Genomic DNA, 53,881 nt, shown 5'->3' with positions numbered 1-53,881 from the left:
GAGCACGCCGCCCAGCGCGCTGCCGATCAGGAACAACAGGACCGCCAGAGCCACCCAGAGCGCACCGCCGCTTTTGCCGGTCGCCATGGGGAGCGCCTCACCTGCACTTATCTGCGGTGCATCGGTGCGGCGGCGTCCCGGGTTGGGCACACCATTACCGGCTGCTCCACCGGCCTGCGGCGAGGAGGAGGCGTTCCCGTCCGGCGTTCCGGAAGAGAAGACCCTGACTTTCGCCGGGCGCCGATCGTCACTCATCTTAACCTGACTCCTGGGGTTTCGTTCTATTATAGAGGAACAAGCCGCCGGGCGGTCCGTCCTGGTCGGCCCGATCTGGAGTCTTCGATGCCGCGTTCCGCCCGTTCCCCCAGAGCCGCTAAGCTTGCCGCCCGGCTTGCAGCGCTGCTGGCCGCGAGCCTCGCGGCCACGGCGGTGACGACGCCGGCCCTGGCCGAAGCCAAGAAGCCCGACCCCCTGCCCCCGCCCGATCCCTCTTTCGTGGTGATGGAGCCGATCGACGCCCCGATCGTGGACAGCGGCCGTCTGGACGGCGTGCTCCACGTCTCGATCACGGTGAAGACGAAATCCGCTGCGAACGCCGCGGAACTGGCGAAGCGCATGCCCGAACTTCGGGCCGCCTCGCTGGCCGCCGCCATCGAGTTCGCCCGCCTCCATGCCTCCCCCTATACGCCCGTCAACGTCGCCCGGCTCTCCGCCATGATGGCGCCGCCGATCAAGCGGCTCGACAAGGGCATCGAGAAAGTGCTGATCGTGAAGGTCTCCGCCGACGAAGGCTGACGGCTTTCCCTGCCAGGCGTCCAGCAAACCAGGTCGTCCAGCAAAAAAGCCCCCGTCCGGACTGGACGGGGGCTTTTTCGTTCCTGCCTGGGGCGTCCTTACTGCGCCGGTGTCGCGGCGGGCGCTGCGGCCGGCTTGCCTGGGGCCGGCTTGCCTGCAGCCGGCTTGGCCGTGGCCGCCAGCGCCTGGGCCTTGCCGCGCTTCGCTTGCGGCAGAGGAGCCGGCGGCGCCTTGATGACCTTGCGGCCAGCCAGCGCCATGGACAGTTCCACGGCCGAACTCGGCGTCATGTAAGCCATGATCTGCGCGGTCGCACGCTCGCGCATGCGGCGGGCGACCTGCGCCTGCACTTCGATGTCGAGCTTCTCGAAAATCGGCGCGGCGCGCTGGGGCTTCATGGTCTGGTAGATGCGCGCCAGATTGTCATAGGGCATTTCCGGCTCGAGCGCACCGTTCTTGCCGCCCGTGGGCGCCGCCGCCGCGGCCTGGTTCTGCTGGGCCTGACCGGCAAGGCGCGATTCGCCGGCCTTGACCGCCTGCTCGCGCATTTCCAGCTTGCGCCGCTCGGCGGCCAGCACGCGGTCGCGCTGGACCGAAGCGTCCTGGAGCGAGGCGCCGAGACGCCCCGAATCTCCCTTGCCGCTGTCCACCGCAGGCGCGGCGAGGGCAATGGCATTGGCCACCGCCGCCACGCCGGCCACGCCGAAGATCAACCGGGAGGGCGTCACCAGCGCGCGCAGCGGAGCGAGCACGCCGGCCATCAGTCCCGAAGCCTCAGGGCGTGTCATGCAACCGCGCTTTCACGCGATGCGCGGGCGGCGGCGATGTCGCGCACGACGCCGGTGGTGTCGCCGCGGGTCACGTCGTTGATGGCGGCCGGAACGGCAACCTTGCGGCGCGAACGGGTGCGGGCCGGGGTGGGAGCGACGACCTTCTCGGCTTCGAGAATGCCGGCAACGACCTTTTCCGCGTCGCTGGACTTGGCTGCAGCAGCCTTGGGAGCGGTCTTGGCGGCCGTCTTGGGCTTGGCAGCGCGGGGCTTGCGGACGGCGCGCTTCTTCGGCGCCGCTTCCTCGACCTTGGGGGTCTGCGCGGCCGCATCCATGATGCGGTCGGCCACGGCATTGCCGATACCCACCATCAGGGTCAGCTCGTCGCGGATTTCCTCGGCCGCGGCAATGGCGCTGGCCTGGGCAGCGCCGTCAGTGGAAAGGACGCGCTTGAGATCGCCCAGCACGACGCGGGCCTGGCTGGTGGCGCGGTCGATCTGGGTCACGCTTTCGGAAATCTGGGTGTCGCGCAGCTGCTTCATGCGGCGCCCCATGCGGGCGCTCTGCACCAGCACGGATACGCAAAGCAGGATCAGCACGACATTGATCATGGTGGCGAAAGTCATTTCGGATACCCCTTGGAAATGTCGGTGGCCATGCGAATGGCGATATTGCTCGAACGCTGGCCGATATGCGCGCGGCCCAGCGGCACACCGCCGCACTGGACCTGAAGCGCATCGTTCGGGCTGTGGCTGAGGGCGATGGTCTGCCCCACCTTGAGAGTCATGACGTCGCGCAGGCTCATCTGCTTTTCGCCGAGCACGACGTCCACGGTGACTTCGGTATTGTAGAGTTCACTGGCCATATGCGCCGCCCACATGCGATCGCGGCCGAGCTTTTCGCCCATGAAGCGCTGCAGCAGCTTGTCGCGCACCGGCTCCATCGTGGCATAGGGCAGCAGCACCGAGAACTTGCCCCCGCGCCCTTCCATGTCGACACGGAAAGTGGCGACGGCAGCAATATTGCTGGGTCCGGCGATGGCGGCGAAGCGCGGGCTAGATTCCATGCGCTCGACCACCATGGTCACCGGCTCGATCGCCTCGAAGGCCTGCGACAGGTCGTCGAGAGCAAGCTGGACCATCTTGGCGACCAGCATCGTCTCGATCGTGGTGAAGGCACGCCCCTCGACCCGCATCGGGCGCGAACCCTTGCGGCCGCCGAGCAGCGCATCGACGACGGCGTAGATCAGCCCGGAATCGACCGTGACGACGCCGTAGTTCTCCCACTCGGTCACCTGGAACACGCCGAACATCGCCGGGAGCGCCACATGGTTCATGAATTCGCCGAAGCGGGTGGAGGTGATTTCCTCCAGGCTGACGTCGATCGCGTCCGAGGTGAGGTTGCGCATGCTCGTGGCGAAAGAGCGCACCATGCGCTCGCACACCACTTCCAGCATGGGCAGGCGCTCGTGGCTGATCACGTTGGACTCGATCATGGCCTTCAACCCGCTCTTGGGCTGGGTGGGCATGTCGCTGTCGAACCCGAACAGGGCATCGATACCGGCCTGGTCGAACATGTCGTCGTTGATCGCGCCCATCTTGGGCGGATCGGGGAGGACGAAGTCGTCGAAGTCGTCGCTCATTGCTGGACGAGGTCCTGGATCAGCACGTCCTTGACCATGCCCGCGCCGAGCGCCTGGGTGGCGCGCGTCATCATCTCTTCCTTGATGCGGAACACCGCGGCCGACCCGTTGAGATCGTCCGGGCGCAGCTCGCGCAGGAAGGGCTGCAGCGCATCGAGCACTGCCGGCAGCTTGTCCTTGACCTTGTCGGTCTTGCCGTCTGCCGCAACGATGATGAAGCGCAGCTTCAGGAAGCGCGCCTGGCTGTCACTGCCGCGCAAGTTTACGATCATCGGCGGCACTTCGATATAGGATGAAGACCCGGCTTCCCCCTCCGGCGCTTCCGCCGCGGCCTCGTGCTCGCCGCTTGCCTCGGCGCTGTCGCCGCCGCGCATGAACCACCATGCCCCGCCGCCGCCCGCAAGCAGCGCCAGGACCGCGGCCCCGCCGATCACCAGCATTTTCCGGCCGGACTTCTTGGGCTCCGGCACATCGACCGCCGTAATGTCGATCACGTCGTCGCTGGACAACTTTCATCCCCTTGGCTGTCGGGATGCGCGCTTCACCGAAATGGTGTCGGCGCATCCGCTTTCGCGATTTCGCCTCTATTATAGGAAAGCTACACGGCAAAATCTGCCTAGCGCCGAATATCTGGAACTTTTTCGCAAGGTGCTTGAATGGACGTCTCTTCCTTCGTTCTGCTGAGCCACGAGCAGGCCCTGCGCCGTCAGCTCGACATCACCGCCAACAACATGGCGAACACCAGTACCGTGGGGTACAAGCGCGAGCAGGCGCTGTTCCACGAATATGTCGAGACGGTGAAGGACGCTCCGGTGGAGGATGCGCGCAAGACCTCCTTCGTCCTGGATTTCGGCGCGGTACACGACACGTCGCAAGGCGCGTTCCAGTCGACCGGCAATGCGCTGGACGTCATGATCGACGGCCCCGGCTACCTCAATGTCGAGACTCCCGAAGGCGGCGTCGCTTATACGCGCGCGGGCTTCGTGAAGATCCTGAGCACGGGCGAACTGGCGACGTCGGGCGGCCAGCGGCTGCTGGACGAAAACGGCCAGCCGATTGCCGTGCCCACCGACCAGCTCAACCAGGTGACGATCACCGAGGACGGCTCGGTCATGGTGGGAGACGGCCCGGTCGGCCGCCTTGCCGTGACCAACTTCGCCGACGAGAACATGCTGGAGCCGCGCGGCGACGGCATGATGACCGGCACGAACGGCCGCATGCTCACGGCAGCGCAGACCAAGCTCAAGACCGGCGGGGTGGAAGCCTCCAACGTCGAGCCGATCACCGAGACCACGCACATGGTCGAGATCCTGCGCTCCTACCAGACCAGCCAGCGCCTCTCCGCCGATCTCAACGACATGCGCAAGCGGGCGATCGACCGGCTGAGCCGGGTCAGCTGACGGCCTGCGTCCTTACAGCATTTTCACGCCTATCCCTTTCTAACGAGGAGCCATCATGCGTTCGCTCTCCATCGCTTCGACGGGCATGCTTGCCCAACAGACCAACGTCGACGTCATCTCGAACAACATCGCCAACATGAACACCACCGCGTTCAAGCGTCAGCGCGCGGAGTTTCAGGACCTGCTCTACCAGCAGGTCTCGCGCCCCGGCGCCAATACCAGCGACAGCGGCACCAAAGTGCCGACCGGCATCCAGATCGGCGCGGGCGTCCGCACCGGCGGCGTCTACCGCATCACCGAACAGGGCGCGTTGACCAATACCGGCAACACGTATGACATGGCGATCGACGGCCCCGGCTACTTCCAGATCACCATGCCCTCGGGCGACGTCGGCTATACCCGCGCCGGCTCGTTCCAGCTTTCCGACCAGGGCGAACTCGTCACCACCGACGGCTACCTCGTTCAGCCGAACATCACGATCCCGCAGGGCGCGCTCGACGTGACCGTCTCGAAGTCCGGCGAAGTGCAGGTGAAGATCGCCGGCCAGGCCGAACTCCAGACCGTCGGCCAGCTCGAACTGGCCACTTTCGTCAACGAGGCCGGCCTGGAAGCGATCGGCTCGAACCTGTTCCTGGAAACCGGCGCATCCGGCCAGCCCACCGTATCGACGCCGGGCCAGCCTTCGTTCGGCACGCTGAGCCAGGGCTTCATCGAAGCCTCGAACGTCAATCCGGTCTCGGAAATCACCTCGCTCATCACCGCGCAGCGCGCCTACGAGATGAACAGCCGCGTGCTCAAGACCGCGGACGAGATGCTCCAGACCTCCACGCAGATCAGCTGAAGCCATGCTCACCGCACTCCTTCTCGCCCCGGCACTGGCCGCCGCCCCGGCGATCCCCGCCGGGGAAGCGGCGCCCGTCCTCGCCCGCACCGTCGAACGCGGCGAAGTGCTGTCGAAGGCGGACTTCGTCACCGCCCCGGTCTTCCCGGCCATTGCGCGCAATGCGCTGAGCCCGGCCGAAGCGGCGGGACAGGAGGCGGTGCGCCGCCTCAACGCGGGCGCGCCCGTGCGCTCCACCGACCTCACCCCGCCGCGTCTCGTGCGCCGCGGGGAAGCGGTGACCATCTCGCTCGTGTCCGGCAACCTGAAGATTTCCTCGCCCGGGCGCGCGCTCAGCGACGGTACCAAGGGCGAGCAGGTGCGCGTGCTCAACCTTGCCACCAACCGCACGCTCGACGCCGTGGCCGAAGGCTCGGGCGACGTGCGCATCACCGCGCAGTAGGGAGACTGGCCGTGAACAACCGCTTCGCAACCGTCGCTTCCGTGATCCTCGCCGCCAGCCTGGTTTCGGGCTGCGGCTCGGTGGGCCGGCTCAAGAACGTCGGCAAGGCGCCGAAGATGTCGGAAGCCGAGGACCCGGTCGCCCCGCGCCTCGAACCCTCGATCGGCAACCACTCGGTGGACGACCGGGCACTGGCGGCGGGCGGTCAGCAGGCCGACGCGGCGCGCGGCGCTTCCCTGTTCCGTACCGGCGGCGGCGCCTTCTTCCGCGATCAGCGCGCCTCGCGCGTGGGTGACATCGTGACGATCCGCATCAACATCGCCGACAATGCGCAAGTCGCGAACTCGACCACGCGCACCCGCAACGGCAGCGAGAACAGCGGCATCGCCGCCTTGCTCGGTCTGGAAACGGTGATCCCCAAGATCCTGCCCGGCAACCCGGACCCCTCGAAACTGGTCAGCACGGATTCGAAGTCCAGCGCCACCGGGGTCGGCAACACGACCCGCAGCGAGCAGATCAACATGACCGTGGCCGCCACCGTCATCGGCGTGCTGCCCAACGGCAACCTCCAGATCCGCGGCAAGCAGGAAGTGCGCGTCAACTACGAGCTGCGCGAGCTGGTCGTCACCGGCGTGATCCGGCCCGAGGACATCGCCCGCGACAATTCGATCAAGCACTCCCAGATCGCGGAGGCCCGCATCAGCTACGGCGGCCGCGGCCAGCTCACCGACGCGCAGCAGGCGCGCTGGGGACAACAGATCTACGACGCCCTCTTCCCGTTCTGACGAGGCGTACTATTGCGATGTGAATTGCACCTCTCCGGCAGCAGCCGGAGGGGCGCTATTCACGTGTCTGCAAAATCCCGACACCGCGCCGACATCAACCCTCGCGCCATTCCCCCCCATTTCGTCATTGCGAGCGTAGCGAAGCAATCCAGAGCGGCGTGAGACCGACTCTGGATTGCTTCGCTACGCTCGCAATGACGAGGGGTAACTGTACACCGAAACGCCGCGACAAATTTTTTCTTCCATAAAATCCGAAGCCTTCTTCCGTCTTCCTAGAATGAACATGCAGCCGGAAGAACCAGCTGCGCGCATGGCGGCGCTTCCGCCATCTGGCCGCAGAACTTGGCCTGTATTCTAGAAGGAAGAAACAATGGCGTTTTCGGTTAACACCAATGCTGGCGCAATGGCCGCTCTCCAGAGCCTCAACGCGACCAACAAGGGCATGAACACCGTGCAGAGCCGCATCAACACCGGCTTCAATGTCGCTTCGACCAAGGACGATTCGGCAAAGTACACGGTTGCCCAGACGCTTCGCGGCGACCTCGGCAAGCTGGGCGCGGTCACCACCTCGCTCAACAACGCCAAGAGCGTCACGGACGTTGCTGTTGCCGGTGCCGAGCAGATCTCCGACCTCGTCAACGAGATGAAGTCGAAGACTCTCGAAACGTCGGACGCTGGTCTGGACGAAGAAAGCCGCAAGGCGATTGCCAAGGATCTGGTCGCTCTGAAGAAGCAGATCGGCACGATCATCGACGGTTCGGACTTCAATGGTACGAACCTGCTGAAGGATAGCAATCCCACCGTAGCCACCGACGGCAAGGTCAGTGCACTTCAGTCGATTTCGGGTACCGAGACGCTGACAGTGGACAACCAGGGCTTCACCACCAAGGCTGCAACCGCTCTGGGCGCAGCAGGCACCGACACCGACATCGATGCCATCAGCGGTGCTGCTGACGGTGATGCGGCAAAGACGGCGGCTGATGCCTTCACCGCCAAGCTGGACACCTTCTTCGGTGAGGTCAAGGACAGCCTGAGCGAGATGGGCGCGGCTTCGCGTCAGATCGATGGTCAGCTGTCGTTCAACAGCAAGCTGACCGACGTGGTCACTGCCGGCGTGGGCAACCTCGTCGACGCTGACCTGGCCAAGGAATCGGCGACCCTTCAGGCCCTTCAGGTCCAGCAGCAGCTGGGCACGCAGGCTCTGTCGATCGCCAACCAGGCGCCGCAGACGATCCTCTCGCTCTTCCGTTAATCGGAAGTTCGATGGTCTCCCGGTTCGCCGGGAGACAGGTCGTCTGGAAGGCCGGGATGGTTCGCCATCCCGGCCTTCTGTCGTTTCGGGAACCATGAAACGGGTGAGGCCGAAGACGCACCGGAAGCCTTCCTGAGATTGCGGCCAAAATTCATCGAGCGCCGCAGCCACGCAGGCCGTCTTCACGGCGGTTTCGCAAGGAATTCCACGCCTCCCACGCCCGCGATTTGCCCGTCGATCTATAATAAAAATGGCGCGCCGACGGCGGGACCGACCCCCCAAGCAGGAACTGGACTACAAATGCTTGAATTTCTGAACAATTGGCGTTTGCCCAAGAAATTGTGGGCTGCCTTTTCGATCATCAACATCATGATCGCCATCGTCGGCATCAACGGCTTCCTTTCGACCCGCGAACTGAAGTCCGTGGCCGAGGCGCATGTCTCGCGCGGGATGGCCGGCATGTCGGGGCTCACCGACGTGATCAGCAACGTCAAGGAGCTGCGGATCATCGTCTACAGCTACTATAACGCCGCTTCCGCCGCCGACGCCCAGAACCTGCGCGACCGCCTGAAGTCCGGGGATGAGGACCTGCTGAAGTCGGTCGAAGCCTACAAGGTCATCGGCGACGAAGCCTTCGCTGCCGAAACCGCCGACCTGCGCACGCGCGCCCTGGCGCTCACCCAGGTCAACGACCGGATCTTCGCCCTGCGCACCGCCGGCGACAACGACGGCGCCATGGCGCTCATCAAGGGCGACGGCAAGAAAGCCTCGCACGACATGATCGAGCAGACCGACAAGCTGATCGAACTGACCCGCGAACGCGTTGCCGCCAAGGCCGAAGACGGCGCCCAGACCGCCCAGACCGCCATGATCCTCTGCGTGACGCTGGCGCTCGGCGCGATGGCGCTCATCGTCTTCATCTGGCTGCTCATCAACCGCTCGGTCGCCGCACCGATGAGCCGCATCGCCCAGGTCACCTCGACGCTCGCCGAAGGCGGCAAGGCCGAAGTCCCCTACCGCGAGCGCGGCGATGAAATCGGTGAGATCGCCGAGGCTGTCGAACAGTTCCGCGCCGCCGCCGAAAGCCGCGCCGAAGTGGACGCCAAGGGTGCCCGCGAACAGGAACTGGTCACGTCCACCTTGCGCTCCAGTCTCCAGGCGATCAGCGAAGGCGACCTGACCCAGACCATCAATGCCGACTTCCCGCCCGCCTATGGCGAACTGAAGAGCAACTTCAACTCCGCCGTCGGCGCCCTGCGCGACCTGATCGGCGCCGTGGCCGAAAGCGCCGTGGCCATCCGCACCGGCTCCAGCGAAATCGCCCAGGCTTCGGAAGACCTGGCCCGCCGCACCGAGAGCAATGCCGCCAGCCTTGAGGAAACCTCCGCCGCCATCACCCAGATGGACGAACGCCTGCGCGCCACCGCCGCCGCCGCCGGACGCACCGTCCAGCGCGCCGATGGAGCGATGAACGTGGTCGGCTCGGGCCGTGAGATCGCCGACGAGGCCGTGCAGGCCATGGGCCGCGTCAGCGAAAGCGCCAAGGGCATCGACTCGGTGATCGAAGGTCTCGACAAGATCGCCTTCCAGACCCGCGTGCTGGCCATGAACGCCGCCGTCGAAGCAGGGCGTGCCGGCGATGCCGGTCGCGGCTTCGCAGTCGTGGCCGATCTCGTCTCGGCGCTCGCCATGCGCTCGGAAGAGGAAGCCAAGCGTGCCCGCGAACAGCTCACGGCCACCCAGACCGACATCGGCACTGCCGTGGAAGCGGTGCAGCGCGTCGACGGCGCCCTGCAGAACATCTCGGGCGACGTCACCGAAGTGCACTCGCTGCTGAGCGACATCGCCAGCGACAACCAGGCGCAGTCCTCGACGATCACCGAGATCAGCGCGACGATCGGCACGATGGACCAGGCCACGCAGCAGAACGCGGCGATGGTCGAGGAAACCTCGGCCGCGGCACGCAACCTCAACAGCGAGGTCACCTCGCTTTCGGATCGCGCTTCCATGTTCCGCACCGGACACGAAGGCATGCGCGCGCCGGTCCGCACGGTTGCAGCAGCCTCGTTCGCCCCTGCTCAGCCGATGCAGCCGGCAGCGATCCGCAAGCCGATGAAAGCGCTCGCCACGGCAGACGACTGGATGGACTTCTAAGCGTTCACCGAAAGCTGAAAACGGAAAAGCCGCCCTGTCCCGGGCGGCTTTTTCTTTGCCCTATTTCAACACCAGCGGCAGACCGGCGGCGACGAAGACCGCCCGCTCCACCGTGGCGGCAACACGCTGGTTGAGCCGCCCGGCCTCATCGCGAAACCGCCGCCCGAGAGGTGTGTCCGGCACGATTCCCAGCCCCACTTCGTTCGCCACCAGCACCAGCGGCTTCGGGCATGCCGAGATCGCCCGGCACAGACCATCGAACTGCGGTTGCAACGCCGCCTCCGCCAGCATCAGGTTCGACAGCCACAGGGTGAGGCAATCGACCAGGACCCCGTCCGCCTCGTTCGCGGCCCGCGCGATGGCCTCGCTCAGGTCCATCGGCGCTTCCAGAGTGGACCAGCGCGGCCCGCGATCTTCGCGGTGGCGAGCGATCCGCGCCTCCATCTCGTCATCGAGCGGCTGGGCGGTGGCGATATAGATCAACCGTCCCGGCCCCGCCTCGACGAGCGCCTGCGCATGGCGGCTCTTGCCCGACCGCGCGCCGCCCAGAACCAGCGTGCTCGTCATGCGCGATACTCCGTGAGGGCCAGCAGGCCGTCGATGTCGAGATGTCGTTCCATGTCCGCCGCCAGTTCGTCGAGCGCGGCATCGACGGCAGCGCCGTGGTCGAGCCCGTCGCTCTGCGCCCCCAGTCGCGCCAGCAGCGCGGCGCGTAGTCCGGTCGAGGCGAGCAACCCGTGGCAATATGTCCCCATGATCCGGCCCGAGGCATCGACCGCGCCGTCCGGTTGGTCATCGCCGAGCAAGGCGAAAGGCACCGCGCCGCCGCGCCGGGTGACGCCCATGTGCATCTCGTAGCCGGTCATCCGTGCGCCGAGCGCCGTGCCGGAAACTTCGCGCAGGGCCTTGCGGTCTCCCAGCACGGTGGTCACGTCGAGCAGGCCCAGCCCGGCGATCTCGCCCGGCGGCCCCTCGATGCCGAGCGGATCGGCAATCGTGTGGCCGAGCATCTGGTACCCGCCGCAGATGCCCAGGATCAGCCCGCCGCGCCGCCGATGCGCCAGCACATCGATGTCCCAGCCCTCGGTGCGGAGGAAAGCCATGTCCGCCAGGGTGGCCTTGGAGCCGGGCAGCACGACCAGCGCGGCTTCGGCCGGGATCGGCGTGCCGGGCGGGATCATCGCCACGTCCACGCCGGATTCCTGCCGCAGCGGATCGAGATCGTCGAAATTGGCAATGCGGGGCAGGATCGGACAAGCGACGAGCAGCTTGCCGTTGCCCCCGCCCAGCCCTCTTTCGAGCACGACGGCATCCTCGCTGGGCAGGCGCGAGACGGCGCGGGACCACGGCATCACGCCATAGCCGGGCCAACCGGAAAGCTGCGCGATGGCGGCATAGCCATCGGCAAACAGCGCCGGATCGCCGCGGAACTTGTTGATGAGGAAGCCCCGGATCATCGCCGCGTCATCGGCGTCGATCACCGCGCGGGTGCCCGCCACGGCCGCGATCACGCCGCCCCGGTCGATATCCCCGACCAGCACGACCGGAACCCCGGCCTCGCGCGCGAAGCCCATGTTGGCGATGTCCCCGGCGCGCAAGTTGATTTCGGCCGGGGAGCCCGCCCCTTCCACCACCACCAGATCGCAGCGCGCCTCCAACCGGCGGTAGCTCGCCATGACTTCCGGCAGGAGCGTGCGGCGCGCCTCGCGGAAATTGGCGCTGCCCAGGGTGCCGCGCACTTCGCCGTGGACCACGAGCTGCGAGGTCCGGTCGGCCTGGGGTTTCAGCAGGACCGGGTTCATGTCGACATGAAGCGGTGCCCGCGCCGCCAGGGCCTGGAGCGCCTGGGCGCGGCCGATCTCGCCGCCCTCCGGGGTGACGGCGGCATTGTTCGACATGTTCTGCGGCTTGAACGGCAGGACCTTCAATCCGCGGTGGGTGAGCGCGCGGCATAGCCCCGCCACGAGCACGGACTTGCCGACATCCGACCCCGTCCCCTGCAACATCAAGCCAGCCATACTGCTCCCCACGCCGCGGCGAATGCGCCAAGGGCCAGCAGGACGCAGGCCCGGCGGTAGATCGCCAGCGCCCGTCGCAAGTCCGCCGCGCCGGCAATCCGGCCCTCCTCCCCGATCCAGGGCTTCGGGGCAAGGACGCCGTCGTAAAGGATCGGCCCGGCGAGCCTGACGCCGAGCGCGCCCGCCATGGCCGCTTCGGGCCAGCCGGCATTGGGCGAGGCATGGCGGCCGTGGTCGCGAAGCATGACCCGCCAGCCAGCCCGCCCGCCCGCTCCGGCGGCGAGGCAAAGCACCGCGCCCGCCAGCCGGGCCGGGAGCAGATTGGCCAGATCGTCGATGCGCGCGGCTGCCCAGCCATAGGCTCGCAGCGGTTCTTCCGGATGGCCGATCAGGCTGTCCGCCGTGTTGATCGCCTTGTAGGCCCAGGCGCCCGGCAGGCCGCCCAGCAGGAGCCAGAACAGCGGCGCCGCCACCCCGTCGCAGAAGCTTTCGGCAAGGCTCTCGATCGCCGCGCGGACCACCCCGGCGGCATCGAGCCCGGCCGTGTCCCGCCCGACGATCATGCCGACGGCGCGGCGCGCCTGCGCGAGGTCGTCCGCTTCCAGCGCGGCCAGCACCGGCCGGACGTGGTCGTCCAGGCTGCGCGCCGCCAGGGCCGGCCATGCCAGCACCGCCAGCAGGAGCCAGGCCCAGTCCCCTGCCGCACCGCGCACCAGCCAGACCACCAGCATCGTCGCCAGCACCACCGCCGCGATCAGGCCGAGCATGGCGCCCAGGCCGGCGATGCGCCGCGCCATGTCCGACCACTCCGCACGGTTCAGCTTGCGCTCGCAGCCAGAGATCACGCGGGCGAAGAACCCGACCGGATGACCGATCAGCCCGTGGAGCCGCCCCGGCCAGCCCAGCGCGCCCTCCAGCGCCATGGCGGCGAAAGCGATCGGCTCGATCACGCCGCGCGGCCTGCCAATGCCGCGTCCAGACGCGCCAGCGCGTCCGCATCGCCGGGCACGCCGAAGCGCAGCCAGTCGGGGCGATCCGCGAAAGGGCGCACCAGAATGCGCGCGCGGGCCAGGCGATCGAACAGCGCGCCGCCCGCGCAGCCGGTCACCAGGCGGAACAGCGGACAGTCCCCCTGCGGCTCCAGCCCATGGCGGCGCAGCACGGCATCGAGCGCGGCGGCGCGCACGGGCAACGCGCTGCGGGTGCGCGCGATCCAGTCGCCATCGGCATAGGCCGCCGCGCCGATGGCCAGCGCCCCGGCATGGACCGGCCAGCTCCCCAGCAATTGCCGCAGCAGCAGCATGAGCGCCGGCGGGCCGAGCACGAAACCCAGGCGCAGACCCGCCAGTCCGAAGAACTTCCCGAACGAGCGCAGCACGATCAACCGGAACCCCGGCGCTACGGCGCGGGCGACACTGGCGCCGGGATGACAGTCCGCGAAAGCCTCGTCGACGATGAGAAAGCCGCCCGTGGCATCGATGCGCTCCGCCCAGGCCACCACATCCTCGGGGTCGCGCAGCACGCCGTCGGGATTGTTGGGATTGGCGAAGACGAAGACTTCCCGGGCCTTCGGCTGCTCGCCGAACAGCGCCGGGCGAGAGGGGGCGAAAGCCTCCCGATGAGTGCGATAGGCGGGCACCAGCGCGCGGCCGGGCAGGTCCAGCGCCCTGGCCAGCAGGCGCAGCGCGGTCTCGCTGCCCGGCACCGCACAGCAGAGTTCCGGCGCCACGCCGAAATGGCGCGCGGCCGCGGCTTCGAGGCGAAGCAGCGCATCGGGATCGGGCAAGGCCGTCCAGTCGATCGGCCCGACGCCCGCAGCGGGCCATGCCAGTGGATTGAGGCCGGTCGAGAGGTCCAGCCAGTCTTCCGGCGCGCCGCCGAAAGCCCGCGCCGCCTCGCTTACGCGGCCGCCATGAAACAGGAAGGCCGCGCTCATCGTACGACCGCCAGCGCCAGCAGCAGCAGGGTTTCGACGACCTCGATCCCGGCGCCATGCCCGTCGCCGGAAATACCGCCGATACGGCGCCGAAGCCACCAGCCCCAGGCCGGAACCGCCAGGAACACCGCCAACAGGGCGGGTGCCACGAGCAGCGCCGCGACAGCCCCGATGACACTCCACAAGGCCAGGTGCCGCCATGTCACCGCGCTGCGAAAGCGGCTGCCCAGCCCTTCGTGCAGCGGCGGCAGCGCCAGCGTCCAGGCCAGCGGCGCCGCGCGCGCCAGCGGAGCGACGAGCAGCAGCGCCCAGACCTGCCCGGGCGCCAGTGCATGGAGCAACACCAGCTTCGCCAGCAATTGCATGCCGATCGCCACCACCGCAAAGCTGCCGACATGAGGATCGGCCATGACCGCCGAGAGCCGCGCCGGATCCTTGTGCGCCGCGCCCGCGCCATCGGCCACGTCGCCAAGCCCGTCGAGATGCAGCGCGCCCGTCACCGCCACCCAGGCGCCGAGGCCGCACAGCGCCGCGATCCAACCGTCGCCGCTGCAGCCGCCCATGGACGGGGCCATGAACGGAGCCACGGAGCGGGCCAGCCACCAGGCCAGCGCCACCGAGCCGCCGACGGCCAGCCCCGCCGCCGGGAACCAGCGCATCGACCCGGCGAAGTCGTCCGCATCGGCGCGAACCGCCGGAAGCGGCAGCCGCGTCAGGAACTGGAGGGCGAGAACGAGCTGCTTCATCCTGCCTTACCCTTCATCCTACCTTGCCCCTCATCCTGCCTTGCTACTGTCGAGCGAGAGGATCTGCGCGGCAGGCAGGCCCTCGCCCGGCCAGATGCGCAAGCTCACCAGCGCGCCATAAGGGAGTTCGAAAGCCCAGACCTGGCGGTGGTCGAACCCGAACAGGACCGAGAGCGCAGCGCGCATCGCCCCCCCGTGCGTGAGGATGAGACTGGCCCTGTCGATACCCGCCACGGCCTCTCCCACGCGGGCGCAGAGCTGCGACCAGCGCTCGCCTCCCGGCGGGGCGAAAGCCTCGGGATCGTCCCAGAACCGCGCCTGCACGGCCGGATCGAGCTGATGCGGCGCCATGCCGTCCCAGGCGCCGAAATCGATCTCCCGCCACCGCGGGTCAAGGCTGTGCGACAGGCGGCGCATGGCCGCGATCTGCGCGGCCGGAATGCTGGAGCGGCGCAAGTCCGAGGAAATCACCCGCTCGAACGCCAGGGCCGCGCTGCGCGACACGCAGCGGGCGATGCCTACCGGGGTCGGCGCATCGTCCCGGTGGCCCAGCAGCAGGCCCGGCTCGTAAGGCGCCCCGTGGCGCATCAGGTGGACGAGGATGCCGCTCATGATGCCCCGGACACGGAGGATGCCACTGCCGCCTCGGCAAAAGTCGCCATGCCGTCATGCGCGGCCAGGGCCGAACGCACGATCTGTGCCGCCACCGCCGCGCCGGATCCCTCGCCCAGCCGCATGCCAAGGTGGAGCAGCGGGTCCAGCCCGAAGCGATCGAGCAGGCGCGCATGGCCCGCTTCGGCCGAACAGTGCGCGGCAAGGCAGTGGGCCAGGACATCGCGATTGCCGGCGAACAGCGGCGCCATGGCCGCGCAAGTGATGAACCCGTCCAGCAGGACCGGCACCCGCAAGTGCCGCGCTGCCAGCACGGCGCCCGCCATGGCCGCGATCTCACGCCCGCCAAGGCGGCGCAGGGTCTCGAAAGCATCCTCGCAGGCCGCGCCGTGCAGGGCGAGCGCCGCCGTCACCGCCTGGGCCTTGCGCGCCACGCCGGCATCGTCGAGCCCGGTGCCGCGCCCTACCCAGTCGGCCGCAGCCCCGCCGAAGACCTGCGCCGCCAGCGCGGCCGCCGGGGTGGTATTGCCGATCCCCATTTCGCCCACGAAGAACAGATCGCTGTCCGCCGACACCGCGGCGGCACCGCGATCGAGAGCTTCGAGGCACTCGGCCTCGCTGAGAGCGGGCTCTCGCGTAATGTCTCCGGTCGGGCGGTCGAGATCGAGCGGGACGACCGAGAGCGCCGCCCCGCAGGCTGTCGTCAGCGCATTGATCGCCGCGCCGCCGGCCTCGAAATTGGCGACCATCTGCGCCGTGACTTCGCTCGGATAGGCGCTCACCCCGCGCGCCGCGACCCCGTGATTGCCCGCGAAGACCACGGCGCGGATCCGCTCGGCCCGTGGCCGGGTGCGCCCCTGCCAGCCGGCCATGAACACGGCGATGTCCTCCAGCCGCCCGAGCGAGCCCGCAGGCTTGGTGAGCGACGCCTGGCGCGCACGCGCGGCGGCCAGCGCGGGCGCGTCCGGTCCGGGCAGGTCGGCCAGGGCGGCGGCGAAAGCGGCGCGGTTCTCGAAGCGGATCATGTGCCCAGGTACCCTTCCGGCGGGGTGCGGGTGATGAAGTGGCCCTTCACGCCCTGCGGCCACTCGCGATAGGGCACCTGCCCCTCCTCGCTGGCGGCATGGCGCACCGCATATTCGAGGATCGCGCGGGCCGCCTCCGCATCGGGTGCGAAATCGCCGAGCACATAGCCCAGCTTGCCCGGCGCCCGGATCGCCACGGTGCAATGGCGCTGGCAGGCGAAGAGGCAGGGCATTTCCTGCACCGCCACGCCCTGGAGCGCGGGATCGGCAGCCTGCGCCGCGCGCATGGCCTCTGCCAGGACCGCACCGCCGCGCCGACCGTCCTCGTCCTCGCGGACTTCGGCGGAATGGCGGCAGGTGTTGCACACGACCACGGACGGGCCGGGTTCGACTGGAAGCAGCATCAGAACCGGCTCCTCAGTCCGAAATAGACGGTGCGGCCAAGCGTGCCGTAGCCGCTCACGGTTTCGTACTTCTGATCGCCCACGTTTTCGATACGTCCTTGAAGAATCAGGCCTTCCATGACCTGCCACTGCGCGCGCACATCCACCAGCCAGTAGTCGTCCAGCGTGGCGGTGCCGGTCGCCGCATTGAAGCTTTCACCCGAATAGCGCGCGGCCAGGCTGGCGCGCAGGCCCTGCGGCAGCGCCACGCCCAGCTCGGCATTGGCGAGATGACGCGGCACGCGCTGGAGCTGGCGGCCGTAAGTGCCGCTGCCTTGCGTGCGATCCTCTGCCGCGATCCAGCTGTAGTTGCCCTGGGCGAAGAGGACGCCCCATGTGGCCGACGCGGCGAGTTCCAGCCCGCGGGCATGGCTGGCCTTGACGTTGGCATAGTAGCCGAAGCGCGAGGTGCCCGTGCCGGGAACGTAGCAGATGTCCGGCAGGGTGCCGCTGGTGGGGCAGTAGGCAAAGTCGATCAGGTTGTCGGTATCGCGCTCGAACCAGGTCGCCGACAGGCGTAAGGCTTCGCCGAAGCCCTGCTCGGCGCCCAGTTCCCAGCCTTTCGCCTTCTCCGGCTTGAGATCGGCCACGCCGTACATGCTGAACAGCTGATAGAGCGAGGGCGCCTTGAAACCCTCGTCATAACTGGCACGCAGTATCGTGGCGCCGCCATTGGGGGTGTAGACCGCGCCCGCGCTGAACACCGTGTTGCCGCCGAAGCGCGACTGGTGATCGTAGCGCGCGCCGCCATTGAGCGTCAGCCCGGTGAGCGGGGTCACGCGCAGTTCGCCGTAGACGCTCTCGGTATTCGCCCGGCTGGGCACGAGGGCATAAGCCGCGGTGCTGTTCGCGGGCGAGGCGGTGGTCATCCGCTGTTCCTCGCGCTCGGCGCCGAACACGGCCTGGATGGCCTCGCTGAACGTGTAGGTGCCCTGGTACTCGAAACGGCGCACGCGGCCATGGGCGTCGAACGTCAGTTGGCGGACTTGCCGTGCGGGGTCGAAGTTCTCGCGGTCGGTCTCGGTCTGGAGCACGGCCACGCGGTTCGCCAGCCGGCCGTCCAGCAGCGCGAAGTTCACCCCGGCATAGCCCGACCATTCGCGCGTCCACCCATAGGCCAGGGAGTCGCCGGAGGTACCGTCGAACGCGTTCCGGGAATCCGACCAGTAGCCGCGCAGATCCAGCGAGATGCCAGGCGCGACGCGGTAAGTCATCGTGCCGCTGGCCGCGCTGCGCCGGTAGCCGTCGTCCTCCGTGCCATTCGCGCGCGCGGAGATGCCGTCCGTGGCGAAGCGCGAGGCGGCAATGCGCCAGTCGACGGCCTCGGAGGTGCCGCCAAGACCCACGCGGGCCGAGACGGTGTCATGGGTTCCTGCTTCCACCGCGAAGCTGCCTTCCAGCGGCGCGGCCGCGCGGCGGGTGCGGACGTTGACGACACCGCCGATGGCATCGCTGCCCCAGAGGATCGATTGCGGACCGCGCAGGATCTCGACGCGATCGGCATCGTCGACCAGGAAATTGGCAAAGCCATAGCCTCCCGCCGTCGATGAGGCGTCCGACAGGCGCATCCCGTCGATCACCATCACCGTCTGCCCGGCATCGGCACCGCGAATGCGCAGCGACGTGGTGGTGCCATAACCGCCGTTGCGCGACATGCTGATGCCGGGCGTGCGCAGCAGCACATCGGTCAGCGCGATCGGCTGGGCCGCAACGATCTGCGCCTCGTCGAGCACGGTGACGGTATCGGCCACCCGGTCGGCCGCAACGGGCGTGCGCAGGACGGTGACCACGATGCGTTCGTCCAGAGGCACTGCATCGGCCTCCTCGGCCAGGGCCGCGAGCGGGTGCAGCGCCCCTGCAAGGGCTAGCGCGAGAGCCAGGGGGCTGGCGGCGGGAATTCGGCAGTTCACGGCATGTCCTTCGCACGAGCATCGACCCGGCCGGGTCGGCACGCATGCGAAAGGCAGGGCCTCTGCCGCCCATGCAGCGGACGACGCCCCCTCCCGCGCGGCGCGTGCCGGCACGGCAATGGCTGTCGTTGCGCGAGGAATGGCCCCGTTCGCCCGGCTCACCCTGTCCGGTCGAAGAACGACGGCGTCAGGCAGGTCTCCTGGCTCACGGGTCAGTGCCGTTTCGGCCGCCTTCTCAGGGACTTGCACCCCCAATGGCGAATTGGCCGCACGGCTCGCCGCTTACAGTTGCAGGGGCAGCCCGGGCATTCACCCGCGTTCCCTTTTGATCCCCTTGCGGGGAACCTGTCGCTGGAGCGCCCCTATCCCGGTGGGGTGCCGCGTGCAAGAGCCCGGCGCTTGCGCGTGTCCTGCCCGCGCTTGCGCTCTCTGGCGAAGTGCCATAGGCCCGCCGGGCCAGGGGGGCCCGCAAGGGCTTAATCGGGAAGTCCGGGCCAGAGGGGTAATCCCGCTGGAATCCGGCACTGCTCCCGCAACTGTAACCGGGGATGCGCCCCGCCAGCACGCCATTGGCACCGCGCGGTGCCGAGAAGGCGGCGGAAGGCGCGCCGATTCCGAGAAATCGGGCCCAGGAAGTCAGGAAACCGGCCCCCAGCCGTCGATCCTTCGCGCGGGCGGGATGTACCGGGCGGACGGGGGCCATGCCCGATGCGGAGCGCTGCTCCCCGCGGACCCGGTCTTTCGCGAGACGACAAGCCGTACTTGCGCCCAGGAGGATCGAACCGCCATGCCGCCCTGCCCCTTCCGCCTTTCGGATACCGCTCCGTCCGGACGATATTCGTGCCTGCCCGCATGACGGCCTGCCCCGCCCTGCTGGTCACCGCGCCCTCGTCGGGACAGGGCAAGACCCTCGTCACCGCCGCGCTGGCCCGCCGCCACCGCCGCGCCGGGCGCAAAGTGCGGGTGTTCAAGTGCGGGCCGGACTTCCTGGACCCGATGGTGCTGGAAAGGGCCAGCGGCGCGCCCGTCCACCAGCTCGACCTGTTCATGTGCGGAGAGCGGGAATGCCGCGCCTTGCTGCACGAGGCCGCGCGGGACGCCGACCTGATCCTTGTCGAAGGGGCAATGGGCCTGTTCGACGGCACCCCCTCCTCCGCCGACATCGCCCGCCTGTTCGGTCTGCCGGTCATGGCGGTGATCGACGGCGCCTCGATGGCGCAGACGTTCGGTGCGCTGGTCCACGGCCTTTCCACCTACCGCGCGGACGTGACCCTGGCCGCCGTGCTGGCCAACCGCGTCGGCAGCGCGCGCCATGCCGAACTGCTGGAGCGCGGCATGCCGGGCGGGGTGGAATGGCTTGGCACCCTGCGGCGCGATGCCGGGCTCGGCCTGCCCGAACGGCACCTCGGACTGGTGCAGGCCGGGGAGGTGGCGGATATCGAGGCGCGCATAGACCGCGCCGCCGACAGTCTGCCGGAAACCGCGCTCTGGCTGCCCGAGCCGGTGCCCTTCCCCGCCCCGGAAGCCGCCGAAGCGCCGCCCTCCGCGCTGTCAGGCCGCCGCATCGCCATTGCCCGCGACGAGGCCTTCGGCTTCATCTATCCCGCCAACCTCGCATTTCTGGAACGGGCCGGGGCGCGGCTCGCCTTCTTCTCGCCGCTGCGCGATGCCGTGCTGCCCCCTTGCGACGGCTTGTGGCTACCCGGGGGCTATCCCGAGCTGCATCTGGACGCTCTTTCCGCCAATCGCCCGATGATCGCGGCGATCCGCGCCCACTTCCAGGCGGGGCGGCCGATCCTGGCCGAATGCGGCGGCATGCTTTACGCCTCCGAGAGGCTCGAAAGCACCGACGGCGCCAGTGCCGCCCTGCTCGGCCTGCTGCCTGCGCGGGCCGTGATGCAAGGGCGGCTGGCAGCGCTGGGCATGCAGGAGATGGAACTGGGCGGTCATGTCGCGCGGGGCCACACGTTCCACTATTCGCGGCTGGAAACGTCCCTTTTGCCCACCGTCAGCGCCGTCACGCCGGACGGGCGGCCGGGCGAACGCCTGTTCCGCCACGGACCGCTCACGGCCAGCTACATGCACTTCTACTTCCCCTCGGCGCCGGAATTGATCGCCGACCTGCTGACCTGCCAAACCGCCGACCTGGGATTCAGGCGATAGCCGGCAGTTTCGCAAGGTGCTTGTCCAGCGTGAGCGGATAGTCCCGCACGCGCACCCCCGTGGCGTTGTAGACCGCGTTGGCCACGGCCGCGCCGACGCCGCAGAGCCCGAGTTCGCCCACGCCCTTGGCCTTCATCGGCGAGACCTTGTCGTCCGCCTCGTCGAGGAAAACCACGTCCTGGTGCGGAATGTCGGCGTGGACCGGCACTTCGTACCCGGCAAGGTCGTGATTGACGAAGAACCCGAAGCGCTTGTCGACCGCCAGTTCCTCCATCAGCGCGCCGCCCACGCCCATGGTCATGGCGCCGATGACCTGGCTGCGCGCCGTCTTGGGATTGAGGATACGTCCGGCCGCGCAGACCGCCAGCATGCGTCGCACCCGCGTCTCGCCGGTATAGGCGTCCACGGCCGCTTCCACAAAGTGCGCACCGAAGGTCGACTGCTGGAACTTCTTGCCCAGATCGCCCCACTGCATCGTCTCTTCGGCAACGATCTCGCCAGACTTCGCCGCCTCGGCCAGGGCGGCGGAGCGGTTACCCGCGCGCACTTCGCCATCGGCGAATTCCGCGGTGGCCGGATCCATGCCGAGCCGCTGCGCCGCGGCTTCGCGCAGCTTCACGCAAGCCGCATAGACGCCCGACGTGGAGCTGTTGGCGCCCCATTGCCCGCCGGAGCCTGCCGAGGCCGGGAACGAGGAATCGCCCAGCTTCACGCGCACGTTCTCCACCGGCAGGCCCATCATCTCCGCCGCGGTCTGGGCGATGATGGTGTAGGAGCCGGTGCCGATGTCGGTCATGTCGGTCTCCACCGTGACCACGCCGTCGCTCGACAGCCGCACGCGGGCGGCCGATGTCATGTTGATGTTGTTGCGGAACGCCGCCGCCACGCCCATGCCGATCAGCCAGCGCCCGTCGCGCATCTTGCCCGGACGCGTCTGGCGGCGTTCCCAGCCGAAGCGCTTTGCACCGTCCTCCAGGCATCGCACGAGGTTGCGCTGCGAGAAGGGCCGCTCGGGATGCTCGGGATCGACTTGCGTATCGTTGAGCACGCGGAACCGCACCGGGTCCATGCCCAGCTTCTCGGCCACTTCGTCGATGGCGATCTCCAGCGCCATGAGGCCGGGCGCTTCGCCGGGTGCGCGCATGGCATTGGCTTCGGGCAGGTCCAGTTCGGCCAGCCGCAGGGCAGTGAGGCGATTGGCGCCGGCATAGAGCAACTTGGTCTGCTGCGTCGCCGATTCCGGGCCGCCGCCGGGAAGGTCGCCGGACCAGCTTTCATGGCCGATCGCGGTGATGCGCCCGTCCTTGCCGGTGCCGATGCGGATGCGCTGGATCGTGGCCGGGCGGTGCGTGGCGTTGTTGAGCATCAGCGGCCGCGGCATCGCGATCTTCACCGGCCTGCCGCAGGCCTTCGCGCCCAGCGCCGCCATCACCGCATCGGCGCGCAGGAACAGCTTGCCCCCGAAACCGCCGCCGATGAAGGGCGAGCGGACATGGACTTTCTCGGGCGGCAGCTTGAAGGTGGCGGCCAGCTCCTTCTTGTTCCAGGCGATCATCTGGTTGGACGTCCAGACCGAGAGCGCATCCTCTTCCCACCAGGCGATGGTGGCGAAAGGCTCCATCATCGCGTGGTTCTGGTCGGGCGTGGTGTAAGTCTGGTCGAGCTGCACCGCGGCCGAGGCGAAGGCGCCCTCGAAATCCCCGGTATGGGTGTCGGCATCGCTGCCCGTCAGCGGCTGCGCGCCGGGCTTCGCCTTGGCGAGATCGAAACGGCCGTTACCGCGCTCGTATTCGATCCGCACCGCGTTGGCGGCATTGCGCGCCTGCTCGAAGCTCTCGGCCACGACCACCGCCAGCGCCTGATGGTAATGGTCGACAGCGGGACCGCCCAGCAGCTTGGCCGTGTTCATGCTGCCCTTGCCGAGCGGCTGTGCATTTTCGGCGCTGACCACCGCGAGCACGCCGGGCATGCGCTTGGCTTCGGCCGTGTTCATCGCCGTGACCCGCCCCTTGGCGATCCCGGCACCGATCACATACCCGTAGGCCGGCCTGGCCGGCACGTCCTTGTGCTCGTAAGCATAGGGGGCCTGCCCCGTGGTCTTGAGCTTGCCGTCCACGCGGTCGACCGCCTGGCCGATCACTTTCATGGCGTCGATGGGATTGGAGCCCGCAGGCGTATCGAACTTCATGCCCGGTTCTCCTGGATGATCGCCGCCAGCGTGCGCTCCGCCAGAGTGACCTTGAAGGCATTCTCATGGGTCGGCCGCGCGTCTGCGAAAGCCGTGCGCGTCACGGCGCCCGCGCCATTGCGCAGCTGCGCGTCGGCGGCTTCGACCCGCCAGGGCCGCGGCGCGACGCCGCCGAAGGCCACTCGTCCGCTGCCATCCTCGTTCAGCACCGCCGCCACGGAAACGAGCGCGAAGGCGTAGGAGGCCCGGTCGCGCACCTTGTGATAGACATGCCGTCCGCCCGGCGGCTTGGGCAGAGTGATGGCCGTGATCAGCTCGCCCGGCCGGAGCACGTTCTCCAGGTGCGGCGTATCGCCCGGCAGGCGGTGGAATTCGCCCACCGGCACGCTGCGCGTCTTGCCCTGGGCATCGACCGTCTCCACCGCGGCATCCAGCACGCGCAGGGCGACCGCCATGTCGCTGGGGTGCGTGGCGATGCAGGCCTCGCTCGTGCCGACCACGCCGAGCTGGCGGCTGAAACCACCGATCGCCGCACAGCCGGAGCCGGGCTTGCGCTTGTTGCAGGCCTGGTTGGTGTCGTAGAAATAAGGACAGCGGGTGCGCTGCAGCAGGTTGCCGCCGGTCGTCGCCTTGTTGCGCAGCTGGCCCGAGGCGCCTGCGACGATGGCGCGCGTGAGCACGCCGTAATCGCGCCGCACGCGCTTGTCCGCGGCCAGCGCGGTGTTGCTGACCAGCGTACCGATGCGCAGCCCGCCTTCCGGCGTCTCCTCGATGCGGTCGAGGCCGAGATCCTGCACGTCCACAAGATGCGTCGGCGTCTCGATCTCCAGCTTCATCAGGTCGAGCAGGTTGGTGCCCCCGGCGATGAACTTGGCGCCCTTGTGCCCCGCGACTGCGGCGGCGGCAGCGGCCGGCGTCCTGGCGCGCTCGTATGTGAAAGCCTTCATGCCTCGATCTCCGCGCCGTGAGTCTCGGCAAGCTTGACGCCCGCCACTTCCGCCATCGCTTCGGCAATGTTCGAATAGGCGCCGCAGCGGCAGATATTGCCGCTCATCCGCTCGCGCATTTCCAGAACCGTCATCTCGGGAGCGCCGCCGACGTCCTCCTGAACATGGCTGGGAATACCCGCCCTGATCTCTTCCAGCACCGCGACGGCCGAGCAGATCTGGCCCGGCGTGCAATAGCCGCACTGGAAGCCGTCATGCTTCACGAAGGCCGCCTGCATCGGATGCAGGTCTTCCGGAGTACCGAGACCCTCGATTGTGGTGACGGCATCGCCTTCGTGCATGACCGCAAGGCTGAGGCAGGAATTGATCCGCGTACCGTTCACGAGCACCGTGCAGGCCCCGCACTGACCGTGATCGCAGCCCTTCTTGGTGCCCATCAGGCCCAGGTGATCGCGCAAGGCGTCCAGCAGCGTGGTGCGCGTATCGACCATCAAGGCCTGCGCCTTTTCGTTGACCTTGAACGAAACGGCCATCGTCGGGGGCTTGCGCGCCATGGGAGCCTGTCCTTCCGCCATCGTGGGCACCACGGTCAGCCCCACGCTCGCCGCGCTGCCTGCCAGGACCGCGCGCCGCGATACCTCGAAATCCGCCGTTTCGCTCATTGCCCGTCCTTGTCGCACCAGGACGGCAGTTTCCGTCCATCGGGTACGATAACGCACGGCGACGGATTCCGGCACTGTGTGAAATCACATGCCGTCATGAACGAGGCTCATCAAAGAGCGTTCCCGGATCAGGGCCGGGACGATGGATTTCTCAGGCGGCGGTCCTGGTCCTTCCGCGCAGGAGCGAGGCGAGCAGGCCCGCGCTGCCGGCCAGCAAGATGGCGTCGATCAGGACCGCGCCGCCTTGCGGCAGCGCCGCCGCTCCGTGGATGAAGGCCAGGATCGCCAGCAACGCCGTCAGGGCCCAGCGCCAGGCACGCGCCAGCCGGGGGCCGGGAACCGTCTTCGCCAGCGCCGAAGCCAGGATCGAAAGCACGGTGAAGGCGAGCCAGGCGGCAGGCAGGGACGCTTCGGGCGCAAACCGTGCCAGCAGCGCGGTGAGGCAGAGCACGACCGGCTGCCCCCAGCACACCGCCGCCCAGATCCGCTCCCACTGCGGTGCGGGGCGGCCCCGGTCGCGGCGACGGGCGAGCCAGATGGTCACGCCGCTGGAAGTCACCACGCACAGCGCGATGCCCAGCAATCCATAGGCAAGCCGCACGGCCAGTCCGCCATACCAGCCGAAATGGACCTGGCCGATGCCGCCGAGCACGCGGGTGCCGGTCACGAAGTCTTCGGGGTGTTCGTCGGCCACCACCTTGCCCGCCGCGTCGAACCGGGTCTCGTCCTGCTGGACCAGCAGCTTCGCGCGGCCGCTGAGCACGGTGACGCGCATGTCGGCGCGGCCCGCGCGCTCGACCATGACGTTCTGCGGCGCGGCATCCGGCGCCCGGGCGCGGGCCTGCGCGATGAGAGCCGCGATATCGGGCATCGGCACCGCCCGCGTATCGACCGGCGGCGGCGCATCCAGGAAGAGTTCGTAGACCTTCTTCATCCCGCCCTCCGGATAGAGCAGCAGGGCGAGCACCGCGACGATGATGGTGCTGAGGCCGAGCAGCGCCCCGGTCAGCGCCAGCGTGAAGTGGAACGGCAGCGCCCAGATCCCCAGGCGGTTGTGCAAGTCCGCCTCCTGCAACCGGCGCGAACCGCCGAGCCGCAAGTGGAAGGCATCGCGCAGCACGCGCGGATGGGCGAGGATCCCGGAAACCAGCGAGGACAGCAGCGCCACCCCGGTCAGCCCGACGATGAATTCGCCCCAGCTACGCGGCAAGTGCAGGTTGACGTGGAGGTGGATCAGGAAATCGGTCCAGCCGGCTTCGAGGTCCGACAGCGAGCCGTCCTCGGCCACGGCCCACTTGCGCTCGAAAGTCGGGCTGAAAGCAACCAGCGACGCGCCCTCCTTCGCAGTCGTGGGCAGGGCGAGGTAAAGGGCGGTATCGGCAGGCGCGTGCTGCGCGCCTTCGGCAATGGCGCGGGCAGCGGCGGCATCGCTCAGGCTGCGCGCGACCGGGGTGGCGGGCACTTCCCAGCGTTCGAGATCGGGCGCGAAGACAGCCACCGTGCCGGTCACGCAGACGAGGTAGATCACCGCCGCGAAGGCGAGGCCCAGGATCGAATGGCTGCTGAGCACCGAACGCACCGTTTCGGGCGAAAGCGGCCAGCGCCATTGTTTCTTGCGGGTATTGCTCATGCCGACGCTCCCAGATGGGCCAGGCCGAAGCCGACTACGCTGGTGGCGACCAGCACGGCGGTCGCGCGCAGGATGCGGCGGTCGGCCAGGGTCCAGGTCATGGCGAGGCCCCAGAGCACCGGCATCAGCAATCCGCCGATCACGATGCGGGTGCGCGGGTCGCCCGGCAGGTAGACGGTGACGCAGAAGGCGACCGCCATCGCGGCGGTCATCCCCAGAGGGCCGGCCAGCAGGGTCCGCAGCACGCCGCGCCACAAGCGCCCGGGCTCGTCCAGCGGCTCGGGCGCCGCTTCCATCTCGCGCAGGCGCGCGGCCTTGCGCCGCACGCGGCCCAGCCAGACCACCGCCAGCGCGCCGATCCCCTCCATGACCAGCCCGAGCGCGAGGCCCTTCACCGGCCCGACCAGGAACGCCGCGGCCAGCAGCAGCCCCAGCAGAACGACCCAGCCCCCGGCAATCATGCCCAGGGCCGAACCGTCACGCCGCAGCCACGAGCGCCGCAGCAGGAAGGCGCCGAGCGCACCTCCCGCAAGCAGCAGGAGGCTGGCCGGCCAGATCACCAATGCACTCCCGCGCCCAGCCCGAAGGTCTGCGGCTCGCCCAGGATCGCCTGATGGATCGCCGCATATTCGTACTGCTTGTACTTCTCGTCGAAGATGTTGCGCGCGAAGAGGAACAGCGACCAGTTCTCCGTCTCGTAGCCGAGCTTGCCGTTCACCAGGGTGCGGGCCGAGACCTTGTATTGCGACTGGTCCTGGCCGACGCCGGTATAGACCGAAGTGCGGTAATTGGCATTGACGTTGGCCGTGAACCCGCCGCCGAACTGCGCATTGGCGCCGCCCGAGAGCGTCCAGCGCGGCGCATAGGGGAACTGCGTGCCCTGAAGGTCCACCGTGCTCGTCGCGCCCGTAGGCAGGGTGAAATCGTCGAACTTGGTGCGAACGTGGCCGATCGAGGCATAGAGGTCGACGCCCTTCGCCACGTTTGCATTCGCCTCCACCTCGAAGCCGTAGAGGTGCGATCCGGCGGCGTTGACCGTGTTGTAGTCGTAGGCGTTGAGCCCGAAGTAGGCGGTGACCTGCTGGTCCTTCCACTCCATGTAGAACAGATTGGCGTTGAAGGTCAGCCGCCCGTCCAGCCACTTGGAGCGCAGCGAGGCCTCGTAGTTCCAGCTATATTCGGGATCGTAGGGGATCAGTTCGGCGCGGGCCGGGTTCTGGCTCGACCCGCCCGAGCGATAGGCCCGCTGCACGGTGAAGGCGGTGGTGAGGTCCGGCGTCCAGTCCATGCTGATCCCCGCCTTGGGCAGGAAGGCATTGAACGTGCGGCTGTTCGACGCAAGCGGCGAAGACGCGTCGGACACGAGGCCGAGCACGCCCTGGTTGATGACCGAGATGACCGGCGCGTAGGCCGTGCCCATGAAGTTCACGTCCGGCAGCGTGCCGTTGAAGGCGGCGACGGTCTCGGCCGCATAGCGGTTGCGCTCGTGATCGAAACGGAAACCGCCGATCAGCGTCAGCCGGTCCGCCAGCTTGAAGCGGGCATCGCCGAACAGGGCCATGGTCTCGACCTTCTCGGGCTGCTCGGCGCTGTAGGCCACCGGGATCACGGGAAGCTGGGCGCTGTAGGCATTGGCGATGAACTGCGAGGTCGCGGCGTTGAAGCCGCGCGATTGCAGCAGACCCGCGATCGTTGCCGTGGGAGTGGCGATGTTGACGCGGCTGTTCTGGTCGATTGCGCCGGTGCGGCGATAATACCAGGCGCCGAGCAGGCCGCTCAGCCAGTCGCTCTCGTAATTGAGGCGCAACTCCTGCGTCAGCGTCTTGTAGAGATAGCGATTGTCGATCGCCTGGATGTCCTCGGGCGTGCCGTCGGTATCGATCACCGAATGGACCTTCGAACGATTCCAGGAGGTCACGCTCGACAGCTTGAGACTGTCGGTCAGCGGATAGCTGATGTTGAAGACCGCCAGATCGCTGTCGATCTTGCCGCGGCTGGGCTGGTCGCCCGTGGAGATGCGGTGGTCGTAATAGTCCGGCACGTCGGTCCGGGCATATTCGTAGAGGTAGCCGCCGTCGCGCCGCACGCGGTTGTAGCTGGCCACCGCTTCGAGACCGGGAATGGCGCTCGGCATCCACTTGAGCTTGCCGCGCAGGTTCAGCGACTTGAGTTCATCGTCATAACCGCCGCGGGTGACGTTGCGGATCAGTCCGCGATCGGCGCGGCGCTCGGCCGAGAGGCGCAGGCCCAGTTCGTCGCGGACGATCGGCCCGCCCACGGCCGCCGAGAAGGTGCGGTCGTCATGCTCGCTCCAGAGCACGCGCGCGTCGCCGGTCCAGCGGTCCAGCGACGGGTCCTTGCTGGTGATGACGATGCCGCCGGCCAGGGCATTGAGGCCCTGGATGGTCGATTGCGGCCCGCGCAGCACTTCCACTTGCTGCACGTCCCACATGTCGGTCGGGCCGCCATAGAGCGCCCACTTGGGAATCGGCGCGCCGTCGACGTAGACACTGGCCGTATCCGCCTGCCCGCCCGCGCCCACGCCGGTATTGCTGATGCCGCGAATGGTGAAGCCGGACGAACCGTAAGTCTCGGCCAGATTGGCGGTGCGGTTGTAGACGTCCTGGATGGTGATCAGGTTTTCCCGCTCGATCCGCTCGGGCGTGATGACCGCGATGCTGGTCGGCGTTTCCTGAAGCGTGCGTGCGCTTTTCTCGCCGGTGACGATGATATCGTCCGGGCTGGTGGTAGTCCCCGCCGCGGGATCGCCGGGCACGCCCTGCTGCGCCTGGACGGGAACGGCGAGCGCGGCAGCGGCAACGCCCGTAAGCAATACGGAAAATCTGAACATGAAACCCCCTGTTTCCTCAGGCGGCGACATAGATTTCCTCGATATTGCGAGTCAATCGCATTCTCAATAGCCGTGACCGTAAATCCGATAGCGTGTCCTTCCTGCTTCGGCCCCGGCCCGCTCAGATGCGCAGACTGGCCATCACCACTTCCCGGTTCTGGCGGTTTGCCTCGAAGCGGGTGAGATCGGGGTCGTTGTCCAGGATAGCCGCGATGATCCGCAGCCGCCCCGCCCGCCAGAGCCCGACACCCGCGCCGAACGATTCGACCACCGGGGAGGCCCGGGTCGAGGCATAGTGCAGGGTCACGCGCGTCAGCATTTCGAACAAGGGCCTGCGGACCATCTGGAACAGCAGCTCCTGGAACTCCAGCTCGAATGCCCCGAATTCCGCCATCGAGCGGAAGGCGGCCGCGCGTTCCCCCAGCCCCGCCAGCCGGTCCCGCAGGGCCTGGTCGGTGCATCGCGCGGCCGCCGTCGCCAGTTCGGTGAACAGCAGGGAGGTCATGTCGAGCGCCTCCTCGTAACCCGCCGGGTTCATCCGCATGTAGGAAACCATGGCGCGCTCCAGCGCCGCGTCGTCGGGCCGCGTGCCGTAATAGCCCCCGCCCGGGCCGCGCCGCACTTCCAGCAGGCCCTCATGTTCCAGCACCCGCGCAGCCTGCTGCAGCGTGACGATGCCCACTCCCAACGCGCGGGCCAGCTGGTGAAGCGAGCCGAGCAAGGCGCCGTCTTCGCAGGCGAAAATGCGTTCCCGCAAGGTTTCGGTCGTGCGTGCCACCAGGTTGGTTCCCCTGCGGCGTCCCGGCGACAGATCCATACACTCTCCATAATGTGCCTATTATTTGGCATTCATGGCCATTCTCGGTTCAATTTTGGCAAATTCAAGTCAATTGACCGCGTATATTTGCCTTCATACCTTTCACCTGAAACCGAGCGGCATCAAGCGCCGCCACTGGAGAGGATCGAAAGAGGATGGGCTTCCAACATCCCGACATCTCGGCATTCCCCGAGATTTCGCTGGTCATTGGCGACGAACGCGCACGTTCCGGCAGCGGCGCGGACTGGGGCCATGTCTACCCCGGCACCGGCCGCGTTACGCGTGAGGTCCGTCTGGCCAGTCCGGCCGATGTCGACCGCGCTGTCGCCGCGGCCAAGGCCGCGCAGCCGGCATGGCGCGCCCTGCCCGGCGACAAGCGGCGCGACCTGATGTTCCGCCTGGCCTCGGTGATCGAGAGCAAGGCGGCGGAAATGAGCCCTCTGCTTACGGCCGAGAACGGCTCGATCCTGATCGCCGGCGGGCACATGAGCCTCGATGCTGCGCAGAAGTTCCGCTATTACGGCGGCTGGGCGGACAAGATCGACGGGCGCACCGTCTCCACCTGGGGCGGCCCGGCTCACGATTACGTGATGTACGAGCCTTACGGCACACTAGGCATCATTGTCCCCTGGAACGGCCCGCTGTTCGCCGCCACGATGGTGATGGCCCCCGCCCTTGCCGCCGGCAACTGCGTGGTGCTGAAGGCGCCCGAACTGGCGCCGTGGTCGCTGATGAAACTGATGGAGGCGACCCACGAAGCGGGCTTCCCGGCGGGCGTCGTCAACCTCGTCACCGGCGGGCCGGACGTAGGCGCGGCGATGGTCGATCACCCCGGCATCGACAAGATCGAATTCATCGGCAGCGGGGCGACGGCGAAGAAGATCCTCGCCAGCGCCGCGCAGACGTTGAAGCCTGTCGGCCTCGAACTCGGCGGCAAGTCGGCAGTAATCGTGTTCGGCGATGCCAACCTTCAGGCAGCGGCCAAGCGGGGGCTTTCCGGGGCCGTCAGCGCCAATGGACAAGGCTGCGTCAACGGCACGCGCCTCTTGGTGGAGCGCTCCGTCTACGAACCTTACCTCCAGATGCTGAAGGCCATGGCCGCGCATGTGAAGGTGGGTGATCCCTTCGCCATGGACACCTTCATGGGCCCGGTGATCTCCGAAACCGCGCTCGATCGCATCGACGGCATGGTCCAGCGCGGGGTCGAGCAAGGCGGCGAAGTGCTTTGCGGCGGTGCCCGGATGGAGGGCGATCACGGCGAAGGCTACTTCTACCCGATCACCGTGCTTGCCGGTGTCGCCCCTGCCAGCGAGATCGCCCGCAACGAAGTGTTCGGCCCGGTCCTCGTCGTCACCCCGTTCGACAGCGAGGAAGAGGCGATCGCGCTGGCGAACGACAGCGATTACGGCCTTGGCGCCTATGTCCACACCACCAATCTCACCCGCGCGCACCGCGTCGCCGGGCGGATGATGGCAGGGCAAGTGCAGGTCAACGGATCGGGCGAGGCGATGACGCCCTGCGTGCCCTTCGGCGGCATGAAGCATTCCGGACACGGCCGCCTCGGCGGGATCGAGGGCCTGCGCGAATTCCAGCAGGTCCGCAACGTCTGGGTCAACCTTCAGGACTGAGGAGACGGTCATGGCACTGCTAGACCCCATCGAACGCGGCCAGCGCGGCCTTGAGACCGAGGCCGAAGTCACCGGCCGCACCGCCCACGAACCGGCGACGCTGCTCGAACAATCGTGGCGGGATTTCGTCTTCGCCGAAGTATGGACCCGCCCCGGACTGCCGCGCCGCCCGCGCTTCCTGGTGGCGATCGCCAGCGCGGTGACCTGCGGATTGCAGGACAGCCAAGTCGTCGACTTCGTGCGCGGCGCATTGAACACCGAGGCACTGACCTTGGCCGAACTGCGCGAGGCCGCACTACACCTCGCCGTCTACGCCGGCTGGGGCAATGGCGGCAAGCTGGACCGCGCGGTCACGCGCGTGGCCGAGGAACTCGGACTGCCGCCCGCCGAAGTCCCCGCGATCTGCCCCGACCCCTGGGACCCGGATGTCCGCAGCCAGCGCGGGCATGACGAATTCGCCAAGGTCATGACCTTCGCCCCCGGCCCTCCGGCAACACCCTATCTGGAAGGCATCAACAACTTCGTGTTCGGAGAGATGTGGTGCCGTCGCGGCTTGGACGAGCCTTCGCGCCGCTGGATCACACTGGTCGGCGTTTGCGAATCCGGCGCGGAAATCCCGATCCGCAGCCATATCCATGCCGCCATATCAAGCGGCAACTGCCAGCCTGCCGAGATGCTCGAATTCTGCCTGCAATATGGCACGCACGCCGGCTGGCCCAAGGCCTCGCGCATTCAGAGCGTGGTGCTGGAGATGATCGACAAGGTAGCAAAGGGGCTCCCCTGGCATGCCAAATGACAAGATCAAGACCGGCTTCATCGGCCTCGGCTCGCAAGGCGGCCCGATGGCCGAGCGGATGCTGGCGGCCGGATACGAACTGATCGTCTGGGCACGGCGGCCGGAGGCGACCGATGACCTCGTCGCCAAGGGCGCGCATCGTGCGGCCTCGGTCGCCGAACTTGGCGAGCGTTGCCAACACGTAGGCGTCTGCGTGGTGGACGATGCCGGGGTTGAGCAAATCTGCGCTGAACTTCTCCCGGTCATGAAGCCGGGCAGCGTCCTCGTCATCCACTCCACGATCCTGCCGCAGACTTGCGAGCGACTGGCAGCGGAAGCCGAAGCACGCGGCATCGCCGTGCTCGATGCCCCGGTCAGCGGCGGCGGCGCGGGCGCGGCGGCGGGAACGCTCACCGTCATGTGCGGCGGCAGCGAAGCGGCCTTCGCCAAGGCCCTTCCCGTGATCGAGAGCTTTGCGGGCAAGACCGTGCTGCTCGGCCCGGTCGGATCCGGCCAGCGCGCCAAGATCGTCAACAACGCGCTGATGGCGGCCAACATGGGCCTTGCCCATGCCGCGCTCTCCTTGGGCGAAGAACTGGACATCGACCGGGCGGCGCTGGCCGATCTGGTCAAGCACTCCAGCGGTCGCAGCTTCGGTTTCGAGGTCTACGCCCGCCTGCCCTCACCCAGCGCCTTTGCGCATGGCGGCAAGCTGCTGCGCAAGGACGTGGATCTGCTCGGCACGATCACCACGCCCGACAATGCGCTGGCCCACGCCGCCGATCCCTTCCTCGACGCGGCGCTGGCCGCAATGGAGCAAATCACCCCATGAGTGTGATCTTCAAGACCCTGGACATGACCGGCAAGGCCGCCGTCGTTACCGGCGCCGCATCGGGCCTTGGCCGCATGACCGCGCTGAAACTGGCGGAGGCCGGCTGCGACCTCTGGCTGGTGGACGTGAACGAACCGGGCCTCGCCGAAACCACCGAATTGCTCGTCCCGCATGGCCGCAAGGTCGGCAGCGAAGTGGCGGATTTGTCCGATCCCGCCGCCTGCCACGCCGTGATCGCCCATGCGGTGGAAAAGTTCGGCCGGCTCGACGCGCTCTGCAACGTTGCCGGGCTGATCTACCTCGCCAACACACCGCAGATGCCACAGGCGCAGTACGAACTCACCATCGACGTCAATCTCAACGCCCCGTTCTTCCTGTCGCAAGCGGCGATCCCGCACTTGCTGGAAGCGAACGGCGCGGTGGTCAACGTTGCCTCCTGCGCGTCCTACATCGGGGAGGCCTATGCCGCCGCCTATTGCGCCAGCAAGTGGGGCCTCGTCGGCATGACCAAGGCCATGGCGATGGAATTCCAGAAGAAACCCATCCGCATCAACGCCGTCGCGCCCGGCGGCATGATCACCAATATCGCGACCAACTTCACCCCGCCGGAAGGCTGCGACTTCGAACTGCTCAAACGCTTTTCGGGCCTGCGCGGCCAAGTGGAGGTGGAGGACGTGGCCGACCTTGTCGTGCTGCTCGCCTCGCCCGCCGGTCGCGGCTTTCACGGCGCCTGCCTCTCGCTCGACGCGGGCATCACGGCAGGCTGACAGGAGACGATTGCAATGACATTCTCACTCGACCAGTTCCGCCTTGACGGCAAAGTGGCGGTCGTCACCGGCGCGGGCGGACGCGGCAATTCCATCGGCCGTGCCTATGCGCTTGGCCTTGCCAACGCAGGCGCTTCGATCGTCGTGGCCGACCTTAACGGCGATGGTGCCAAGGCCGTGGCGGACGAAATCATCGCGGCCGGCGGCAAAGCCGTGGGCGTGCAGGTGGACGTTGCCGACGAAGCCTCCACCCTCGCCATGGGCGCCGCTGCCAAGGAAGCCTTCGGCGGCGTCGATATCCTCATCAACAACGCCGCGCTGATGGTCGACGTCAGCTACGACAATTGCGAGACCATCGGGCTCGATGCCTGGAACAAGGCTTTCGCGGTGAACCTCAACGGCGCGCTGCTTTGCGCCCGCGCGGTGATCCCCTCGATGCGCGCGCGTGGTGGTGGACGGATCGTCAACCAGACTTCTGGCGGCGCCTTCCCGGCAACCGGGCTTTACGGCATCACCAAGCTGGCGCTGGTCGGCCTGACCACTTCGCTGGCCAAGCAGTTCGGCAAGGACGGCATCACCTGCAATGCCATCGCGCCGGGCAATGTCACCTCGGACGCGGGCAAGATGCTGGTGCCGGACGATTCGCCGTTCATCCAGTTCCTCAACATGACTTGCGCGCTCAGGGCTCGCGGCGCGCCGGACGAACTGGTCGGCACGGCCTTGCTGCTGTGTTCGGACGCAGGCGCGTGGATTTCCGGCCAGACCATCCATGTCGACGGCGGCTGGGTGCTGCGCCCCTGAACGCGGCGATCAGCAGAGTTCCCTGACCTCGAGGTCGCGGCACGCCTTGGCCCGATAGAGCGAGCGATCCGCGCGGACGATCACGTCGTCGATCCGCCGGTCGTCCGCTTCCACGGCGGCAAGCCCCATGCTCACGCTCCAGCGGTCGGTGAGCGCCCCGCTCATTTCGAGACGGCGGCGCAGGCGCGTCATGAAGCCCTCGGGATCGCGGCACTCCACCGGCAGCAGCACCAGGAACTCGTCGCCGCCCAGTCGCGCGGCCTGGCCCGCGTGTTCACGGGCCAGCGCAGCGGCCTCCCGGCCCAGGCTTATGAGCACCTGATCCCCCGCGCCGTGGCCGTGACGGTCGTTGATGGCCTTGAAATGGTCGACGTCGATGGCGATGACCGCCGCGCCGGGGCGCAGGAAGCGCAGCGCCACTTGCTCCAGCCCCGCCCGGTTCCAGCAACCCGTCAGCGGATCGCGCAGCGCAGCGGCGCGCAGGGCCCGCTGGACCTGCTCGACGGGAATCGCCAGGAGCGCCAGATTGAGCACGCCCAGCAGCACCTGGTCGGAAAGCAGCGCCAGGAGCCGGGACATGTCCCGGCGATCCGCCTGCTTGACCCGAAGGTCCGTTTCACATTCGCAGGTGGGATCGAGAACAGATGGCGGAGCGGGAGGGATTCGAACCCTCGATACGCTTTTGGCGTATACTCACTTTCCAGGCGAGCGCCTTCGACCACTCGGCCACCGCTCCGCATGCACTGGTAAGGCGGGCGCCCTAGCCTGCGTTGCAGGGTTTCGCAAGCCGTCTCGGCATGCCATCACGCTCTCGATGCGAAAATTCTTTTCAGCCCTCGTGGTTTCCGCCCTTTTGTCCACTCCGGGCATGGCCCAGGACGCCCCCGCAGCGCGGACGCCGAACGATATCGTCGCGGGCGCACCGGCCGGGGACTGGGTGAGGATCGCGCCGTCCGACCTCCTGGTCATGGACCTCGCCCCGGATCCTTCCGGCAAGGCGCGGCGGGTGGTGATCCAGCTAATCCCGGCACCCTTCTCGCAAGGCTGGGTCGGGAATATCCGCAGGCTCGTGGCGGCGCGCTGGTACGACGGGATTGCGGTCGTGCGGGTCCAGGACAACTACGTGGCGCAATGGGGCGATCCCGAAGGGGAGAACCCGGCGAAGGCCAAGCCACTGCCCAAGGGGCTCGCGGTTGTGCGCGAGGATTATGCGGCGAAGGTCAAGACCTCCGTCCTTCACCTCGACAAGGCCGGAAGCCGGGACAGCGCCCGGCTCGACCTTGTTCTGGAGGACGGCGGCAGGAAGACCGCCCGGCCCATGCTCGGCGACCGGGACGCTTATGCCCAGCGCACCTTGTTCGTCGATGGCTGGCCGGCGGCCATGGGAGAGCGCGGGCCTGCAGATAGCGCAAGCCCCGCCGAGAACCCGGACGTCTTTTCGCAGCGAGAGGCCTCGCTCTGGCCGATCCACTGCTACGGCTATGTCGGCGTGGGCCGGAACAACGCGCCCGACACCGGCACCGGCGCCGAGCTTTACGCCGTGATCGGCCACGCGCCGCGACAGCTCGACCGGAACGTGGCCATTGTCGGCCGCGTCATCTCGGGCATCGAGAACCTCTCCGCCCTGCCGCGCGGCACCGGCGAGATCGGCTTCTACAAGACGCCTGCCGAGCGCGCGGCGATCCGCTCGGTTCGCCTGGGCAGCGAGGTGCCCGGCCTGCCCGCTTACGAATATCTCTCCACCGACAGCCGCAGCTTCGCCGCCTATGTGGACAAGCGCGCGAATCGGCAGGACGATTTCTACGTTCATCCCGCCGGCGGGGTAGACGCCTGCAACGTGCCGGTGCCGATCCGCGAGGCAGCACAGTGATCCCGGCCGAGCAACTCGACCACACCGGCCTGCTCTGGCGCTGGACAGGCGGCGCCAACAGCGGCACCTGGCACTTCCTCACCATCGACGGGGCGGCAGGCGAGGCCCTTTCGGGCACGGCGGTGATGCGCAAGCTGGAAGGCACGGCCCGCGGCTTCGGCTCGCTGAAGGTCAGGGCACGGATCGGCGAGACGCATTTCGCCACCTCCGTTTTTCCCAGCAAGTCGGACGGAGGCTGGCTGCTGCCGGTGAAAGCCAGCGTGCGCCGCGCCGAAGGGCTGGCGGAAGGCGACGAGGTGGCGGTCAGCCTGGAATACTGACCTCCCTCGCAGCCGTCAGATGCGGGAGGCTTCCGCGACCGCCTCGCTGGCGCGCAAGGCGCTGACGATGCGGGTAAGGTGGGCCAGGTCGCTGACTTCCAGGTCCACCTCGTACGTGCCGAAAGGCTCGTCGCGGTGGACCATCTGCAGGTTGGTGACGTTGGCGCGGTTGGTCGCCAGGATCTGCGTCACTTCCGCCAGCGTGCCCGGACGGTTGTAAAGCACCAGGCTCAGGCGGCCGACGGCGCCCGTGGTGCGTTCCCCCCAGGAGAGGTCCAGCCAGTCCACATCGGCGCCATTGGCCAGGGTGAGGCAGTCGATCGCATGGACTTCCACCTTGTGATCGGGACGGCGGATGCCGACGATGCGATCTCCGGGAACGGGATGGCAGCATTCGCCCAGCTCGAAACCGACGCCGGGCGTGAGGCCGCGGATGGAGATCGCACGCTCGGTATGAGCCCATTCGCCATCGTCGGGGAGTTCGGCGGTACTGCCCGGCACCAGCGCCTCCATCACTTGTCGGTCGGTCAGGCGGGCGGAGCCGATGGCAAACATCAGGTCTTCCTCATCGCGCATTTCCAGGCGCTGGATGGCGCCGTCGATGGCCTTCTTGCCGATGCGGCCCGGCAGGCGACCGACGATCTCGTCCAGCAGCTTGGCGCCGATCTCCGAGACTTCCTGCCGCTCCTTCGCGCGAACCGCGCGGCGGATCGAGGCGCGCGCCTTGCCGGTGACGACGAAGCCCAGCCACGAGAGCTGCGGCTCGGACGTGGGGCTCTTGATGATCTCCACCACGTCGCCATTGGCGAGCTGGGTGCGCAGCGGCATGTGGCGCCCGTTGATCTTGGCACCCACCGTGGCATTGCCGAGATTGGTGTGGACGGCATAGGCGAAGTCCACCGCCGTCGAACCCTTGGGCAACTGGAACAGCGCGCCCTTGGGCGTGAAGGCGAAGATGCGATCCTGGTAGATCGCCATCTTGGTATTTTCGAGCAGTTCCTCGGCATCGTGGCTGGCATCGACAATCTCGATGAGGTCGCGCAGCCAGCCGACCTGCCCGTCGGGACGGGAACCCCCCTGCTTGTAGGCCCAGTGCGCCGCCAGGCCGAACTCGTTGAGGCGGTGCATGTCGCGCGTGCGGATCTGCACTTCCATCCGCATCGAACGCTCGAAGATCAGCGCCGTGTGCAGCGACTGGTAGCCGTTCGACTTCGGCGTGGAGATGTAGTCCTTGAACCGTCCGGGGATCATCTGCCAGGTCTGGTGCAGCACACCGAGCGCCTTGTAGCATTCGTCCACATTGTCCGTCAGGACGCGGAAGGCCATGATGTCGGTGATCTGCTCGAAGGTCACATGCCGCTCGGCCATCTTGCGCCAGATCGAGTAGGGATGCTTCTCGCGTCCCGAAACCTCGACATTCAGGCCTGCTTCCGCCAGCGCCTGCTTGATGGACAGCGCGATGGCGTCGACCTGCCCGCCTTCCTCGCTGCGGATCTGCGCGAGGCGGCCGGTGATCGTGGCATAGCCCTCCGGCTCCAGCTGCTCGAAAGCGAGCATCTGCATCTCGCGCATATATTCGTACATGCCCACGCGCTCGGCCAGCGGGGCGTAGATATCCATGGTCTCGCGGGCGATGCGGCGGCGCTTGTCCTCCTTCTTGATGTAGTGGAGGGTCCGCATGTTGTGCAGCCGGTCTGCCAGCTTGACGAGGAGGACGCGCAAGTCCTCGCTCATCGCGAGCAGGAACTTGCGCAGGTTCTCGGCCGCGCGCTCGTTCTCGGTCATCACGTCGATCTTGGAGAGCTTGGTGACGCCGTCCACCAGCCGGGCCACGTCCGGGCCGAACAGCTTCTCGATCTCCTCGATCGTCGCCAGCGTGTCTTCCACGGTATCGTGGAGCAACGCGGTGATGATCGTCTGCTGATCGAGCTTCAGCTCGGTCATCAGGCCCGCCACTTCCACCGGATGGCTGAAGTAGGGGTCGCCCGAGGCGCGCTTCTGGGTGCCGTGCTTCTGTACGGTATAGACGTAGGCACGGTTGAGCAGGGCCTCATCGGCCTGGGGCGCGTATTCCTTCACGCGTTCGACAAGTTCGTACTGGCGCAGCATTCCCGGACTTCATGTCAGGATTTTTCGCGGCGCGGCAAGAGGCCGAGTCTTCACATGCAGATTATGCAACGAAACTGTGACATTGGCACCACCTCGTTTTCGAGCGCACGACCGCGAGTATGACGCCGGCGGGCGAGCAATCGATTCCATCGGAATTCCCCGGTGTCTGCGGTTAAGCCGCGGGGAACATGACCTGCGGCACCATCGCGCCGGGACTGCGCCGAACCCTGGAAAGAGATTTTCCGTCGTCTGGAAGCGCCGGAGCCGCCGTCCCTCCGATTCGAAAGCACGAGAGGCAGCCATGGCGAGCGAAATGGAAACGGCGATCTATGCGGCCCTGCTGGGCATGACCGATTCGGAGCTGGTAGAGGCCGCTCTGCTGCCGCCGCGCCCTTTCGCCCCCGATCACCTGCCGCGCGCGCCGCGCCTGCGCACCCTGATCAGTGCCACGCTGCTGCGCGACATGCTGCCCGCGCAGACCATCATCGTCCGCAACGTCTCCGAACGCGGCATGTGCCTTGCCTGCAAGGGCGCCTCCGGGAACGGCGGCTACAAGGCCCTGCCGCTCGGCGACGAGATCGTCTGCATCCGCCTGCCCGAGAATGTCGAGCATCTTGCCCAGGTCCGCTGGGTGGAAGGCCATGCCTTCGGGGTCGAGCTGTTCTGTACGCTGGATGTCGAAGCGCTTGGCGCTGCCAATCGGCGGCGCAATGTCCACTTCCTGCATATGCTGGAGCCGGACGGTGCCGCGACCGCGATGGGCGATGGGGCCGTCCGGGATCAGTAGTACTTGAAGGCGGTGATCACGCCGCCGCGGGTGTCGCACTTGAAGGTCTTCTTCACCGTCTTGGTGGTTCCGTCCTTCTTGCGCAGCACGACATCGACGAGCGCCCGCACCGAGGCGCGGTCGTCGCTCTTCTTGTCGGTGTCTTCCACCTGGCGCATTTCCACGTCCACCGCGCCCAGCTTTGCGCCCCGGGCCTTGGCCTCGGTCATGCAGGCGGCCACGGCCCGGTCGCGCGCATCGGCTTCGGAGGGGACTGCAGGGGCTGCCGGCGCCGCGGGCGGCGTCGGATCCTGGCTCCAGGCGCGCGGCACGATGGCACAGGCCAGCAGGAGGAAGCTGGCGCCGCTGAAGACTTTCCAAGACTGATCCTGCATGAGCCTCTCCCTCTCGCTGCCACAGCGGCAACGAGGGAGGATCATGCGCGCAGGATGGCAGCTACCCTATCGGGGCAAATACCGAGACGGCCTGATGCCTTCCCTTATCGCCGGCCACCGGCCGAGCCCCCTATCGGCCGGGGTGGACCAGGCGCCCGAACGAATCAGGCGCCTGAGCCGGTCAAGCACTCGGGCCGGTCAGGCGCCCAGGCCGATCAGGCAATGGTCGGCAGGATGCCGCCCTCGGCCCGGATCGCCGCACCGTTGGTGACGGCCGCCAGCGGGCTGGCCAGGAAGGCGACCATGGCGGCAACCTCGTCCGCCTCGATCAGGCGGCGAATCAGCGAGAGCGGGCGCAGCTTGGTGAAGAATTCCTCTTCGCGCTCCGCTTCCGAGGCGTCCTTGTTCTCCACCACCGAGCGGATGAACTCGACGATCCCTTCCGACCGCGTGGGCCCCGGCAGCACCGAGTTCACGGTAACCTGCGTGCCGCGCGTGGCGTCCGCCATGCCGCGCGCCACGGCCAGTTGCGCCGTCTTGGTCATGCCGTAGTGGACCATCTCACCCGGCGTCATCAGGCCGCTCTCGCTGGAGATGAAGATCACCCGCCCCCAATCGCGCTCCAGCATGCCCGGGAAATAGTGGCGCGAAAGCCGGATCCCGCTGAGGACGTTGACGTCGAAGATCTCGCGCCATTCCTCGTCGGTGATTTCCACGAAGGGGCGCGCCTCGTAGATGCCCAGGTTGTTGACCAGGATGTCCACCTGGGGGACCGCCTCCGTCAGCGCCCTGGCCCCTTCGGCCGTTGCCGGGTCGGCCAGCACGGCACGCACTTTGCCCAGCTGGCCCACGGTATGGGCAGCGGCATCGAGCTTGGCCTGGTTGCGGCCGGTGACGATGACTTCGGCGCCTTCCGCCGCCAGCTTCGCGGCGATGGCAAGGCCGATGCCGGCGGTCGATCCGGTTACGAGCGCAGTCTTTCCGGCGATCTTGAGATCCATGAAGCTATCCTTCTTGCAAACTTGCGGTGTCGGAGCGCTAGATAAGGGAAAGAATGAAAGCCGATTAGGACCGCTTCAAGCCGGTCAGTTTTGCTTCCGGCGCACAGATGCGGTCAGGACCAGGTGGCTTCGGGCGGCAGGCTCATGAGGATCGCGTCGATATTGCCCCCGGTCTTCAGGCCGAACAGCGTGCCCCTGTCGTATACCAGATTGAATTCGGCATAGCGACCGCGCCATTCCAGCTGCACGGCCTTGTCACCGGCGGTGAAGTCCAGCCCCATGCGCCTGCGCACCAGGCGCGGGAACACCGCGAGGAAAGCCTCTCCCACGGCGCGGGTGAAGGCGAAGTTCGCCTCCCATTCCGCCGCGTCGGCGCATTCGAGGTGGTCGTAGAAGATGCCGCCGACACCGCGATGAACCTTGCGGTGCGGGATGTAGAAATAGTCGTCCGCCCAGGCCTTGTAGCGGTCATAGTAGCCCGCCCCGTGCGCATCGCAGGCCGCCTTTAGCTCGGCGTGGAACTCTTCCGTATCCTGCGCATAGGGGATCGGCGGGTTGAGATCGGCGCCGCCGCCGAACCAGGCCTTGGTCGTCGTGAGGAAGCGCGTGTTCATGTGCACGGCCGGGACGTGAGGATTGGCCATATGCGCGACCAGACTGATGCCCGTGGCCGAAAAGGCGTTCTGCTCGGCCGAGGCGCCGTTGATCGTGCCGGCAAAGTCCTTCGACAGTGCCCCCACGACGGTGGAGACGTTCACGCCGACTTTCTCGAAGACCTTGCCCTTCATCAGCCCGCGCGTGCCACCGCCGGTCTCGGCACCGGCCTCGCCTTCCCCGCGGCCCTCCACTGCAGCGCGCTGCCAGGGGGTATATTCGAAAACCGCCGAAGACCCCGCCTCCCGCTCGATCGCCTCGAACTCGGCGCAAATACGGTCGCGCAGGGTTTCGAACCACGCGCGGGCTCGGCCGGTTTGGTCATTCCAGTCTTGGGCAATCCTGTCGGTCATCGCATTTCCTCTTCCGCCGGGCGCTTGCCAAATCGCACGGCCTGCGGCAAGGGAAAGCCATGGTTCCCTTTTCGTTCCTTTCACAGGAGTTGCAACTGGTCCCGCCGCCCGCCGGGTCTCCGACCGGTTCCGGGGCCGCGCGGGGCGCCGCGCTCTACTGGCCGCGCGAACAGGCGCTGCTGGTGGCGGACCTGCACCTGGAAAAGGCCAGCTATTTTGCCCGGGGCGGGCAGATGCTCCCTCCCTACGACAGCCGCGAGACGCTGGAACGTATCGCACTGGCGGTACGGCAGACCGGCGCGCGCCGGGTTTTCGCGCTGGGGGACAACTTCCACGACAGCAAGGGGACCGAGCGGCTCGATCCCCATGCCGCCGGAATGCTGGGCGCTCTCACCCGCGCGCTCGACTGGGTGTGGATCACCGGCAACCACGACCCCCATCTCGGCAGCGAGGCTGGCGGCACGCGGGTAGAGGAAATCGAGGTCGCGGGTATCGCCCTGCGACACGAGGCGCGGCCGGGCACCACCGGCCCCGAACTTTCGGGCCATTTCCACCCGCGCCTCATCATCAACGCCCGCGGCCGACGAATCGCGCGGCCTTGCGTGGTCCACAGCGGCAATCGATTGATCCTGCCTGCTTTCGGCGCCCTGACGGGCGGCATGGACGCCGCCGATCCGGCGATTCTCAAGGCCCTGCAACCCGCGCGCGAGATCGACGCGATTCTCTCGGCAAAGGACCAGCTGCTGCGCTACCCCCTCTGGCGCGCGGCCGCCTGAGTACCTATATGCACTTTCGGTCTATCCGAGGGCCGAACAGAAACGGCTATCCGGTCGTTGTTTGCGGCACCGGCCCACTATCGGGCGTGAGCCCGGACAAGACACTTTAGGCGTCCTATAGATTTCCTTGAAATCGTGCTTTGCGTGTCGACGCGATTCGCATTAATGACGCCTCCACTCGCCTAGCGACAGAAACGATTCAGGAGAACGCTTATAGCACCCCCACCCCGGCGCATGATGACGCCACCGGTCAAGAGTGGCCCGCGCTACAATAACATGATCCAGTCGGACAAGGTCCGGGTTATCGACCAGGACGGCGAGAACATCGGCGTCATGTATACGCGCCAGGCGATCGAACAGGCGGCCGAAGTCGGCCTCGACCTGGTTGAGGTCTCGCCCAACGCGGATCCGCCGGTGTGCAAGTTCCTGGATGTCGGCAAGTTCCGGTACGAGGCCCAGAAAAAGGCCAATGCCGCGCGCAAGACCCAGAAGACGCAGGAGATCAAAGAGATCAAGATGCGTCCGAACATCGACGATCACGACTACGACACGAAGATGCGCAACGTCCATCGGTTCATTCTCGATGGCGACAAGGTGAAGGTCACCCTGCGCTTCCGCGGTCGTGAGCTTTCGCACCAGCAGCTGGGCATGAACCTGCTGCGCAAGGTGCAGGAAGACGTCGCGGATATTGCCAAGGTTGAAGCCTATCCGCGCATGGAAGGCCGCCAGATGCTGATGGTGCTTTCGCCCAAGTAAGCATTCGGCCCGTCATTCACGGCAAAAACACGAAGAGCGCGCCGCAAGGCGCGCTCTTTGTCTATGGGCCGCATGTTATTTACGGGCCGCATGGTCATGGCCGTCCTAATGACGAATGACCGGGATCAGCCGTGAGCCGCGCCCGGCTTCCCGGCGCTCAGCCCTTCCACTCCCGGCGCTCTTCCGCCGCGCGCAGGACTTCATAGGCCAGCTGGTAGGTCTGGAACGCCTTGGCCGCCTCGGGATCGTTGGGCTTCACATCGGGGTGCACTTCCTTGGCCTTCGTCCGCCAGGCCCTGCGCACCGCATCGAACTCCGCATCGGGGTCGAGACCCAGCGCTTCCAGCGCGCGCAATTCGTCGCGGCTGCGCGAACCGTCGCCGGAGCCTCCCCAGCCATAGTGCGCCGATTCCTTGAATCCCGCGCTCTCGGTGCGCTCGTCCGATTCCCGGCGCGCTGCCTCTTCGGCGTCGAGCCCGGCGAAATAGTCCCACCCCGCGTTGTATTCCGCGGCATGCTTCTGACAGAAGTACCAGCGATCCGGGCTGTTCGGGCTCTTAGGAGCGGGGCAATTGCCCGGCTCGGTGCAACCATGCCGATCGCACAGGCGCACTTGCGCAGCCTCGCGCGAGCTGCCGTAGCTGCGCCAGCGCGGGAAACCCCAATCCATCGATCGACCTGCGCGACTCATTCGAAGGGCGATACCTGCCGACCCGAAGCCAATGCAAGTGCGTAAGGCTCAAGGTCCATGCGGGAATTCCGGTTCCAGCCGGCCCGGCAGCCGGGAATCGCGGGGATCCCTCATGCAAAAGGCCCGGCTCGCCATCGCGAACCGGGCCTTCTTCACATCTTGCGACCGAGCGATCAGTCTACCGTGACGGTAACCGCGCGGCGGTTCTGGGCCCAGGAGGCTTCGTCCGAACCCAGAGCGATCGGGCGTTCCTTGCCGTAGCTCACGGTGTTCAGGCGCGAGGCGTCGATGCCCAGGCTGATGAGGTAGTTCTTGGCCGCATTGGCGCGGCGCTCGCCCAGGGCGAGGTTGTATTCGCGGGTGCCGCGTTCGTCGGCATGGCCTTCGATCGTGGCGCGCTTGTTCGGGTACTGCTGCAGCCACTGGGCCTGCTTCGACAGCGCCGCCTGGTCAGCCGAATCGACGGTATCTTCGTTCAGCTGGAAGTAGATGGTGTCCGAACCCATCATGCGGGCCACGAAATCGGCCTGGCTGCCCGGCTGCGGGCCGCTGGGCGGCGGCGTGGTCTGGGTGGTGGTGGCCGGGCCCGGCTCGGGCGGCAGTTCCTTGGGCGCCTTGGACGCGCAAGCCGACATGGCAAGGGCCCCGGCGAGGAGGAGCATTGTCGATCCGGTCTTCACATGACGGGGGTACATGAGGGCAGGCATGAGGCAATCTCCTATCGTGCGCAGCCAATTATGAATGGCCTGCGTAGTTTGAAGTTCCGATTAATTTATTACCCTGTCAACCTGAACGAACGCCCCGTCTTGGGCACGTCGTCCAGGCAGATCTGACAGGGCGCTGGTCTCAGAGGGTAATCAGGGGCGAACGGGGCCCCATGCCGGGTCCGAGGCACCCACCGGGGTCGGCAGCCTGCGCTCGTTGCGGCCGGTGAGATCGACCTGCCAGATGGAGGTCGTGCCCGCCGTCTTCGCGGTACGGAAGAACTGGATGATGCGGCCGTTGGGCGACCAGGTCGGCGCTTCGTCCTGCCACGAATCCGTGAGGTGGCGCATGCCGCCGCCGTTCGGGTTCATGACGGCGATGCGCAAGTTGCCGGCAACATGGGTGAAAGCGATCTGGTCGCCGCGCGGGCTCCATTCGGGCGTGGCCGAGCGGCCGCCGAAGAAGCTGATGCGGCGCTGGTTGGAACCATCCGCGCCCATCACATAGATCTGCTGGTTGCCCGAGCGGTCGCTCTCGAACACGATCTGGCTGCCGTCGGGCGAATAGGACCCGCCGATCGAGATGCCCGGCGTGTTGGTCAGGCGCTGCGGCGTGCCGCCCCCGGCCGACGAGATACGATAGATGTCGGTATTGCCGCCCGAAGCCATCGAATAGAGCACCCACTTGCCGTCAGGCGACCAGCGCGGCGCCATCGTGGGGTTGCCGGTGCGGGCGATCAGCTTCTGGGTGTTGCTGCCCAGGTCGTAGACATAGATGCTCGGCTGCCCGTTGAGGTAGGACAGATAGAGAATCTTCGAATAGTCCGGCGAATAGCGAGGGGTCAGCGCGGTGGACTGGCCGCTGGTCAGGTAGCGGTGGTTCGCGCCGTCCGAATCCATGATCGCCAGGCGCTTCATGCGGTGGTCCTTGGGACCGGTCTCGGCGATATAGGCGATCTTGGAATCGAAGAACGGGCTCTCGCCCGACAGGCGCGAGTAGACCATGTCGGCGCACTTGTGCGCGGCGCGGCGCCAGTCCGCAGGCGGAACCTGCCAGCCGCCCTTTACGAGCTGCTGCTTCAGCGCCACGTCGTAGAGATAGCAGCCCACCGTGAGCTGGCCACCGGCGCCGGCGCGGACATAGCCCTGCACCAGCATGTCGGCGCTGCGGGCCGACCATACCGGAAAGTCCGGGGTCTGGATCTGGGCATAGACCGGCTGCGGCAGACCGTCCGGGCCCGAGGGCTTGAACAGGCCGTTGTTCTTGAGATCCGCGGCGACCACTTGCGACAGCGCCCGGCCGAGTGCGGCGGTGGAGCCGGCATTGGTGCCGGTGGGCACGTCGGCATCGGTCGCGAAGGTGGTGATGGCGATGCCGAGGTCCTGCCAGTCGCTATCGTCCGAGACGGTCACCTGAAGGCCGCCATCCTCGTCGGCAGGCGCGGCAGGCGCGCCGGGCGCCGCGGGAGCGGGCTGGACGGGCGTTGCCGGCGGGGCGCTCTGCGCGAGAGCTGCCACGGAACCGGAAAGCAGCAGGCCAAATGCAGCAAGGTGGATGATCTTTTTCATTGCGATAGCCTTCTGTCGAAGTTGGTCGTGATGACCTTCCAACCGTTGTAGAGGTCTTCCGGCAGATTGAACGGGGCGGCAAGTTTCACGGCGCGGATCGCCTGTTCCTGGTGCCGCTGGACTTGCGCCGAATTGGCCGCGTTCTGGCCGGTCGTGCGCAGGACCTGCGGCTCCCCGTCGAGGCTGCCATCCTTGTTGAGGCGGAAGCGCACGGTCGTCACCAGAAGTTCCGCATCGGCGCCTTGCGGGGCCGCCCAGTGGGGCTTGAGCTGGCGGCTGATCGCGCCGTTGAGCGCGGAAACCGCTGCCGGGCCGAGCGCCGCGGCCGGCTGGCCCTTGCCCTGCGTCGAGGTGGCACCCGAAACGCCCGACAGGAAGTCGGCGCCAACGCGGCTGCCGCCTGCCTTCTTGGGCGGCGTGGTGGCCTTGCTCGCGGACGAACCGGGCTTGCCCACGATCCGGTCGATCGCGCTGTCACGGCTGGCGGGCGCCTTGGGTGCGGGCTTGGCCGGAGCCTTCTTCGGCGGCGCGGGCTTTTCGGCGGGCTTCGGCGGCGCCGGCTTGGGGGGCGCGGGCTTCGGAGCAGGCTTCGGAGCGGGACGCGGCGCAGGCCGGGGTTGGGGCGGCTGCGGGCGCGGCGCGGGCGCCGGCGGCACCGGCGCGGGCTGCGGCTCCGGACGGGGCTGAGGCTGAGGCTCGGGGGCTGGAGCGGGAGCCGGCGGCGGGGCCGCTTCGCCCAGTTCCGGCGCCATGTCCGGCGCGGCCTGGCTATAGGGGTCGGGCGAGGTGGACGTCATGCCCACCTGGTCGCTCAGTGTCACTTCGATGCGCTGAGGCGGCTTCACCACCTCGTTCTGCGCCGGGCGCAGCACCATCACCGCCAGCACCGCCACATGCAGTGCGACAGCCAGCGTAAGGCCCAGCCCTTCGTCCTTGCGCAATCCCAGCATTGCCATCGTGCCAGCCTAACTCAGCCGCCTGAACCGCTGCTGACACCCGTCACCAGCGAGATCGACGTGAATCCGGCGTGGTTGAGTTCCCCCATCACGTCGATCACCCGGCCATAGTCGAGCGCCTTGTCGGCGCGCAGGGTGACTTGCGGCTTGCGGCCATCGGCACCGTCCGGAACCGAAGCGAGACGCTCCGCCAGTTCGCCGGGCGCCAGTGCCTCGGTCTCGTAATAGATCGTGCCGTCGCGCTGGACCGAGATCGTGATCTGGTCCTGCTCCTCGTTCATGGCCTTGGCGCGGCTGTCGGGCAGCTCGATCGGCACCGCGGCCTTGAGCAGCGGCGCAGTGACCATGAAGATGATCAGCAGCACCAGCATGACGTCGACCAGCGGCGTCACGTTGATTTCGGCCATCGGCGTGCGTCCGCCGCCGCTACGGCGCCCGCGCCTGCCGCCGCCGGATAGGCCCATCCCCATCAGCGCTGCTCCAGCTCACGCGTGAGCGCGGAGTGCAGGCGATCGGCGAAGCGCTGCAGGCGCGATTCGAACAGGTTCACGCGGTGCGAGAAGCGGTTGTAGGCGATGACCGCCGGGATGGCCGCGAACAGGCCGATGGCGGTGGCGAACAGCGCTTCGGAAATGCCGGGGGCAACCACGGCGAGCGAGGAGTTCTGCTGCTGGCCGATCTGGAAGAAGCTGTTCATGATGCCCCAGACGGTCCCGAACAGGCCCACGAAAGGCGCCACCGAACCCACGGTCGCCAGGAAGTTCAGGCGATTGGAGATGCGGTCGCTCTCCTCGCCGACCGAGGAGGTCATGGCCAGGCCGATGCGCTCGCGCGCGCCTTCGGGGTCGAACTTGGGCATGGCGGCATTGCGGCGCCATTCGGCCAGGCCCGCGCCGGCGACTTTGCCCATCGGCACGTCGCCGCGGCGGCGTTCCTTCTGGTAGGCCTCGAAGTTCTGGGCTTCCCAGAAGCCTTCCTCGTAATCCGCGCATTTGCGGTTGAGGCTGCCGATGCGCAGCATGAAGCTGATGATGATGGCCCAGACCCAGACGCTCGCCAGGATCAGCCCGGCCATGATCGCCTGCACGACGATATCGGCGTGGAGGAACAGTTTTACCGGATTGAGGTGATCGGAATCACTGCCGATGGTCACGGCAGAGGCGAGCAGTTCGAACGTCATTCTAGTCCTCTCGGATGCTCTTGCATGAGCGAGGCGAAAGCATGTTGCCAGGCGGCGGGCTGTTTGCGCGGTCGTCCTTCAGGACTGATGAACCCGACCTTTACCGTGGCTTCGGCAAGGCGAATTTCTCCGCGCCGCACGACTTGCCGAAGGGTGCAGCTCACCCTTCCGACCTGAAGCGCGTGAGTGTCGATCACGACCGCGTCGCCGAGGCGCGCGGGCGAGAGGTAGCGGATATTCACTTCCGCCACGGTGTAGAGCCCCTCCCCGGCCTCCAGCGCGGCGCGCTGGTCTATGCCGAGCAGGTCGAGCAGATCGGAGCGGGCCCGTTCCATCCAGCGGATATAGTTGGCGTGATAGACCACGCCGCCGGCGTCGGTGTCCTCGTAGAACACACGGAGCGCATAGCGGTGGGTCGGTCCATCGAGGACGCCGCTGGGGGGAAGAGGGTCGCTGCTCATGCCACCGGAATGTGTAGCGGGCGAGACCGGCAGCGCAATCCGTTCGTCGCACTTATCCCGCGCGTGCGGGCGGATGGACGGTTAATTGCGTCGTAATTGTCGGATTTGTCGTTGCCTGGCGTCGGCATGGCCCCGGATCGGGTCCGGGACCATGTGCAGACTTCCAGATCCGCGCCTTACTCCGCGATCATCTGGAAGAACTGGCGGCCGCCGAAGATGTGGACGTGAAGATGCGGCACTTCCTGGTGGCCGTTGGTGCCCATGTTCACCATCAGGCGGTAGCCCGGCTCGTCGAGTTCGAGCTGGCGCGTCACATGGCCGACCGCGCGCATGAAGCCGGCGATTTCCGCATCGTCGGCATTGGCGGTGAAATCGTCCCAGGACACATGAGCGGCCTTGGGGATCACCAGCACATGGACCGGCGCCTGCGGGCGGATGTCGTTGAAAGCAAGCGCGAATTCGTCTTCGTAGACTTTGTCGCAAGGCAGCTCGCCGCGCAGGATCTTCGCGAAGATATTGTTATCGTCGTAGGGCAGCTTGGGGTCGATCGGCATGGGGTTCTCCCGGAGATGCGAATACGGGCGAGCATTCAGTCCGCGGCGCGAGCAGCTTTCTCGGCAATGCCGGAGATGCCGTTGCGGCGGTCAAGTTCTGCCAGCACGGCCGCGAAAGGCACGTCGCGCGCGCCCAGCAGGACCATGAGGTGGAAAATCAGGTCCGAGGCTTCGCCCACCAGCGCCTTGTCGTCCTCGGTCAGGGCGGCGATCACCGTTTCGGTGGCCTCTTCGCCCAGCTTCTGCGCGATCTTGCCCAGCCCCTTGGCATGCAGTTTGGCGACATAGCTGCTGTCGGGATCGGCGGCGCGGCGCGCGGCGATCGTTGCTTCGAGGCGGGCGAGAGTGTCGGGGCTGCTCATGCCATGCCCATGCGACGCGCGGGCGGCAGGGTCAAGGCCGGCCCGACATGCGCGGGGCGGCGATCAGTCCGGGCGCTTGGAGGAAAAGCGGCGGCCGATCGCCACGCCGGTGACGCCCAGGGCCAGGAGGAACAGTCCGCTCGGCTCCGGCAGGCGCGTGGCGTCGGCGGCGAAAGCCGGCAGGGGAACGAGGACCATCGCCGCAAAAGCGGGCAGGCAGCGGTAGCGAGGCACGGGGGGCTCCTGCGGGGGACTGTTGACAGGACCCATGGCAGGCCTGCCGGGAACGGCAAGGGATGATCGGAGCCTGTCCCGATCCGGGGCATGATCGGATGGGTCATTTCCGGCCCGTCGTCCCGGAAGACGCCCAGGCATCCGCCCTCACCCGCGCGCGGGCAATCCCGCCGCGCGCAGCGCCGCATGGGCCTCCGCGATCGAGTGCTTGCCGAAATGGAAGATCGAGGCCGCCAGCACGGCACTGGCCTTGCCCTCGGTCACGCCCGCCACGAGATGGTCGAGATTGCCCACCCCGCCGCTGGCGATCACCGGCACCGAGACGCTGTCCGCGATCAGCCGGGTGAGGTCGAGGTCGTAGCCGCTCTGCGTGCCATCGCCGTCCATCGAGGTGACGAGCAGCTCGCCCGCACCGTAGTCCGCAAGCTTCACCGCGTGTTCGAGCGCGTCGATCCCGGTGGCCTTGCGGCCGCCGTGAGTGAATATCTCCCACTTTCCGGGCGCAACCCTGCGCGCATCCACCGAGGCGACGATGCACTGCGATCCGAACTTCTCGGCAATGTCCGCCACCACTTCCGGCCGCGAAACGGCGGCGGAGTTGACCGCCACCTTGTCCGCGCCGGCCAGCAACAGGGCGCGGGCATCTTCGGCCGTGCGCACGCCGCCGCCGACGGTGAGCGGCATGAAGCAGACTTCGGCCGTGCGCTGCACCACGTCGAGCAGGGTGCCGCGCCCTTCGTGGCTGGCGGAAATATCGAGGAAGCACAATTCGTCGGCCCCGGCGGCGTCGTAGGCGCGCGCCTGTTCCACGGGATCGCCGGCATCGACGAGATCGACGAAGTTCACGCCCTTGACCACGCGCCCGTTGGCAACGTCGAGGCAGGGAATGACGCGGATGCGGACGGTCATGGGATCACTCCACCGGCTTGAAGAACAGCAGCACGCAGAACACGCCCACGGTCAGGCACACGGCGAGGTTGAACGCGGTGTAGCCCCAGAACTTGCGCGGATTCTCCTGAAGCGAGGTTTCCACTTTCGACCGCGCCCGGCTGAACAGCATCAGGCGCGCGCGGCCTTCGCGATAATCGCGCAGGGCATAGAGCGCGCCGGGCACGAAGATGGCCAGCGCCAGGACCGCGACGAGGCGGTTCTCGTTCACGCCTTCTCCGCCATGGCGATCGCGGCGGCCAGGTCCAGGCGCCCGTCGTAAAGCGCGCGGCCGGTTATCACGCCTTCGATGCCGTCACCGGCATGGAGCGCCAGCAGGCGAATGTCGTCGAGGCCCTTCACGCCGCCGCTGGCGATCACCGGCATGTCGGTGCGGCGGGCGAGATCGACGGTGGCGTCGATGTTGCAGCCCTTGAGCAGGCCATCGCGGCCAATGTCAGTGAAGAGCAGGCTGGCGACGCCCGCATCCTCGAAGCGTCGGGCCATGTCCACGATCGAGACGTCGGAGACTTCCGCCCAGCCCTCGGTCGCGACCATGCCGTCGCGCGCGTCCACGGCCACGACGATGCCGCCGGGATATTCGCGCGCCATGTCCTTGACGAACTGCGGGTCCTTCAGCGCGGCCGTGCCCATGACGATGCGCGAAACGCCCAGGTCGAACCAGCCGGCCACCGCCTCGCGCGTGCGAATGCCGCCGCCGAGCTGGACATGGCCGGGGAACGCTTCGAGGATCGCTTCCACCGCCTCGCGGTTCTCCGCCCGGCCCGCGAAAGAGCCGTCGAGATCGACGACGTGGAGATATTGCGAGCCCGCTTCGGCAAACAGCATGGCCTGCGCGGCGGGATTGTCGCCATAGACGGTGGCGCGGTCCATGTCGCCTTCGGCAAGGCGCACGACCTGGCCCTGCTTGAGGTCGATGGCGGGGAAAACGATCATCTCAGGGCTTCCATTCGAGGAAACGGGAAAGCAGCGCGAGGCCGTAGGCCTGGCTCTTTTCGGGGTGGAACTGCACGCCCACGATATTGTCCTTCGCCACGGCCGCGACCAGGCCGCCGCCATGGTCGGTCATGGCCGCCACATGCGCGCCGTCGTCGGGCTGGAAGTGGTAGGAATGCAGGAAATAGGCCTCGCCCGGCTCGATCAGGCCCTGTGCCGGGTCCTTGCGGCCGAGCGAAACGTCGTTCCAGCCCATGTGCGGGATCTTGATCGCAGGGTCGGTACGCTCGATGCGCTGGACCTGGCCGCCGATCCAGTCGAGCCCGCGCGTCACCCCGTGTTCCAGCCCGCGCGTGGCCAGCAGCTGCATGCCCACGCATATGCCAAGGAACGGCGCCCCGCCGACATGGACGCGCTCGGTCATCGCCTCCACCATGCCGCGAATGCCCCAGAGACCCTCGGCACAGGCGCGGAAGGAGCCGACACCGGGCAGGACGATACGGTCCGCCGCGCGCACCACGTCCGGATTGGCCGTGATCGCGACGTCTTCGGCCCCGGCCGCGCGCAGGGCATTGGCCACCGAGTGCAGATTGCCCGCGCCGTAGTCGATCAGCGCCAGGATCGGGCGGCCTGCCGTCATCCGGCGAGCCCGGCGACGCTGTCGTCAAGGAAGCCGTGCGCCCATTCGATCACTTCGAACTCGGCCACGCCGCCCGCCACGAACGGATCGGCGGCGGCGAGGATTTCCACCTCGTTGCGATTGCTGCCCTTCGCCAGGATGAGCCCGCCGTCACGCGGGACCTTGCGGCCCCAGCCGAGGAAATGGCCCGCCGCATGATTCGCGCGCAGCCAGGCGACATGATCGGCCAGCAGGCCGTCCACTTCCTCGACGGGGGCGGTGTAGCGAAGCGAGATGATGAAGCTGGCCATCAGAGCGTGTCCTGTCCGAGAATGCCCTTGGTGGAAGGAATCGCCCCGCCCTTGCGCGGGTCGAGTTCCACCGCGGTGCGCATCGCGCGCGCGAAGCCCTTGAAGATGCCTTCGCAGATGTGGTGGTTGTTGGAACCGTAGAGGAGTTCGATGTGCAGGGTGATGCCCACGGCCTGCGCGATCGAGTGGAACCAGTGCTCGACCATCTCGGTATCGAACTCGCCCAGCTTGTCCTGCGTGAAGCCGGCCTTCCAGACCAGGTAGGGGCGGCCCGAAATATCCAGAGAAACGCGGCTCAGGGCCTCGTCCATGGGCGAATGAACGTCACCGTAGCGGCCGATGCCCGCGCGGTCGCCCAGGGCCTGGCTGATGGCCTGGCCGATGGCGATGGCGCTGTCTTCGGTGGTGTGGTGCTGGTCCACATGGAGATCGCCCTTGATGCGGCAGGCGATGTCGATCAGCGAATGGCGGCTGAACTGCTCGATCATATGGTCGAGGAAGCCGATTCCGGTGGAAACCTGATA

At 67.5% G+C, this 53,881-nt stretch carries 60 protein-coding genes, 1 tRNA gene and 2 riboswitches (2 of these 63 cut by a window edge); of the genes, 18 read left to right on the top strand and 43 right to left on the bottom strand.

The features are described from left to right. On the bottom strand, positions 1-255 hold the 5' portion of the coding sequence (locus AC1VV3_RS12925; RefSeq protein ID WP_465128030.1) for a hypothetical protein. 39 nt of this gene lie to the left of the window's left edge; the window shows 255 of its 294 coding nt (coding positions 1-255); the start codon lies at positions 253-255; its stop codon lies beyond the left edge, outside the window. Positions 256-342: 87 nt separating this feature from the next. Between AC1VV3_RS12925 and AC1VV3_RS12920 the strand changes: the two genes are divergently transcribed. Next, positions 343-795 (top strand): hypothetical protein, encoded by a 453-nt coding sequence (locus AC1VV3_RS12920; RefSeq protein WP_132268594.1) that lies wholly within the window; start codon positions 343-345, stop codon positions 793-795. 98 nt (positions 796-893) lie between these two features. Here the strand turns inward: AC1VV3_RS12920 and AC1VV3_RS12915 are convergent, their stop codons facing one another. The 4 genes from AC1VV3_RS12915 to AC1VV3_RS12900 are packed head-to-tail and all read right to left on the bottom strand — an operon-like array spanning position 894 to position 3,716. Continuing rightward, a complete protein-coding gene (locus AC1VV3_RS12915; protein WP_482961908.1) occupies positions 894-1,583 on the bottom strand; it encodes a MotE family protein in 690 nt (229 codons plus the stop codon). Continuing rightward, positions 1,580-2,191, bottom strand: coding sequence for a DUF6468 domain-containing protein (locus AC1VV3_RS12910; RefSeq protein ID WP_465128028.1), 612 nt, complete (start codon positions 2,189-2,191; stop codon positions 1,580-1,582). Before AC1VV3_RS12910 ends, AC1VV3_RS12915 begins: the two co-directional genes overlap by 4 nt. Next, positions 2,188-3,207 carry a flagellar motor switch protein FliM gene (fliM, locus tag AC1VV3_RS12905; RefSeq protein WP_132268591.1) on the bottom strand — a complete coding sequence of 340 codons (1,020 nt, stop codon included), beginning with the start codon at positions 3,205-3,207 and terminating at the stop codon, positions 2,188-2,190. Before fliM ends, AC1VV3_RS12910 begins: the two co-directional genes overlap by 4 nt. Continuing rightward, complete coding sequence (locus tag AC1VV3_RS12900) at positions 3,204-3,716, bottom strand: flagellar basal body-associated FliL family protein (RefSeq protein WP_243654380.1); 513 nt, start codon at positions 3,714-3,716, stop codon at positions 3,204-3,206. Before AC1VV3_RS12900 ends, fliM begins: the two co-directional genes overlap by 4 nt. Before the next feature lie 147 nt (positions 3,717-3,863). On the opposite strand from AC1VV3_RS12900, the gene AC1VV3_RS12895 reads away from it, so the two are divergent. From AC1VV3_RS12895 to AC1VV3_RS12870, 6 genes are all read left to right on the top strand, one after another. After that, a complete protein-coding gene (locus tag AC1VV3_RS12895) occupies positions 3,864-4,607 on the top strand; it encodes a flagellar hook-basal body complex protein (protein WP_132268589.1) in 744 nt (247 codons plus the stop codon). A gap of 55 nt (positions 4,608-4,662) precedes the next feature. After that, positions 4,663-5,448 (top strand): flagellar basal-body rod protein FlgG, encoded by a 786-nt coding sequence (flgG, locus tag AC1VV3_RS12890; protein WP_132268587.1) that lies wholly within the window; start codon positions 4,663-4,665, stop codon positions 5,446-5,448. A 4-nt stretch (positions 5,449-5,452) separates the two neighbouring features. After that, positions 5,453-5,890 carry a flagellar basal body P-ring formation chaperone FlgA gene (gene flgA, locus AC1VV3_RS12885; RefSeq protein WP_132268586.1) on the top strand — a complete coding sequence of 146 codons (438 nt, stop codon included), beginning with the start codon at positions 5,453-5,455 and terminating at the stop codon, positions 5,888-5,890. A gap of 11 nt (positions 5,891-5,901) precedes the next feature. Then, entirely contained in the window at positions 5,902-6,675 is a 774-nt protein-coding gene (gene flgH / locus AC1VV3_RS12880; protein WP_132268584.1) for a flagellar basal body L-ring protein FlgH, read from the top strand. Between the two features lie 370 nt (positions 6,676-7,045). After that, positions 7,046-7,927: a flagellin gene (locus AC1VV3_RS12875; RefSeq protein ID WP_134094034.1), complete on the top strand. Its 882-nt coding sequence runs from the start codon at positions 7,046-7,048 to the stop codon at positions 7,925-7,927. Positions 7,928-8,227: 300 nt separating this feature from the next. Next, on the top strand, positions 8,228-10,081 hold the full coding sequence (locus AC1VV3_RS12870; protein ID WP_132268580.1) for a methyl-accepting chemotaxis protein: 1,854 nt from the start codon (positions 8,228-8,230) through the stop codon (positions 10,079-10,081). 60 nt (positions 10,082-10,141) lie between these two features. Here the strand turns inward: AC1VV3_RS12870 and cobU are convergent, their stop codons facing one another. Genes cobU through AC1VV3_RS12825 form a run of 9 tightly spaced genes read right to left on the bottom strand, consistent with a single transcriptional unit; the run spans position 10,142 to position 18,771 of the window. Next, positions 10,142-10,648 (bottom strand): bifunctional adenosylcobinamide kinase/adenosylcobinamide-phosphate guanylyltransferase, encoded by a 507-nt coding sequence (gene cobU / locus AC1VV3_RS12865; RefSeq protein WP_132268579.1) that lies wholly within the window; start codon positions 10,646-10,648, stop codon positions 10,142-10,144. After that, positions 10,645-12,099 (bottom strand): cobyric acid synthase, encoded by a 1,455-nt coding sequence (locus tag AC1VV3_RS12860; protein ID WP_465128027.1) that lies wholly within the window; start codon positions 12,097-12,099, stop codon positions 10,645-10,647. Before AC1VV3_RS12860 ends, cobU begins: the two co-directional genes overlap by 4 nt. Then, positions 12,087-13,049, bottom strand: a complete 963-nt coding sequence (gene cbiB / locus AC1VV3_RS12855; RefSeq protein WP_465128026.1) for an adenosylcobinamide-phosphate synthase CbiB — start codon at positions 13,047-13,049, stop codon at positions 12,087-12,089. Before cbiB ends, AC1VV3_RS12860 begins: the two co-directional genes overlap by 13 nt. Further along, entirely contained in the window at positions 13,046-14,035 is a 990-nt protein-coding gene (locus AC1VV3_RS12850) for an aminotransferase class I/II-fold pyridoxal phosphate-dependent enzyme (protein ID WP_465128025.1), read from the bottom strand. Before AC1VV3_RS12850 ends, cbiB begins: the two co-directional genes overlap by 4 nt. Further along, the gene (locus AC1VV3_RS12845) at positions 14,032-14,781 is read right to left on the bottom strand and encodes an adenosylcobinamide-GDP ribazoletransferase (protein ID WP_465128024.1); all 750 of its coding nucleotides are present in this window, start codon (positions 14,779-14,781) and stop codon (positions 14,032-14,034) included. The genes AC1VV3_RS12850 and AC1VV3_RS12845 overlap by 4 nt, the downstream gene beginning before the upstream one ends. Positions 14,782-14,811: 30 nt before the next feature. Then, positions 14,812-15,393 carry a histidine phosphatase family protein gene (locus tag AC1VV3_RS12840; RefSeq protein ID WP_465128023.1) on the bottom strand — a complete coding sequence of 194 codons (582 nt, stop codon included), beginning with the start codon at positions 15,391-15,393 and terminating at the stop codon, positions 14,812-14,814. Continuing rightward, entirely contained in the window at positions 15,390-16,418 is a 1,029-nt protein-coding gene (cobT, locus tag AC1VV3_RS12835) for a nicotinate-nucleotide--dimethylbenzimidazole phosphoribosyltransferase (protein WP_465128022.1), read from the bottom strand. The genes AC1VV3_RS12840 and cobT overlap by 4 nt, the downstream gene beginning before the upstream one ends. Beyond that, entirely contained in the window at positions 16,415-16,822 is a 408-nt protein-coding gene (locus AC1VV3_RS12830; RefSeq protein WP_132268566.1) for a DUF1636 domain-containing protein, read from the bottom strand. The genes cobT and AC1VV3_RS12830 overlap by 4 nt, the downstream gene beginning before the upstream one ends. Next, a complete protein-coding gene (locus tag AC1VV3_RS12825) occupies positions 16,822-18,771 on the bottom strand; it encodes a TonB-dependent receptor plug domain-containing protein (protein WP_465128021.1) in 1,950 nt (649 codons plus the stop codon). The genes AC1VV3_RS12830 and AC1VV3_RS12825 overlap by 1 nt, the downstream gene beginning before the upstream one ends. Before the next feature lie 173 nt (positions 18,772-18,944). Next, positions 18,945-19,135: riboswitch (cobalamin riboswitch) on the bottom strand. A gap of 79 nt (positions 19,136-19,214) precedes the next feature. Next, positions 19,215-19,438: riboswitch (cobalamin riboswitch) on the top strand. Positions 19,439-19,611: 173 nt separating this feature from the next. Here AC1VV3_RS12825 and AC1VV3_RS12820 point away from each other — a divergent pair. Continuing rightward, on the top strand, positions 19,612-20,934 hold the full coding sequence (locus AC1VV3_RS12820) for a cobyrinic acid a,c-diamide synthase CobB (RefSeq protein ID WP_465128020.1): 1,323 nt from the start codon (positions 19,612-19,614) through the stop codon (positions 20,932-20,934). Here AC1VV3_RS12820 and paoC read toward each other — a convergent pair. The 7 genes from paoC to AC1VV3_RS12785 form a co-directional block, all read right to left on the bottom strand. Then, a complete protein-coding gene (gene paoC, locus AC1VV3_RS12815; RefSeq protein WP_465128019.1) occupies positions 20,924-23,122 on the bottom strand; it encodes an aldehyde oxidoreductase molybdenum-binding subunit PaoC in 2,199 nt (732 codons plus the stop codon). The genes AC1VV3_RS12820 and paoC overlap by 11 nt on opposite strands. Further along, positions 23,119-24,069, bottom strand: coding sequence for an FAD binding domain-containing protein (locus AC1VV3_RS12810; RefSeq protein ID WP_465128018.1), 951 nt, complete (start codon positions 24,067-24,069; stop codon positions 23,119-23,121). Before AC1VV3_RS12810 ends, paoC begins: the two co-directional genes overlap by 4 nt. After that, positions 24,066-24,731, bottom strand: coding sequence for an aldehyde dehydrogenase iron-sulfur subunit PaoA (gene paoA, locus AC1VV3_RS12805; protein WP_134094022.1), 666 nt, complete (start codon positions 24,729-24,731; stop codon positions 24,066-24,068). The genes AC1VV3_RS12810 and paoA overlap by 4 nt, the downstream gene beginning before the upstream one ends. Before the next feature lie 151 nt (positions 24,732-24,882). After that, positions 24,883-26,361 carry a PepSY-associated TM helix domain-containing protein gene (locus AC1VV3_RS12800; RefSeq protein ID WP_465128017.1) on the bottom strand — a complete coding sequence of 493 codons (1,479 nt, stop codon included), beginning with the start codon at positions 26,359-26,361 and terminating at the stop codon, positions 24,883-24,885. Next, positions 26,358-26,924, bottom strand: coding sequence for a hypothetical protein (locus tag AC1VV3_RS12795; protein WP_132268556.1), 567 nt, complete (start codon positions 26,922-26,924; stop codon positions 26,358-26,360). Before AC1VV3_RS12795 ends, AC1VV3_RS12800 begins: the two co-directional genes overlap by 4 nt. Further along, positions 26,918-29,212, bottom strand: coding sequence for a TonB-dependent receptor (locus AC1VV3_RS12790; RefSeq protein ID WP_465128016.1), 2,295 nt, complete (start codon positions 29,210-29,212; stop codon positions 26,918-26,920). Before AC1VV3_RS12790 ends, AC1VV3_RS12795 begins: the two co-directional genes overlap by 7 nt. A gap of 121 nt (positions 29,213-29,333) precedes the next feature. Then, positions 29,334-29,990, bottom strand: a complete 657-nt coding sequence (locus AC1VV3_RS12785) for a transcriptional regulator (protein ID WP_465128015.1) — start codon at positions 29,988-29,990, stop codon at positions 29,334-29,336. A 194-nt stretch (positions 29,991-30,184) separates the two neighbouring features. Here AC1VV3_RS12785 and AC1VV3_RS12780 point away from each other — a divergent pair, with 194 nt between their 5' ends. The 5 genes from AC1VV3_RS12780 to AC1VV3_RS12760 are packed head-to-tail and all read left to right on the top strand — an operon-like array spanning position 30,185 to position 34,832. After that, complete coding sequence (locus AC1VV3_RS12780; protein ID WP_465128014.1) at positions 30,185-31,657, top strand: aldehyde dehydrogenase family protein; 1,473 nt, start codon at positions 30,185-30,187, stop codon at positions 31,655-31,657. A gap of 10 nt (positions 31,658-31,667) precedes the next feature. Then, complete coding sequence (locus AC1VV3_RS12775) at positions 31,668-32,453, top strand: carboxymuconolactone decarboxylase family protein (RefSeq protein WP_465128013.1); 786 nt, start codon at positions 31,668-31,670, stop codon at positions 32,451-32,453. Continuing rightward, complete coding sequence (locus tag AC1VV3_RS12770; protein ID WP_465128012.1) at positions 32,443-33,264, top strand: NAD(P)-dependent oxidoreductase; 822 nt, start codon at positions 32,443-32,445, stop codon at positions 33,262-33,264. The genes AC1VV3_RS12775 and AC1VV3_RS12770 overlap by 11 nt, the downstream gene beginning before the upstream one ends. Then, positions 33,261-34,031, top strand: coding sequence for an SDR family NAD(P)-dependent oxidoreductase (locus AC1VV3_RS12765; protein WP_465128011.1), 771 nt, complete (start codon positions 33,261-33,263; stop codon positions 34,029-34,031). Before AC1VV3_RS12770 ends, AC1VV3_RS12765 begins: the two co-directional genes overlap by 4 nt. Before the next feature lie 15 nt (positions 34,032-34,046). Next, positions 34,047-34,832, top strand: a complete 786-nt coding sequence (locus AC1VV3_RS12760; protein ID WP_465128010.1) for an SDR family oxidoreductase — start codon at positions 34,047-34,049, stop codon at positions 34,830-34,832. Positions 34,833-34,841: 9 nt separating this feature from the next. Here AC1VV3_RS12760 and AC1VV3_RS12755 read toward each other — a convergent pair whose 3' ends face one another. Continuing rightward, on the bottom strand, positions 34,842-35,411 hold the full coding sequence (locus AC1VV3_RS12755; protein ID WP_482961907.1) for a GGDEF domain-containing protein: 570 nt from the start codon (positions 35,409-35,411) through the stop codon (positions 34,842-34,844). Between the two features lie 66 nt (positions 35,412-35,477). Next, a tRNA-Ser gene (locus tag AC1VV3_RS12750) sits at positions 35,478-35,568 on the bottom strand. A gap of 132 nt (positions 35,569-35,700) precedes the next feature. Here AC1VV3_RS12750 and AC1VV3_RS12745 point away from each other — a divergent pair. Both AC1VV3_RS12745 and AC1VV3_RS12740 read left to right on the top strand, forming a co-directional pair. Then, entirely contained in the window at positions 35,701-36,702 is a 1,002-nt protein-coding gene (locus tag AC1VV3_RS12745; RefSeq protein ID WP_482961906.1) for a peptidylprolyl isomerase, read from the top strand. After that, positions 36,699-37,022: a DUF1905 domain-containing protein gene (locus AC1VV3_RS12740; RefSeq protein WP_465128006.1), complete on the top strand. Its 324-nt coding sequence runs from the start codon at positions 36,699-36,701 to the stop codon at positions 37,020-37,022. Before AC1VV3_RS12745 ends, AC1VV3_RS12740 begins: the two co-directional genes overlap by 4 nt. A 15-nt stretch (positions 37,023-37,037) precedes the next feature. On the opposite strand, the gene AC1VV3_RS12735 is transcribed toward AC1VV3_RS12740, so the two are convergent. Beyond that, complete coding sequence (locus tag AC1VV3_RS12735) at positions 37,038-39,131, bottom strand: RelA/SpoT family protein (RefSeq protein ID WP_132268535.1); 2,094 nt, start codon at positions 39,129-39,131, stop codon at positions 37,038-37,040. 301 nt (positions 39,132-39,432) lie between these two features. Here AC1VV3_RS12735 and AC1VV3_RS12730 point away from each other — a divergent pair, with 301 nt between their 5' ends. Further along, entirely contained in the window at positions 39,433-39,918 is a 486-nt protein-coding gene (locus AC1VV3_RS12730) for a hypothetical protein (RefSeq protein WP_465128005.1), read from the top strand. Here AC1VV3_RS12730 and AC1VV3_RS12725 read toward each other — a convergent pair. From AC1VV3_RS12725 to hemF, 3 genes are all read right to left on the bottom strand, one after another. After that, positions 39,912-40,292, bottom strand: a complete 381-nt coding sequence (locus AC1VV3_RS12725; protein WP_132268531.1) for a hypothetical protein — start codon at positions 40,290-40,292, stop codon at positions 39,912-39,914. The two genes, AC1VV3_RS12730 and AC1VV3_RS12725, sit on opposite strands and share 7 nt — an antisense overlap. Positions 40,293-40,507: 215 nt before the next feature. Continuing rightward, positions 40,508-41,293, bottom strand: a complete 786-nt coding sequence (locus AC1VV3_RS12720) for an SDR family NAD(P)-dependent oxidoreductase (RefSeq protein ID WP_132268529.1) — start codon at positions 41,291-41,293, stop codon at positions 40,508-40,510. A 113-nt stretch (positions 41,294-41,406) separates the two neighbouring features. After that, positions 41,407-42,300: an oxygen-dependent coproporphyrinogen oxidase gene (hemF, locus tag AC1VV3_RS12715; protein ID WP_482961905.1), complete on the bottom strand. Its 894-nt coding sequence runs from the start codon at positions 42,298-42,300 to the stop codon at positions 41,407-41,409. Positions 42,301-42,359: 59 nt separating this feature from the next. Here hemF and pdeM point away from each other — a divergent pair, with 59 nt between their 5' ends. Together pdeM and infC are read left to right on the top strand one after the other, a co-directional pair. Continuing rightward, entirely contained in the window at positions 42,360-43,076 is a 717-nt protein-coding gene (pdeM, locus tag AC1VV3_RS12710; RefSeq protein ID WP_465128003.1) for a ligase-associated DNA damage response endonuclease PdeM, read from the top strand. A gap of 234 nt (positions 43,077-43,310) precedes the next feature. Continuing rightward, positions 43,311-43,832, top strand: a complete 522-nt coding sequence (gene infC, locus AC1VV3_RS12705) for a translation initiation factor IF-3 (protein WP_132268524.1) — start codon at positions 43,311-43,313, stop codon at positions 43,830-43,832. Between the two features lie 157 nt (positions 43,833-43,989). Here infC and AC1VV3_RS12700 read toward each other — a convergent pair whose 3' ends face one another. From AC1VV3_RS12700 to hisB, 16 genes are all read right to left on the bottom strand, one after another. After that, complete coding sequence (locus AC1VV3_RS12700; protein ID WP_132268522.1) at positions 43,990-44,523, bottom strand: J domain-containing protein; 534 nt, start codon at positions 44,521-44,523, stop codon at positions 43,990-43,992. A 173-nt stretch (positions 44,524-44,696) separates the two neighbouring features. Beyond that, the gene (pal, locus tag AC1VV3_RS12695; protein ID WP_132268775.1) at positions 44,697-45,185 is read right to left on the bottom strand and encodes a peptidoglycan-associated lipoprotein Pal; all 489 of its coding nucleotides are present in this window, start codon (positions 45,183-45,185) and stop codon (positions 44,697-44,699) included. Between the two features lie 195 nt (positions 45,186-45,380). Further along, on the bottom strand, positions 45,381-46,796 hold the full coding sequence (gene tolB / locus AC1VV3_RS12690) for a Tol-Pal system beta propeller repeat protein TolB (protein WP_465128002.1): 1,416 nt from the start codon (positions 46,794-46,796) through the stop codon (positions 45,381-45,383). After that, positions 46,793-47,752: a hypothetical protein gene (locus tag AC1VV3_RS12685; RefSeq protein ID WP_314463999.1), complete on the bottom strand. Its 960-nt coding sequence runs from the start codon at positions 47,750-47,752 to the stop codon at positions 46,793-46,795. The genes tolB and AC1VV3_RS12685 overlap by 4 nt, the downstream gene beginning before the upstream one ends. Before the next feature lie 14 nt (positions 47,753-47,766). Then, positions 47,767-48,222 carry an ExbD/TolR family protein gene (locus tag AC1VV3_RS12680; RefSeq protein ID WP_132268516.1) on the bottom strand — a complete coding sequence of 152 codons (456 nt, stop codon included), beginning with the start codon at positions 48,220-48,222 and terminating at the stop codon, positions 47,767-47,769. After that, on the bottom strand, positions 48,222-48,932 hold the full coding sequence (gene tolQ / locus AC1VV3_RS12675) for a protein TolQ (RefSeq protein WP_132268514.1): 711 nt from the start codon (positions 48,930-48,932) through the stop codon (positions 48,222-48,224). The genes AC1VV3_RS12680 and tolQ overlap by 1 nt, the downstream gene beginning before the upstream one ends. Further along, on the bottom strand, positions 48,929-49,393 hold the full coding sequence (locus AC1VV3_RS12670; protein ID WP_132268513.1) for a YbgC/FadM family acyl-CoA thioesterase: 465 nt from the start codon (positions 49,391-49,393) through the stop codon (positions 48,929-48,931). The genes tolQ and AC1VV3_RS12670 overlap by 4 nt, the downstream gene beginning before the upstream one ends. Before the next feature lie 176 nt (positions 49,394-49,569). Further along, positions 49,570-49,947, bottom strand: a complete 378-nt coding sequence (locus AC1VV3_RS12665) for a histidine triad nucleotide-binding protein (protein ID WP_132268511.1) — start codon at positions 49,945-49,947, stop codon at positions 49,570-49,572. A gap of 35 nt (positions 49,948-49,982) precedes the next feature. Further along, complete coding sequence (locus tag AC1VV3_RS12660; RefSeq protein WP_465128001.1) at positions 49,983-50,309, bottom strand: phosphoribosyl-ATP diphosphatase; 327 nt, start codon at positions 50,307-50,309, stop codon at positions 49,983-49,985. Between the two features lie 63 nt (positions 50,310-50,372). Continuing rightward, complete coding sequence (locus AC1VV3_RS12655) at positions 50,373-50,543, bottom strand: PEP-CTERM sorting domain-containing protein (RefSeq protein ID WP_166675222.1); 171 nt, start codon at positions 50,541-50,543, stop codon at positions 50,373-50,375. Between the two features lie 147 nt (positions 50,544-50,690). Continuing rightward, complete coding sequence (gene hisF / locus AC1VV3_RS12650; RefSeq protein WP_314464007.1) at positions 50,691-51,452, bottom strand: imidazole glycerol phosphate synthase subunit HisF; 762 nt, start codon at positions 51,450-51,452, stop codon at positions 50,691-50,693. A 4-nt stretch (positions 51,453-51,456) separates the two neighbouring features. Beyond that, positions 51,457-51,702, bottom strand: coding sequence for a hypothetical protein (locus AC1VV3_RS12645; protein ID WP_132268505.1), 246 nt, complete (start codon positions 51,700-51,702; stop codon positions 51,457-51,459). Beyond that, complete coding sequence (gene hisA / locus AC1VV3_RS12640) at positions 51,699-52,427, bottom strand: 1-(5-phosphoribosyl)-5-[(5-phosphoribosylamino)methylideneamino]imidazole-4-carboxamide isomerase (RefSeq protein ID WP_132268503.1); 729 nt, start codon at positions 52,425-52,427, stop codon at positions 51,699-51,701. The genes AC1VV3_RS12645 and hisA overlap by 4 nt, the downstream gene beginning before the upstream one ends. A 1-nt stretch (position 52,428) precedes the next feature. Beyond that, complete coding sequence (gene hisH, locus AC1VV3_RS12635; protein ID WP_134094000.1) at positions 52,429-53,067, bottom strand: imidazole glycerol phosphate synthase subunit HisH; 639 nt, start codon at positions 53,065-53,067, stop codon at positions 52,429-52,431. Next, positions 53,064-53,357 (bottom strand): YciI family protein, encoded by a 294-nt coding sequence (locus AC1VV3_RS12630; RefSeq protein ID WP_132268499.1) that lies wholly within the window; start codon positions 53,355-53,357, stop codon positions 53,064-53,066. The genes hisH and AC1VV3_RS12630 overlap by 4 nt, the downstream gene beginning before the upstream one ends. Further along, positions 53,357-53,881, bottom strand: the 3' portion of a protein-coding gene (gene hisB, locus AC1VV3_RS12625) for an imidazoleglycerol-phosphate dehydratase HisB (RefSeq protein ID WP_132268497.1). It continues 78 nt past the right edge of the window; the window shows 525 of its 603 coding nt (coding positions 79-603); its start codon lies off the right edge, out of view; it ends in the stop codon at positions 53,357-53,359. The genes AC1VV3_RS12630 and hisB overlap by 1 nt, the downstream gene beginning before the upstream one ends.

The sequence above is a fragment of the Novosphingobium sp. BL-S-34 genome (assembly GCF_056857015.1).
The sequence above is the reverse complement of the archived record's forward strand: the minus strand, read 5'-3'. Positions and strand labels throughout refer to the sequence as shown.

Coding starts and splice junctions, on each gene's coding strand:
- AC1VV3_RS12920 (WP_132268594.1), top strand. CDS start 343: ATGCCGCGTTCCGCCCGTTCCCCCAGAGCCGCTAAGCTTGCCGCCCGG.
- AC1VV3_RS12915 (WP_482961908.1), bottom strand. CDS start 1,583: ATGACACGCCCTGAGGCTTCGGGACTGATGGCCGGCGTGCTCGCTCCG.
- AC1VV3_RS12910 (WP_465128028.1), bottom strand. CDS start 2,191: ATGACTTTCGCCACCATGATCAATGTCGTGCTGATCCTGCTTTGCGTA.
- fliM (WP_132268591.1), bottom strand. CDS start 3,207: ATGAGCGACGACTTCGACGACTTCGTCCTCCCCGATCCGCCCAAGATG.
- AC1VV3_RS12895 (WP_132268589.1), top strand. CDS start 3,864: ATGGACGTCTCTTCCTTCGTTCTGCTGAGCCACGAGCAGGCCCTGCGC.
- flgG (WP_132268587.1), top strand. CDS start 4,663: ATGCGTTCGCTCTCCATCGCTTCGACGGGCATGCTTGCCCAACAGACC.
- flgA (WP_132268586.1), top strand. CDS start 5,453: ATGCTCACCGCACTCCTTCTCGCCCCGGCACTGGCCGCCGCCCCGGCG.
- AC1VV3_RS12875 (WP_134094034.1), top strand. CDS start 7,046: ATGGCGTTTTCGGTTAACACCAATGCTGGCGCAATGGCCGCTCTCCAG.
- AC1VV3_RS12870 (WP_132268580.1), top strand. CDS start 8,228: ATGCTTGAATTTCTGAACAATTGGCGTTTGCCCAAGAAATTGTGGGCT.
- cobU (WP_132268579.1), bottom strand. CDS start 10,648: ATGACGAGCACGCTGGTTCTGGGCGGCGCGCGGTCGGGCAAGAGCCGC.
- AC1VV3_RS12860 (WP_465128027.1), bottom strand. CDS start 12,099: ATGGCTGGCTTGATGTTGCAGGGGACGGGGTCGGATGTCGGCAAGTCC.
- AC1VV3_RS12850 (WP_465128025.1), bottom strand. CDS start 14,035: ATGAGCGCGGCCTTCCTGTTTCATGGCGGCCGCGTAAGCGAGGCGGCG.
- AC1VV3_RS12845 (WP_465128024.1), bottom strand. CDS start 14,781: ATGAAGCAGCTCGTTCTCGCCCTCCAGTTCCTGACGCGGCTGCCGCTT.
- AC1VV3_RS12840 (WP_465128023.1), bottom strand. CDS start 15,393: ATGAGCGGCATCCTCGTCCACCTGATGCGCCACGGGGCGCCTTACGAG.
- cobT (WP_465128022.1), bottom strand. CDS start 16,418: ATGATCCGCTTCGAGAACCGCGCCGCTTTCGCCGCCGCCCTGGCCGAC.
- AC1VV3_RS12830 (WP_132268566.1), bottom strand. CDS start 16,822: ATGCTGCTTCCAGTCGAACCCGGCCCGTCCGTGGTCGTGTGCAACACC.
- paoC (WP_465128019.1), bottom strand. CDS start 23,122: ATGAAGTTCGATACGCCTGCGGGCTCCAATCCCATCGACGCCATGAAA.
- AC1VV3_RS12810 (WP_465128018.1), bottom strand. CDS start 24,069: ATGAAGGCTTTCACATACGAGCGCGCCAGGACGCCGGCCGCTGCCGCC.
- paoA (WP_134094022.1), bottom strand. CDS start 24,731: ATGAGCGAAACGGCGGATTTCGAGGTATCGCGGCGCGCGGTCCTGGCA.
- AC1VV3_RS12800 (WP_465128017.1), bottom strand. CDS start 26,361: ATGAGCAATACCCGCAAGAAACAATGGCGCTGGCCGCTTTCGCCCGAA.
- AC1VV3_RS12790 (WP_465128016.1), bottom strand. CDS start 29,212: ATGTTCAGATTTTCCGTATTGCTTACGGGCGTTGCCGCTGCCGCGCTC.
- AC1VV3_RS12780 (WP_465128014.1), top strand. CDS start 30,185: ATGGGCTTCCAACATCCCGACATCTCGGCATTCCCCGAGATTTCGCTG.
- AC1VV3_RS12775 (WP_465128013.1), top strand. CDS start 31,668: ATGGCACTGCTAGACCCCATCGAACGCGGCCAGCGCGGCCTTGAGACC.
- AC1VV3_RS12770 (WP_465128012.1), top strand. CDS start 32,443: ATGCCAAATGACAAGATCAAGACCGGCTTCATCGGCCTCGGCTCGCAA.
- AC1VV3_RS12765 (WP_465128011.1), top strand. CDS start 33,261: ATGAGTGTGATCTTCAAGACCCTGGACATGACCGGCAAGGCCGCCGTC.
- AC1VV3_RS12760 (WP_465128010.1), top strand. CDS start 34,047: ATGACATTCTCACTCGACCAGTTCCGCCTTGACGGCAAAGTGGCGGTC.
- AC1VV3_RS12755 (WP_482961907.1), bottom strand. CDS start 35,411: ATGTCCCGGCTCCTGGCGCTGCTTTCCGACCAGGTGCTGCTGGGCGTG.
- AC1VV3_RS12745 (WP_482961906.1), top strand. CDS start 35,701: ATGGCCCAGGACGCCCCCGCAGCGCGGACGCCGAACGATATCGTCGCG.
- AC1VV3_RS12735 (WP_132268535.1), bottom strand. CDS start 39,131: ATGCTGCGCCAGTACGAACTTGTCGAACGCGTGAAGGAATACGCGCCC.
- AC1VV3_RS12730 (WP_465128005.1), top strand. CDS start 39,433: ATGGCGAGCGAAATGGAAACGGCGATCTATGCGGCCCTGCTGGGCATG.
- AC1VV3_RS12725 (WP_132268531.1), bottom strand. CDS start 40,292: ATGCAGGATCAGTCTTGGAAAGTCTTCAGCGGCGCCAGCTTCCTCCTG.
- AC1VV3_RS12720 (WP_132268529.1), bottom strand. CDS start 41,293: ATGGATCTCAAGATCGCCGGAAAGACTGCGCTCGTAACCGGATCGACC.
- hemF (WP_482961905.1), bottom strand. CDS start 42,300: ATGACCGACAGGATTGCCCAAGACTGGAATGACCAAACCGGCCGAGCC.
- pdeM (WP_465128003.1), top strand. CDS start 42,360: ATGGTTCCCTTTTCGTTCCTTTCACAGGAGTTGCAACTGGTCCCGCCG.
- infC (WP_132268524.1), top strand. CDS start 43,311: ATGATGACGCCACCGGTCAAGAGTGGCCCGCGCTACAATAACATGATC.
- AC1VV3_RS12700 (WP_132268522.1), bottom strand. CDS start 44,523: ATGAGTCGCGCAGGTCGATCGATGGATTGGGGTTTCCCGCGCTGGCGC.
- pal (WP_132268775.1), bottom strand. CDS start 45,185: ATGCTCCTCCTCGCCGGGGCCCTTGCCATGTCGGCTTGCGCGTCCAAG.
- tolB (WP_465128002.1), bottom strand. CDS start 46,796: ATGAAAAAGATCATCCACCTTGCTGCATTTGGCCTGCTGCTTTCCGGT.
- AC1VV3_RS12685 (WP_314463999.1), bottom strand. CDS start 47,752: ATGGCAATGCTGGGATTGCGCAAGGACGAAGGGCTGGGCCTTACGCTG.
- AC1VV3_RS12680 (WP_132268516.1), bottom strand. CDS start 48,222: ATGGGGATGGGCCTATCCGGCGGCGGCAGGCGCGGGCGCCGTAGCGGC.
- tolQ (WP_132268514.1), bottom strand. CDS start 48,932: ATGACGTTCGAACTGCTCGCCTCTGCCGTGACCATCGGCAGTGATTCC.
- AC1VV3_RS12670 (WP_132268513.1), bottom strand. CDS start 49,393: ATGAGCAGCGACCCTCTTCCCCCCAGCGGCGTCCTCGATGGACCGACC.
- AC1VV3_RS12665 (WP_132268511.1), bottom strand. CDS start 49,947: ATGCCGATCGACCCCAAGCTGCCCTACGACGATAACAATATCTTCGCG.
- AC1VV3_RS12660 (WP_465128001.1), bottom strand. CDS start 50,309: ATGAGCAGCCCCGACACTCTCGCCCGCCTCGAAGCAACGATCGCCGCG.
- hisF (WP_314464007.1), bottom strand. CDS start 51,452: ATGACCGTCCGCATCCGCGTCATTCCCTGCCTCGACGTTGCCAACGGG.
- hisA (WP_132268503.1), bottom strand. CDS start 52,427: ATGATCGTTTTCCCCGCCATCGACCTCAAGCAGGGCCAGGTCGTGCGC.
- hisH (WP_134094000.1), bottom strand. CDS start 53,067: ATGACGGCAGGCCGCCCGATCCTGGCGCTGATCGACTACGGCGCGGGC.
- AC1VV3_RS12630 (WP_132268499.1), bottom strand. CDS start 53,357: ATGGCCAGCTTCATCATCTCGCTTCGCTACACCGCCCCCGTCGAGGAA.